Source organism: Pseudonocardia sp. NPDC049635 (genome assembly GCF_040659795.1).
Classification (GTDB): domain Bacteria; phylum Actinomycetota; class Actinomycetes; order Mycobacteriales; family Pseudonocardiaceae; genus Pseudonocardia.
The window spans coordinates 57171-102037 of the sequence record NZ_JBFAON010000020.1; the positions used below are offsets into that span (position 1 = coordinate 57171).

The following is a 44867-nucleotide window of genomic DNA, read 5'->3' on the forward strand; positions in this document are numbered from 1 at the left end:
GAAGCGGGCGTGCCGCGCCTCGTCCCGGGCCTGGGCCCGGAAGCAAGCCTCCATCGAGTCGTCGAGCGCCGCCGCCTGGTACGACCCGAGCTGGCCCGCGACCGCGAACTCGGCGATGCAGAACCCGGCCAGCAGCCCGAGCACCCTCGTGCGCTCGGTGTCGGTGAGCTGCGGCCAGGCCGCGCGGTCGGCGGTGTAGTCGATGGCCGCCTCGTCCCACTGGATCGAGTCGGCGAGGGTCACGAAGTGTTGGTATCCGGTGATCATCAGACTGCGTCCTCGCTCCCCTAGAAGTCCTCACCCGGTTCCAGCAGACGGAAGTCCGCCTTGGTGGCACCGCAGATCGGGCACATCCAGTCGTCCGGGATGTCCTCGAACGCGGTCCCCGGCGGGATGCCGCTGTCCGGGTCGCCCTCGTCCGGGTCGTAGATGAACCCGCAGGGCTCGCAGACCCACTGCCGGGTCTCCGCCGCGGCCTCCGCCGCGCCGACGCTCATGCCTGGCCCGCCGGGTCCGCGGCGCCTCCCGGCCGCCCGGACCGGGGTCTCGTCCGGCGGCCGTGGGCCGGTGGTGGCGGGTGCACGGCGGCATCCTCGAGCGTCGTCATGTGACTCCCACGGCTCCATCGCCTCGTCGCGGACGCGGACGCCCTCCCACGGGAGGGGGCGTCGCCTTCCCCAGGGAGCCATACCCCGTGCGCCGACCGCAAGGGGAGGCGGTAACACGTGTTTCGATCACGTGGTCAGGCGGCCGCACACCCCTTCACCCCGCTACACACCGGTCGCAACAGGTGTGAGCCGGGGCGAAGGGGTGTGCGGACGCCTGACGGCCGCGACTCCCGACGGCACCCGTGTGGACCGCTCAGCATGCGAGGCTCCCGGTATGACGGACCCCGCCGCGGACGACCCCGGTCCGGCGACGATCGGCCCCTACCGGCTCGGCCGGCTGCTCGGCTCCGGTGCCTCGGGACGGGTGCACGCCGCCGTCGACGGCCGGGGGCGGCAGGTCGCGCTGAAGCTGGTCCGTCCCGAGCGGGCGGCCGACCCCGGGTTCCGTACCCGGTTCCGGCGAGAGGTCGAGGCGGCCCGCCGGACGATCTCCTCGTGCAGGGTCGGCGCGTCCAGGTAGGCGGTGGCCAGCCACGGCCGCGGGGCGTCCGGGTCGGCGTCCAGGAACGCGGCCGTCCAGCCGGGCGGTGCCTGCGCGGCGAGCGCGACCTCCCGGCGGAACCGGGCCCGGAACCCCTCGGTCTCGACCAGCTCGGGGTGCACCAGCTTGATCGCCGCCCGGCGGCCGTCGGGCGCCTCGCCGAGCAGCACCCGGCCCATCCCGCCGGAGCCGAGCACACCGGTGACCCGGTAGCGGCCCACCGTGCGCGGATCGTCCGGTCCCGGAGCACTCGCCACGGCCGAGAAGACTAGCCCGCGACCCCCAGCGCCTCCTGCAGAAACCGGACCTGGAGCAGCAGCAGGTTCTCCGCGACGACCTCCTGCGGTGTCATGTGCGTGACCCCGGACAGCGGCAGCACCTGGTGCGGGCGCCCGGCGGCGAGCAGCGCCGACGACAACCGCAGGGTGTGCGCCGCGACGACGTTGTCGTCGGCCAGCCCGTGCACGATCATCAGCGGCCGGTGCGGCGCCTGCGGGGTCGGCGGGGTCGCGGCGTCGTCGATCAGCGACGAGCGCCGGTACGGCTCCCCTCCGGGCAGGCCCAGGTAACGCTCGGTGTAGTGGGTGTCGTAGAGCGCCCAGTCGGTCACCGGGGCGCCCGCGACACCGGCGTGGAAGACGTCCGGGCGGCGCAGCACCGCCAGCGCCGCCAGGTACCCGCCGAACGACCAGCCGCGGATCCCGACCCGGGTCAGGTCCAGGTCGGGGTACTCCTGAGCCGCCGCGTGCAGCGCCGCGACCTGGTCCTCCAGCACCGGGCCGGCCAGGTCGCCGTGGATCGCCCGCTCGAACTCCGGGCCGCGACCGGGGGAGCCGCGCCCGTCGGTGACCAGCACCGCGAACCCCTGCTCGGCGAACCACCGGCTGGTCAGGTGGGCGTTGCGGGACTGCACGACGCGCTGCGCGTGCGGCCCGCCGTAGGGGTCGAGCAGCACCGGCAGCGGGGTGCCGGGGACGTGCCCGGTGGGCAGCAGCACCGCCGACCGCAGCTCCCGGTCGCCGAACGCGTGCAGCGCGACCGCAGGGGCCCGGCCGGGATCGGCGGCGTGGCCGGTGATCGGGTGCACGGTGCCGTCCGCCGTGACCAGCTCGGCGTGCGGACCGACGTCCAGGTCCTGCGAGACCCGGACCAGGGTGCCCCCGGCGGCCGTCCCCGAGTGCAGACCGGTGGTGGGCGACAACGCGACCGGGGCGGCGCCCGGCGCGACCGAGTACAAGGCCGTCGAGGTCGGCTCGGGCGAGGCACGGAACAGCACCGTCTCGCCGTCGATCCCGAGCACCTCGCGGACCTGCAGCTCCGGCCCGGTCAGCTCGGCCCCACCGGCGACGAGCCGGCGCGCCCCGGCGGAGTCCACCGCCCGGACCAGCACACCGGACGCCGTCCGCGCCGGGACGCCCGGCACGTTCTCCACCCACACCGGGTCGGTCTGCGAGTCCAGCGCGGTGGTCGCACCGGTCCGCTGATCGACGGCGAGGACGAGCACCTCACGCTGGTCGCGCGGCTGCACCGAGATCAGCGGGCCGTGTGCGTCCCACCGGGCGGTCGCCAGGTACTCGTAGCCCGCGCCGTCCCAGGTGACCGGCGTGCGGGCACCGTCGGTGGTGACGATCTCCAGGCCGACGACGGCGTTCGGCGTCCCGGCGGCGGGGTAGCGCATCTCGGTGGGGACCCGGTCGGGGTGCTCCGGGTCGGCGATGTGCCACCGCGCGACCGGGGACTCGTCGACCCGGGCGACCAGCAGGGACCCGCCGTCCGGGGACCACCAGAATCCGCGGGTACGTCCCATCTCCTCGGCGGCCGCGAAGTCCGGGAGCCCGTAGGAGACGTCGTCACCGTCGGGTGTGAGCAGTGCGGTGGTGCTTCCGGCGGCGAGATCGTGCAGGTAGAGCGCCCGGTCGGCGACGAACGCGACCCGGTGCCCGGTCGGGTCGATCCGCGGGTCGACGACGGCCTCGATCCCGCCGACGTCGAGCGGCCGGACCTGCGGTGCGCCGGACAGTGCGACCGTGAAGGGCCGCCCGGACAACGCGAACACGGCCCGTTCGACGGCGTCGTCGCAGGTGTAGCCGACCACGCCGCCCGCCTGCTCGCGCACGCGTTCGCGGCGGGCCCGCTCCGCGGCGGGCAGGTCCTCCTCACCGGGCAGGCCCGGGACGTCGGCCGGGTCGACGAGCAACCGCTCCTCACCGGTGCGGGCGTCGAGCGACCACAGGCAGGTGACCGGGTCGGTGCCGGACCGGCTGCGCTGGAACACCACCCGCGAGCCGTCCGGGGCCACGGTGAACCCGCGCGGCACACCGAGGGTGAACCGGCGGGTGCGGGCGTGCAGGCGGGGGAACGAGTCGGTCACGGGGTCCTCTCCGGGGTGGGTACGTCGCGGGGGCGCTGCCCGGCGGCCTCGGCGCAGCCCTGGGCGGCGAGCCGGTCGGCACGTTCGTTCTCCGGGTGGCCGGAGTGGCCCTTCACCCAGAACCAGGTGACGTGGTGCCCGCGGACGGCGGCGTCCAGTTCGCGCCACAGGTCGTCGTTCTTGACGGGTTCACCGGCGGCGGTCCGCCAGCCGCGGGTCTTCCAGCGCGGCAGCCACTGGGTGATGCCGTTGCGGACATAGGTGCTGTCGGTGTGCAGGTGCACGACGCTGCGCCGGGTCAGCACCCCCAGCGCCCGGATCGGGGCGGTGAGCTCCATCCGGTTGTTGGTGGTCGTGCCGGGCTCCCCGCCGTACAGGTCCCGCTCGTGGGTGCCGTAGCGCAGTACCGCGCCCCAGCCGCCCGGACCCGGGTTGGGCACGCAGGCACCGTCGGTGAAGATCTCCACGACCACCGTCACGGGCCGCGACGTTAGCGGCTCAGTAGAGGTCGTAGGACGCCCGGGCCGCCGTGAAACCGTGCCCGGTGCGGGCGTCGCGGCACTCGACGCCGGTGCGCCGGCTGACGCAGGTGAGGTCGCCGCGGGTCAGATGGGTTCCGTAGTCGAGCATCGCGGCGCCGGTCGCCGCGGGCGCCGGGTCGCAGCTCGTGCGGGAACCGGCTGCCCCGCCGACGACGAGACCGGCGTCGGCGGGACAGCCGTCGATCGTCCAGTCCCGGGTGGCGACGTCGCAGCGGGCTTCACCGGCCCCCATCGAGCAGGTGATGTTGCCGGTCGGGGAGGTGAAGGAGGCCGGGTCGCCGAAGCCGGCCGGATCGGCGGGCGTGCTGTCCGCGACGAGATCGGCCGGCACCACGGCCGGTGTCTCCACCTGCGCCGATCCTGTGCTTCCCGCCTCCTGCGCATCCGGTTCCGCCGTGATCGCGCCGACGACGGCCAGCACGAGTGCCACGACGACCGCGACGGCCGCGATCCGGTGCGGCACCCGCTCCCGGACCGCACCGGCGAGCGCGCCGGCCCGGCCGGTGTCGATCGCGTCGAGGGCACGGCGCCACGCGGGCCGCGCCGACGGCCCGGCCGGGAACACCGACGGCACCGGGGCCCGGCCGGGCGGGACGGACGCCGGGGAGACGGCGTGCCAGGGCAGCGGCGGGGTGCGCGGGCCCGGCTCGTGCACGGGGCCGGGCAGCTCCGCCGTGCCCGGGCCCGCGGCGCCCGGCGCCGGCCCTGGTGCCTGCGGCGGCCGGGGCTGTGGCACGGACGGTGCGTCCAGCACGGTGGCGGTGGGGTGACCGTTGTGCTCGGGATCGGGCGGGGCGGGGGATCGGTCGTCGGCGTGGGGAGCGCTCATCGGTCGAGGACCGTAGGTCGGGACCGGCACCTGGCGCAGCGGCCGATCGGAGCAGTAACGACGGCCGGTCGCCTCGTTACGGTGACGGTCCGCCCCGAGCGCCGAGCGGCTGATCGGATCGCCGGAGGGCAGGAGCTGGTCGTTCACCGGTAGTGCGATCCTGAACCGCGTGAGCCAGGCCCTCTACGAGATCACGGTGAACGCGTTGCTGGACCGGGACCGCCCGCTCACCCGGGCGGAATGGGACGCCGCCGTCGCCCGGGTGGGCGGGAACCGGGTGCCGCAACTTCTCGACGAACTGGACCACGCCGGGCTGCTCGAACCCGGGCTGTTCGCGATCGCCGTGCCCGCGGCGTGGGAGGCGGCGGAGCGGCCGTGGGAGCGGCTGCCCGGCGAGCGGTGGCGGGAGCTGTTCGTGGCGGCCGGCCGGAGCTACCCGGCCGACCCGGGGTGAGGCAACGGCGGATCGGGGTCGGTGTCCGGCCCGGCCGACTTCCCGAGCGGCACAGCGACCGCCGGGGCCGCCTGCCCGGCACGGGCGACCCCGGTCCGCGAGCGTGTCCGCGGCTCCTACCAGCCACGGGCCTTCCACTCCGGCAGGCCCGGGCGCTGCTCGCCGATCGTGGAGTCGTCCCCGTGCCCGGGGTAGAACCAGGTGTCGTCGGGCAGCGCGTCGAAGACCCGCTCCTCCAGGTCCGCGAGCAGCTGCGCGTTGTCCTCCGGCGACCAGGTCTTCCCCGGCCCGCCGGGGAACAGGCTGTCCCCGGTGAACAGGTGCGGCCGGTCGGCCCCGCGGTAGAGCAGCGCGATCGAGCCCGGGGTGTGCCCGCGCAGGTGGATGACCTCCAGCTCGATCTCACCGAAGGCGAGCCGGTCGCCGTGCTCGACGAACTCGTCCATCGGCGCCGGGAGCTCCGGCGCGTCCAGCGGGTGCGCGATCAGCCGGGGCTCGAACATCCCGGCGATCGCACCGAGCGCCTGCCAGTGGTCGTGGTGCCGGTGCGTCGTCACCAGGTGCCGCAGGTCGGGGCGCTCGTCGGTGGCGCCGATCAGGTCCGCGATCCGGCTCGGCTCGGCGGCGGCGTCGATCAGCAGCGCCTCCCCGGTCTGCTTGCAGACCAGCAGGTAGGCGTTGTTGTCCATCTCGCCGACCGAGATCTTGCTGATGCTGAGCCGGTCCAGGTCACGACGGATGGCGGGGCCGCCGGGCTCGGTGTGACCGGTGTAGTTCTCCAGGACGTCCACGGCGCGAGGGTAGCTGCCGGTGGCGCACGTCGCCGTGGGGTGAACCCACCGGTCCGGGCTCCGGTCCGCCCGCCACCCCGCCGGGGGCCGTCCCCCGGCGGGGTGGTCGAACATGCGTACGAGTATCGTGCGTCGCGTACCGACCGGCGCGTGGCGGCGTGCATCCACCGAGGGGCGACCGCGACGACGCCTGCTCGCCGCGTTCCTGTCGGGGGCGCGGCCTAGCATCGAATCCGGAACGGGACGACCCTCGCCAGCCAGGAGGCGCGCATCGTGAGCGACCACAGCACCGACCGCCCGGACGTCGGCGACACCCTGTCCCCGGGTGCGTCGCCGGTCCCCAGCGGTCCGCGGCTGGTCGTCCGCGGTGCGCGCGAGCACAACCTGCAGGGCGTCGACATCGACCTGCCGCGCGACAGCATGATCGTGTTCACCGGGCTGTCCGGTTCCGGAAAGTCCAGCCTGGCCTTCGACACGATCTTCGCCGAGGGTCAGCGGCGCTACGTCGAGTCGCTCTCGGCGTACGCCCGGCAGTTCCTCGGGCAGATGGACAAGCCCGATGTCGACTTCATCGAGGGTCTCTCGCCCGCGGTCTCGATCGACCAGAAGTCGACCAACCGCAACCCGCGGTCGACGGTCGGCACGATCACCGAGATCCACGACTACCTGCGGTTGCTCTACGCCCGCGCCGGCGTCCCGCACTGCCCGCAGTGCGGTGAGCGGATCGCGAAGCAGACCCCGCAGCAGATCGTCGACCAGGTGCTGGAGATGGAGCAGGGCAGCCGGTTCCAGGTGCTCGCCCCGGTCGTGCGGACCCGCAAGGGCGAGTTCGTCGACCTGTTCTCCACCCTGCAGTCGCAGGGCTACTCCCGGGTGCTGGTCGACGGCACCGTGCACCAGCTGACGGATCCGCCGAAGCTCAAGAAGCAGGAGAAGCACGACATCTCGGTGGTCGTCGACCGGCTCTCGGTCAAGGTGACGGCCAAGCAGCGGCTCACCGACTCGGTCGAGACCGCGCTGCGCCTCGCCGACGGTCTGGTCGTGCTCGACTTCGTCGATCTGCCGGCCGACGACCCGGGGCGCGAGCGGCGTTTCTCCGAGCGGATGGCCTGCCCGAACGGGCACACCATCGCGGTCGACGATCTCGAGCCGCGCACCTTCTCCTTCAACTCGCCCTACGGCGCCTGCCCGGCCTGCACCGGTCTGGGCATCAAGAAGGAGGTCGATCCGGAGCTCGTCGTCCCCGATCCGGACCGCTCCCTGGCCGACGGGGCGATCGCACCCTGGTCGGCCGGGCACAACGCCGAGTACTTCGGCAGGCTGCTGTCCGGGTTGTCCACGGCGATCGGCTTCCGGATGGACACCCCGTGGCGCAAGCTGCCCGCCGCCGCGCAGAAGGCGGTGCTGCAGGGCAGCGACGACCAGGTCCACGTCCGCTACCGCAACCGCTACGGCCGGGAGCGCTCCTACTACGCGAACTTCGAGGGCGTCATGCCCTTCCTGGAGCGTCGTCTCGAGCAGACCGAGTCGGAGTCGCAGCGTGAGCGCTACGAGGGCTACATGCGTGACATCCCGTGCCCCGCGTGCGGTGGCTCCCGGCTGCGCCCCGAGGTCCTGTCAGTCACGATGTCGCACCGCGACCTGGGGGAGCGGTCGATCGCCCAGGTCTCCAACATGTCCGTCGCGGAGTGCGCGGACTTCCTGAACGGCATGGTGCTCGACGACCGCCAGGCGATGATCGCCGGAGCGGTGCTCAAGGAGATCCAGGCCCGGCTCGGGTTCCTGCTCGACGTGGGGCTCGAGTACCTGTCGCTCGACCGCGCCGCCGGGACGCTGTCCGGTGGCGAGGCACAGCGCATCCGGCTGGCCACCCAGATCGGCTCCGGCCTGGTCGGGGTGCTCTACGTGCTCGACGAGCCGTCGATCGGGCTGCACCAGCGGGACAACCGCCGGTTGATCGACACCCTGACCCGGCTGCGCGACCTCGGGAACACGCTGATCGTCGTCGAACACGACGAGGACACCATCCGGGCCAGCGACTGGGCGGTCGACATCGGCCCGGGCGCCGGGGAGCACGGCGGGCACATCGTGCACTCCGGGCCGGTCGCCGAGCTGGAGTCGCACGACACCTCGCTGACCGGTGCCTACCTGTCGGGCCGCCGGTCGATCCCGCTGCCGCAGCGGCGCGAGCTCGACCACTCCCGGAAGCTGTCGATCATCGGTGCGCGTGAGCACAACCTGCGCGGGATCGACGTCGACATCCCGCTCGGCGGGCTGGTGTCGATCACCGGGGTCTCCGGGTCCGGCAAGTCGACCCTGATCAACGACATCCTGGCCACCGTCCTGGCGAACCGGCTCAACGGTGCCCGCCAGGTCCCCGGCAGGCACACCCGGATCAACGGTGTCGACGAGCTCGACAAGCTGGTGCGGGTCGACCAGTCGCCGATCGGGCGGACCCCGCGGTCCAACCCCGCCACCTACACCGGCGTGTGGGACAAGGTGCGGAAGCTGTTCGCCGCGACCACCGAGGCGAAGGTCCGCGGGTACGCCGAGGGCCGGTTCTCCTTCAACGTCAAGGGCGGCCGCTGCGAGGCGTGCACCGGCGACGGCACGATCAAGATCGAGATGAACTTCCTGCCGGACGTCTACGTCCCCTGCGAGGTCTGCAAGGGGGCCCGGTACAACCGGGAGACGCTCGAGGTCCACTACAAGGGCAAGACCGTCGCCGACGTCCTCGACATGCCGATCGAGGAGGCCGCCGAGTTCTTCGAGCCGATCACCTCGATCGCGCGCTACCTGCGGACCCTGGTCGACGTCGGTCTCGGCTACGTGCGGCTCGGGCAGCCCGCCCCGACCCTGTCCGGGGGGGAAGCGCAGCGGGTGAAGCTGGCCAGCGAGCTGCAGAAGCGCAGCAACGGCCGCACCGTCTACATCCTCGACGAGCCCACCACCGGGCTGCACTTTGAGGACGTCCGCAAGCTCCTCGCCGTGATCCAGGGCCTGGCCGACAAGGGCAACACGGTGATCGTCATCGAGCACAACCTCGACGTCATCAAGACCTCCGACTGGATCATCGACATGGGCCCCGAGGGTGGGTCCGGTGGTGGGACCGTGGTCGCCCAGGGCACCCCCGAACAGGTCGCGGCCCACCCGGAGAGTCACACCGGGCGGTTCCTGCGTGATCTGGTCACCCCGGACGCCGCCCCCGCCGGGCCGACCCGCAGGCGCACCGGCGCAGCGACGAAGGGGGCGAAGGGCACATCGACCGCGTCGGCGGTGTCCCGGCGCCGCGCCGCCTCCGCGGCGAGCTGAGGAGGGCCCGAGCGTGTGACGCGCGGGGTAGCGAGCTGAGCAGGTGGCGAGCGTGTGATGCGCGGGGTGGCGAGCGTGTCACGCCGAGGCGGTGAGCAGGGGCCTCTCGTCGGTCCGGCTCGCACACGGCGCCCACGGGCGTGGCGAGCAGGCCGATCCCGGTGGGGTCCCGGCGCTCCGAGGGCAGGCCGGTCAGGCGTGCCGGCGGATGCGTGCCGCTCGGCGACGGCTGAGGTCGCCGAGGAGGAACAGCCCGTACCGTCGGAGGAGCGCCGCGTAGCATCCGGCGACCCCGACCACCCGGTCCCGGCGGCGGATCGCCGGCTCGGCCTCGCGGATCAGCCTCCGGGTGAAGGCCCGTTGCACCGCGAACTCAGCGCGGGTCGCGGCGGCCGAGGCCGACCCCGGGTGGATCCGGAACGAGGCGGCCGTGCGGCTGTCGCCGTGCAGCCCGCCGTGGCGCAGCAGCCGGACCCACAGGTCGAGGTCCATCGTGAAGTGCAGGCTTCCGCCGACCCCGCCGACGGCCTCGTAGTGCGCCCGCCGGAACATCACCGCCGCCGAGGGGCCGATCGGGTTGCCGCCGTGCCGGACGACGGCCCTCAGCACGTCCGCCGCCGGGCGCGGGCCGAGCAGCGACCGGGGGACGTGCCGGTTCGGAAACAGCGTCCGGCCGTCGGCGTCGACCATGTCGGTGCGTCCGACGACGATCGCCAGCGAGGGATCGGCGGTGAGCGCGGCGATCTGGGCCGGCAGTGCGCCGGGGGCGACCAGGTCGTCGGCACAGACGATCTTCACCAGGTCGGCCCTGGCCAGCTCCACGGTGCGGGCCCAGTTCTCCGCCATCGGCACCGTCTCCTCGACCCGGACCAGGCGGATCCGCGGGTCGTCGAGACCGCGCACGATCTCCGACGACCCGTCGGTGCTGCCGTTGTCCCGGACCACCACCTCGAGATCGGCGTCCTGGTCGAGCACGCTGCGCAGCGTGCTCTCCAGGTACCGGGCGCCCTGGTGGACCGGGACGCACACCGACAGCGCGGGTCGGGCGGGCACCGCGCACCTCCTCCCGGAGCATCGCCGAGGGGCCGTGACCGGCCACGCCGGACCGTACGAGACGATCGCGGCGCGGCCCGGCAGGCCGGGATGCGACACGGTCGGCGGTAGGCTGTGTGCGGTCACCGCCGGTTCCGGGTGCGGCCCCGTGCGGCCGGTGCCGAGGCGGGCTGCTACCCTCGGGAATGCGACCACCCGGGATCGCGTTGATGCGTGTGTTCCGGGCGTCAAGTGGAGCCCCGCTCCCACCCGCGCCGTGATCGTAGCGGCGTCCGGGTCCATGGTCCGGCCTCGTGGCAGAGCTGTCGCCACCGGCCGATCAACGGGTCTTCGCTTGTCGTCGCCGGCGCAACAGCAGGTAGTAGCGACACAGCGAGTTACTCAGGAGACCCCATCAGCACAGAGCCCCGCATCAACGACCGCATCCGCGTGCCCGAGGTCCGCCTCGTCGGCCCGAACGGCGAGCAGGTCGGGATCGTGCGTATCGAGGACGCCCTCCGGCTGGCGCAGGACGCCGACCTCGACCTGGTCGAGGTGGCCGGTCAGGCCCGCCCGCCGGTCTGCAAGCTCATGGACTACGGCAAGTTCAAGTACGAGAGCGCGCAGAAGGCCCGGGAGTCCCGGCGTAACCAGCAGCTCACCGTGATCAAGGAGCAGAAGCTCCGGCCGAAGATCGACAAGCACGACTACGAGACGAAGCGCGGTCACGTGATCCGCTTCCTCGAAGGCGGCAACAAGGTCAAGGTCACGATCATGTTCCGTGGTCGCGAGCAGTCCCGTCCCGAGCTGGGCTACCGGCTGCTGCAGCGCCTCGCGGAGGACATCGGCGACATGGCCGTCGTCGAGGCCGCGCCGAAACAGGACGGCCGCAACATGACGATGGTGCTGGCACCGACCAAGAAGCCGGCGCCGCGCAAGACCGCGGCGACCGCCGGCAGCGACGCCCCGGCCGAGACCGAGGCGTGAGGGCCTCCCCGCCCGGTGCGCGGGCGGGGAGGGACACGCAGTACCCGCACGACCCCCGGTCCGCCGGGGGCCGACACCGAACGGATACGTCATGCCCAAGAACAAGACGCACAAGGGGACCGCGAAGCGGATCCGCACCACCGGCTCCGGCAAGCTCCAGCGTGAGCAGGCCGGCCTGCGGCACCGCTTGGAGGTCAAGTCCCGCAAGGAGAAGCGTGACCTCTCGGGCGTGGTCGACGTTGCCAAGCCGGATGTGAAGCGCATCAAGAAGCTCCTCGGCCGCTGACTTTCCGCCCCACTTTCTTCGATCCGGCGACGTGCGCCCCGCGCGGACGACGCCGCACCACCCCAGGAGACACCCATGGCACGCGTGAAGCGCGCGGTGAACGCCCAGAAGAAGCGCCGCACCACGCTGGAGTCGGCCGCCGGCTACCGCGGGCAGCGTTCGCGGCTGTACCGCAAGGCCAAGGAGCAGATGCTCCACTCCATGAACTACGCCTACCGGGACCGTCGCGCGCGCAAGGGCGACTTCCGGCAGCTGTGGATCACCCGGATCAACGCCGCGGCCCGCGCCAACGACATGACCTACAACCGCTTCGTGCAGGGCCTCAAGGCCGCCGGCGTGGAGGTCGACCGCAAGAACCTGGCCGAGATCGCCGTGAGCGACCCGGCCGCGTTCGCCGCCCTGGTCAAGATCGCCAAGGAGAACCTGCCGTCGGGCACCGAGCGGGGCTCCGCGGCCTGAGGTGACCCGCAGCGGCTCCGGCGAGGGCCCGACGCCCGGTACCGAGCGCACCCCGCGCGTCGCAGCGGCTCGCAAGCTGCTGCGCCGCGCCGGGCGCGATCGGGCCGGGCGTTTCCTCGTCGAGGGGGCCCAGGCCGTCCGGGAGGCGCTCGCCGCGGGCCCGGTGCACGAGCTGTTCGTGACCGACGAGGCCGCCCTGCGCCATCCGGAACTTCTCGACGCCGCCCGGGACCGCGGCGTGCGCGTCGTGCCGGTCACCGACCGCGCCGCCGCCGGGCTGTCCGAGACGGTCACCCCACAGGGCCTGGTCGCGGTCTGCGACCTGCTCGACGTGCCGGTGGCGGAGGCACTCGCCGGTGCGCCCGGGTTCGTGACGGTCTGCGCCGGGATCTCCGATCCGGGCAACGTCGGCACCGTCGTCCGGGTCGCCGACGCGGCGGGTTGTGACGCCGTGCTGCTGGCCGGGGACACCGTCGACCCGCACAACGGCAAGGCCGTCCGGGCGTCCACCGGCAGCGTGTTCCACCTGCCGCTGGCCAGGGACCGGGACGCGGCCGGCGTGCTCGAGGCCTGCCGGGCCGCCGGCCTGACCACACTGGTGGCCGACGGGCGCGGTGAGCTGGACCTGCACGATCCGGCGACGACGCCGTTGCTGGCCGGACCGGTCGCATGGGTGCTCGGCAGCGAGGCGCACGGTGCCGGGCCGGGCCTGCTGGCCGCCGCGGACCATCGCGTGCGGGTACCGATCCACGGCCGCGCGGAGTCGCTCAACCTGGCCACCGCCGCGGCGATCTGCCTGTACGCGACGGTCGGTGCCCGCGCCGGGGTCGCCCCCGCGCCGGACCGCCGCGACGGCATCGCCGGGACCTGACGCCGCGTGCGCCGGCGTGGGCCGGTGTCGGCCGATCCGGGTCGGAGCCCCCGGGCGGCCCGCCGACCTGCGGGAAACCGGTTGGCAGCCGCCCTCTACGATCGAGGACACCATGAGTGACGACGCCGTGAACGAGAGCCCGCTGGACCCGGACGTGCTGAAGTCGGCCGTCGAGGCCGCGCGCACCGCGTTCGACGCCGCCGCCGACCTGGACGCGCTGGCCGCGGTGAAGCCCGCGCATCTCGGTGACCGGGCTCCGATCCCGATGGCCCGCCGTTCGCTGGGGCAGCTGCCCGGGCCGGAGCGGGCCGACGCCGGGAAGCGGGTGAACGCCGCCCGCCAGGAGGTGCAGGCCGCCTTCGACGAGCGTCGTGCGGTGCTGCTCGACGAGCGCGACGCCCGGGTGCTGCGCGAGGAGACCGTCGACGTCACGCTGCCCACCGACCGTCGCCCCCGCGGCGCCCGGCACCCGATCACCCAGCTGTCGGAGCGGATCGCGGACATCTTCGTCGCGATGGGCTGGGAGATCGCCGAGGGTCCCGAGGTCGAGGCGTCCTGGCTGAACTTCGACGCCCTGAACTTCGGCAAGGACCACCCGGCCCGCACCATGCAGGACACCTTCTACCTCGGTGATCCCGAGCGCGGCCAGGACTCCGGGATGGTGCTGCGCACGCACACCTCGCCGGTGCAGGTCCGTTCGCTGCTCGAACGCGACCTCCCGGTCTACGTCGCCTGCCCGGGCCGGACGTTCCGGACCGACGAGCTCGACGCCACCCACACCCCGGTGTTCCACCAGGTCGAGGGCCTCGCGGTGGATTGCGGACTGACCATGGCGCACCTGCGCGGCACCCTGGACGCCTTCGCCCGCGCCATGTTCGGTCCGGAGGCCGGCACCCGGATGCGACCGTCGTACTTCCCCTTCACCGAGCCGTCCGCCGAGGTCGACCTGTGGTTCCCGCAGAAGAAGGGCGGGCCCGGCTGGGTCGAGTGGGGCGGTTGCGGCATGGTGAACCCGAACGTGCTGCGCGCCAGCGGTGTCGACCCGGAGGAGTACTCCGGGTTCGCCTTCGGCATGGGCATCGAGCGGACCCTGATGTTCCGCAACGGCATCCCGGACATGCGGGACATGGTCGAGGGTGACGTCCGCTTCTCGGCCGCGTTCGGCGTCTGAGACGCCACCGAGGCACCACTTCCCGATCGAGGAGTTCTGAGCAGTGCGAGTGTCCGCGTCCTGGCTCGCCCGGCACATCGACCCGGCGGCGCTCCCGGCGAGTCCCGAGGACATCGGGGAGGCGTTCGTCCGGGTCGGGCTGGAGGTCGAGGAGATCCACCCGGCACCGGAGATCACCGGCCCGCTGACCGTGGCACGGGTGGCCTCGATCGAGGAGCTGACCGGGTTCAAGAAGCCGATCCGGTACTGCCGGGTCGACTTCTCGGACCGCGGGGACGACACCGCACGGCACCGGTACGTGGTCTGCGGCGCACGGAACTTCGACGTGGGCGACCTGGTGGTCGTCACCGAGCCGGGTGCCGTGCTGCCGGGTGGCTTCGCCATCGCCCAGCGGGAGACCTACGGCCGCATCTCCGACGGCATGATCGCCTCGGCGAAGGAGCTCGGTCTGGGCCCCGACCACACGGGGATCCTGGTGCTGCCGCCCGGCACGGCCGAGCCCGGCGCCGACGCGCTCGACGTGCTCGGCCTGACCGAGCCGGTCGTCGAGCTGGCCGTCACCCCGGACCGCGGTTACTGCTTCGCCGTCCGCGGCCTCGCCCGCGAGCTCGCCACCTCGCTGGACCTCGACTACACCGACCCGGCCGGGCGGGTCGCCGTCGCCGATGCCGACGGCGACGCCTGGCCGGTCCGGATCACCGACGGCGAGGGGTGCGCGCGGTTCGTGGTGCGCCGGGTGAACGGCGTCGATCCCGCCGCGCCCAGCCCCTGGTGGATGCAGCGGGCGCTGCTCTCCGCCGGGATGCGGCCGATCTCGCTGATCGTCGACGTCACCAACTTCGTGATGCTCGACCTGGGCCAGCCGCTGCACGCCTACGACGCCTCCCGGGTGTCCGGCACGATCGAGGTCCGCCGGGCCGCGGCGGGGGAGAAGCTGGAGACCCTCGACGGGCAGACCCGCGTCCTCGACGGCGACGACCTGTTGATCACCGACGGCTCGGGCCCGATCGGGCTGGCCGGGGTGATGGGCGGCGCGTCGACCGAGATCCCCGGCCCGGCGGAGCTGGGCCCCGGCGCCCGGGTGGACGTGCTGCTCGAGGCCGCGCACTTCTCGCCGCCGGTGATCGCCCGGGCCGCCCGCCGGCACAAGCTGCCCAGTGAGGCGTCCCGCCGGTTCGAACGGGTCGTCGACCCGGCGCTGCCGCCGGTCGCCGCCGAGCGGGCTGCGCAGCTGCTGGTCGAGCTGGGCGGTGGGACCCTCGCCGAGGGGCGCACCGACGAGGGCGGGATCCCGCCGGTGGCGCCGATCCGGATGCCGCTGTCGCTGCCCGACCGGGTCGCCGGGGTCGTCTACCCGCGCGGCGCGACGGTCCGACGGCTCACCCAGGTCGGCTGCACCGTCGAGCTGGACACCGGCGCCGACGGCCAGGGTGTCGTCGTGGCGACCCCGCCCACCTGGCGTCCGGACCTGCGGATGGCCGCCGACCTGGTGGAGGAGGTGCTGCGTCTCGAGGGCTACGAATCGATCCCCTCGGTGCAGCCCACCGCGCCCGCCGGCCGCGGGCTGACCCCCGCCCAGCAGCGCCGCCGGGCGGTGTCGCGGGCGCTGGCCGAGGCCGGTCACGTCGAGGTGCTGCCGTTCCCGTTCGTCGCCGACACGGTGTGGGACGACCTCGGGCTGGCCGCCGACGACGAACGCCGGCGCACCGTCGCCGTGACCAACCCGCTCGACGCGGAGCGGTCGCGGCTCGCCACCACGCTCCTGCCGGGGTTGCTGGACATGCTGGTGCGCAACCGTTCCCGTGGCAGCGAGGATCTCGCGCTGTATGCGATCGCGCAGGTCGTCCAGCCGCAGGAGAACCCGCCCCCGATGCCGGACCCGGCGGTCACCACTCGTCCGTCCGACGAGGAGTACGCGGCGATCCGGGCGGCGCTGCCGGCGCAGCCGGTGCACGTCGGGGTCGTGCTGGCCGGGAACCGGGAGCCGCGCGGCTGGTGGGGTCCCGGTCGCCCGGCGACCTGGGAGGACGCCGTGGAGGCCGCCCGGCTGACCGGTGCCGCGGCCGGGGTGGAGCTGCGCCCGCGGCGCGCCGAGCGTGCCCCGTGGCACCCGGGCCGGTGCGCGGAGCTGGTCGTCGCGGGTACCCCGACGGTCGTCGGGTACGCCGGTGAGCTGCACCCGAAGGTGGTCGAGGCGTTCGGGCTGCCTGCCCGGACCGTGGCCGCCGAGATCGATCTCGACGCGATCGAGCTGGTGGAGAACCTGCCGGTGCCGCGGGTGTCGGCGTTCCCGCCGGTGGCGGTGGACGTGGCGCTGGTCGCGGACGCGGAGGTGCCCGCGGCCGATCTCGCCGAGGCGCTCACCGCGGGCGCGGGGGAGCTGCTGGAGTCGGTGCGGCTGTTCGACGTCTACACCGGTGACCAGGTCGGTGCGGGGAAGCGGTCGCTGGCGTTCTCGTTGCGGCTGCGGGCCGACGACCGGACGCTCACCGGCGAGGAGGCCAACGCGGCCCGGGACGCCGCGGTCGCCGAGGCCGGTTCCCGGCACGGAGCCACTCTGCGCTGACGTGCCCGCCTCGTGCGGCGGGGCCTCCAGCGGCTCGCACCGGCGCCCAGCCAACATCACAGTCAAGGCTGACTGTTTCCCTGCTAGCGTCGGGACCCGGTGGCGCCGCCGGCGCCGTGTCCACCACCCGAAGGAGCGTGGAACGTGCGAGATGCAGTCATCGTCGAGGCGGTGCGGAGCCCGGTGGGCCGCCGCAAGGGCGGCCTGGCCGGGGTGCACCCGACCGACCTGTCGGCCCATGTCCTGCGGAGCCTGGTCGAGCGGGCCGGGATCGACCCGGCGCAGATCGACGACGTCGTCTGGGGCTGCGTGTCCCAGGCAGGCGAGCAGACCTTCGACATCGGCCGCAGCGCCGCGCTGGCGGCCGGGTTCCCCGAGACGGTGACCGGTGTGACCGTCGACCGCCAGTGCGGATCCAGCCAGCAGGCGGTGCACTTCGCCGCGGCCGGGCTGATCGCCGGGCAGTACGACGTCGCCGTCGCCGGCGGGGTCGAGTCGATGACCCGGGTGCCGATGGGCACGCCGCTGATGGACCAGAACCCGTTCGGCGAGGCGTTCATGGAGCGCTACGGCTCGTTCCCGAACCAGGGCGTCGGCGCCGAGATGATCGCCGAGAAGTGGGGCTTCTCCCGCACCCGGCTCGACGAGTTCGCGCTGCTCTCGCACGCCCGCGCCGCGCAGGCGCAGGACGCGGGCCGGTTCGAGGGCCAGATCGCGCCGGTGGCCGGGGTGAGCGCCGACGAGGGCATCCGCCGGGGCGGCACGCTGGAGAGCCTGGGCCAGCTCAAGACCGTGTTCAAGGACGCCGACCAGGGCGGCGTCATCCACGCCGGCAACTCCTCGCAGATCTCCGACGGCTCCGCCGCCCTGCTCATGACGACGAGCGAGAAGGCGAAGGAGCTCGGGCTGACCCCGATCGCCCGCGTGCACACCGCCGTGCTCGCCGGTGCCGACCCGGTCATCATGCTGACGGCACCGATCCCGGCGACCGAGAAGGCGCTGAAGCGCTCCGGCCTGTCGCTCTCGGACATCGGGGCCTTCGAGGTCAACGAGGCCTTCGCCCCGGTCCCGCTGGCCTGGCTCGCCGACATCGCCGGTGACGACGCGGGCGTCGCCGAGCGCACCAACCCGCTCGGTGGTGCGATCGCACTCGGACACCCGCTCGGCGGCTCCGGTGCCCGGATCATGACGACCCTGGTGCACCACATGCGCGACAACGGCATCCGCTACGGCCTGCAGACCATGTGCGAGGGCGGCGGGCAGGCCAACGCGACCATCCTCGAACTGCTGTAGACACAGCTCCCCGAGCGAACACCGGAAGGACACACATGGACATCAACGGATCCGTCGCGGTCGTCACCGGCGGCGCGTCCGGCCTCGGCCTGGCCACCACCGAGCGGTTCGTGGAGGCCGGCGCCAAGGTCGTGATCATCGACCTGCCGACCTCGCAGGGCGAGGCGGTCGCCGACAAGCTCGGTGACGCCGCCCGGTTCGCCGCCGCGGACGTCACCGACGAGCAGCAGGTCTCGGCGGCGCTGGACGCCGCGGAGGAGCTCGGCACCCTCCGGGTGGCGGTGAACTGCGCCGGGATCGGCAACGGCATCAAGACCTACGGCAAGGGCGGCCCGTTCCCGCTCGCCGACTTCGTCAAGGTCGTCAACGTCAACCTGATCGGCACGTTCAACGTGATCCGGCTGGCAGCCGAACGCATCGCGAAGGCCGAGCCGCTGGACGGTGACCGCGGGGTCATCGTCAACACCGCGTCGGTGGCGGCGTTCGAGGGGCAGATCGGGCAGGCGGCCTACTCGGCGTCCAAGGGCGGCATCGTCGGGATGACGCTGCCGATCGCCCGCGACCTGGCCGGTCTCGGCATCCGGGTGAACACGATCGCCCCGGGGCTGTTCGAGACCCCGCTGCTCGCGTCCCTGCCCGAGGACGTGAAGGAGTCGCTGGGCAAGCAGGTGCCGCACCCGTCCCGCTTGGGGCAGCCGGCCGAGTACGCCAAGCTGGCCGCGCACATCGTCGAGAACCCGATGCTGAACGGCGAGACGATCCGTCTCGACGGCGCGATCCGGATGCAGCCCCGGTAGGAGGCCCCGCAATGAGGCGCACGCTGTACGAGTCCGATCACGAGGACTTCCGCGAGGCGTTCCGCTCCTTCGTCGAGAAGGAGATCGTCCCGCACGAGCTGCAGTGGGAGCGGGACGGGATCGTCCCCCGCGAGCTGTTCACCACGGCCGGAGCGAACGGTTTCCTGGGCATCGACGTGCCCGAGGAGTACGGCGGGGGCGGGGTGCCGGACTTCCGGTTCAACGCCGTCATCGCCGAGGAACTGATGCGCTCGGGTGCTGCGGCGTCCGGGCTGGGCCTGACCCTGCACAACGACATCGTGCTGCCCTACCTGCTGGCCTACTGCAACGAGGAGCAGAAGCAGCGCTGGCTCCCCGGGGTGGTGGCCGGGACCTCGATCCTCGCCATCGCGATGACCGAGCCGGGCATCGGTTCCGACCTGGCGTCGATGTCGACGACCGCGATCCGCGACGGCGACCACTACGTCGTCAACGGAGCGAAGACGTTCATCACCAACGGCATCAACAGCGACCTGGTGGTCGTCGCGGTGAAGACCGACCCGTCGCAGAAGCACAAGGGCATGAGCCTGTTGATGCTCGAGCGCGGGATGGCGGGGTTCGAGCGCGGCCGGAACCTGGACAAGCTGGGCCAGCACGCGCAGGACACGGCGGAGCTGTCGTTCACCGACGTGCGGGTCCCGGTGGCGAACCTGCTCGGACCGGAGGAGGGCCAGGGGTTCACCCAGCTGGTCAGCAACCTGCCCCAGGAGCGGCTGTCGATCGCGATCGCGGCGGTCGCCGCGGCCCGCACGGCGTTGCACCACACGCTCGACTACGTCAAGGAGCGCAAGGCGTTCGGCTCGCCGATCGGATCGTTCCAGAACTCGAAGTTCGTGCTCGCCGAGCTGGACACCGAGATCGACATCGCCGAGCACTACGTCGACGACTGCGTGCGGGCGCTGAACGCGGGCGAGCTGACCGCGGTCGACGCCTCCAAGGCGAAGTACTGGTGCACCGAGCTGCAGGGCCGGGTGGTGGACCGGTGTCTGCAGCTGCACGGCGGCTACGGCTACATGACCGAGTACCCGATCGCGAAGGCGTACGCCGACGCGCGGATCACCCGGATCTACGGCGGTACCACCGAGATCATGAAGGAGGTCATCGGTCGGGGTCTCGGACTCTAGACTGCACCATGACCTCCGAACGGAGCACCACGACCAGGACCCGGGCGCAGCGGTCGCAGGACAGCCGCGCCCGGATCCTGGACGCCGCGGTGGCGTGCCTGATCGAGGGCGGCTACTCGGGCTCGACGACGTTGGTCATCCAGTCCGAGGCCGCGGTGTCCCGGGGCCGGCTCCTGCACCACTTCCCGTCCCGGGACCGGCTGCTGGTCGCCGCGGCGCAGCACCTCGCGGTGAAGCGGGTCGCCGACACCGAGGAGCGGGTCCGCCGGGTGGTCGAGCAGAACCCGCCGGCCGACGTGTTCGAGCGGGCCGACCTGGTGATCGAGCTGCTCTGGGAGAGTTTCTCCGAGCCACACTTCTGGGCGTCGATCGAGCTGTGGACGGCGGCGCGGGTGAACTCCGAGATCGCCGACGTGCTGCGGCCCGAGGAGAAGCGGCTCGGCGCCGCCATCCGGGCGTCGATGGCCAGGATGTTCGGCGACGAGCTGGCGTCCCGGCCGCGGTTCAAGCAGCTGCGCGACCTGCTGCTCACCTCGATGCGCGGGACGTCGATGACCTACACCTTCGACCGGCGCGATCCGCGCGAGGACGCGATGCTCGACCAGTGGAAGGACCTGGCCCGGCTGCTGCTGGCGCCGTGAGGCGTTCCCGCGTTCAGATCCCGCTGGTGCCGAAGTGCAGGCCGAACGGCCGGTTGCCGGGCCCGGCCGGTTCGGGGTGATGGACGCGCACCTGGTCGCGGCCCCCGCGCTTGGCGTCGTAGAGGGCGTCGTCCGCGGCGGCGAGCAGCGCGTCGAGCTCGGCGCCGTGCTCGCGGGAGGTGGCGACACCGACCGACACCGACAGCCCGCCGACCCGGCCTGCGGTGGCGGTGTCGACCTCCAGGGCCCGGACGCTGCGCCGGATCCGCTCGGCGACCTCCCGGGCCCGGCCGGACGCGACGTCGTCGGGTCGCAGACCGCCGAGCGCGACGACGAACTCCTCACCGCCGAAGCGGCCGGCCAGATCCTTCTCGCGGACCTCGTCGGTGAGCACGGCGGCGACCGCCTGCAGCACGTCGTCCCCGGCGAGATGACCGTGCCGGTCGTTGACGGTCTTGAAGTGGTCGAGATCGAGCAGCAGGACCGCGGTCTCGCGCCCGTTGCGCACGCAGTGCTCGATCATCCGCTGGGTGCGCCAGCGCCAGGCGGCCGGGTTGAGCAGACCGGTCTTGGTGTCGGTGTCCACCTGGTTCTCGAGCTGGCGGACCACTGTCGTCTGCTCCAGCACCAGCAACGGGAGGACGGCCAGCAGCACCAGCCACGGCGAGGTGTTGTCGATGATCACCGCGACCAGCCCGCCGAGCGAGAGCGTCGCGAGCTCCAGCAGGAACTCCGCGCCGAGCAGGACGGACAGGAACCTGGTGCCCGGCCGGGCCAGCCGGACCGCTCCGGTCACGAGCAGCGTGTTGACCGCGCAGTAGGCGAGCAACGAGCCGAGCACGACGGTCGCGTCACCGTGACCGGCACCGGGCGGTGGCAACACCTGCGCGGCGAGCCGAACCGCGTCGACCGCGAACACCGCCAGCACGACGGTCGCGGCGCTGAACACGTGCCGGTGCGCCGGTGTTCCCGCCGCGCGGGCGACCCGCAGGTAGAGGTGTGTGTAGACGGCGACGACGACCGCGGCGGCGAGTGCCGGCGGCAGGAGCAGGGCGCCGGAGAACGTCCAGACCGATGTCATGTTGACGTGATGGCTGCGGGCGACCCGGCGCCGGGTCCGTTCGGCGTTGAGCGAGAGCTCGGTGTGCCCGACCGGCGCCAGGGTCAGCAGCGCGGCGAGCAGCAGCTGCTCACCCGACGGCACGGAGGTGTGCAGCACGGAGGCGGTGAGCAGCCCGAGGGCCAGGGTGTCGACGGCGAGGACGAACACCAGCGCGCCGGTCGGGAGCTGACACGAACGGAACCCGAAGCGGCGCCGCACCGCGTGCCGCGGTGCCGCCTGGTGAGAACTCACGTTCCCGCTCACCGCCCGTCCGTCCGTCCGTGGCCGATCGGGACAGAGGCTACCGCCGGGTACCGGGCCGCCCCGGGAAGATCGTTCCGGTGGTCGGTCCGCACGGTGAACGGCACGATCGGGGCGACGGGCGCCTCAGGACGTGGTCAAGTCGTGACGCCCCGGTCCGGGACCACTCGGACGGGTGGGTAGCGGTGCCCGGTCGGGGCGCCCCGGGGTGACGGTGCCGGCTACGGCGCGGACTCCCGTTCGAGCCGGAGCAGCTCGAGGTGCTGCTCGTACTGGTCGAGCAGGTCGTCGACGAGCTGGCCGTAGTTGTAGCCCATGACGTTGTAGCCCTGCCCGCCACCGTGCAGGTGCACCTCGACCCGGTGGTGGTCGGTCCAGGACTCGGGTTCGGCCGCGGAACCGGGCTCGGCGGGGCGGCCCCGGCCGCCCCCGTCGGTGGCGGTGTCGTCGAGGGCGTAGCGGGGCAGGCCGGTCACCCGCGGCACGAGCCGGTAGACGAACGGCAGGCTCTCGTGGACCTCGGCGACGAGCTCGAGCGGTTGCATTCCCTCCGGCCGCTGCTCGCCGGGCTCGATCTCCGGGCCGTCGGCCGCCGAGCAGCGCCGGACCGTGGTCGGCACGCCCTGGCCGCGCAGCTCCGCGGCGACGTCCTCGAGCACCGAGGTGGCGGTCCCGGAGAGGAAGCTGTCGGCGCCCCGGCTGTCGGCGTGCCCCATCGTGCGGCGCAGCCGGCCCCGCCAGTCTCGGCCCGCGTCACCGTCACCGGCCGGTGTGCCGGGCCTGCTGCGTCCGGACAGCAGTGCGGGCAGGCTGGACTGCTTGCTCTGGGAGCGGTACCGCTCCAGGCGCAGTGCCTTGAACAGGCCGAACATCACCAGGAGCATGACGAACGCGAACGGCAGGCCCATGATCACCGTCGCGTTCTGCAGGGTGGTGATCCCGCCGACGAACAGCATTCCCAGGGTCAGCAGGCCGGTCGCGGCGGCCCAGAAGATCCGGTTGGCGGGCGTGCCGTCGTCGCGGGGGGTCTTGCGGTACGAGGTCAGGTTCGCCATGACCAGGGCGCCGGAGTCGGCGGAGGTCACGTAGAAGAGCAGCCCGGTCAGTGTCGCGAGCCCGGCCAGGAACGGGAACCACGGGTACTGCTCGAGCAGCATGTAGAAGCCGGACTCGGGCGCGTTCACCGCCGCGTCGGCGAGCTCGGTGTTGCCGCCCCGGACGCTCTCCAGTGCGGCGTTGCCGAAGATGGAGATCCAGAACAGGATGTAGAAGAACGGGATCACCAGTGTGCCGACGACGAACTGGCGGATCGTCCGGCCGCGCGAGATGCGGGCCAGGAAGAGCCCCACGAACGACGCCCAGGCGATCCACCAGGCCCAGAAGAACAGCGTCCACAGGTTCAGCCACTCGGCGACGTCCGGGTTCGCCTGTTCGAACGCGAACGTCTCCATGGTCAGCGCCGGGAAGCTGGACAGGTAGTCGCCCAGGTTCGTGACCAGCGCGTTGAGCAGGAACGAGGTGTTGCCGGTGACCAGGATGAACAGGGCGAGCAACAGCGCGGCGGCCACGTTCAGCTCGGAGAGCCGCTTGATGCCCCGGTCGACGCCGGACACGGCGGAGATCGTGGCGATGACCACGGCCACCGCGACGAGCGCGATCTGCGCACCGAGCCCCTGCGGGACCCCGAACATCACGTTCAACCCGACGTTGAGCAGCACCACCGCGATGCCCAGCGACGTGGCGATCCCGAAGATGGTGCCGAGCACGGCGGCCAGGTCCACCGCGTGCCCGACCCGGCCGAAGACACGCTTGCCGATCAGCGGGTAGAGCGCGGAGCGGATGGAGAGCGGCAGCTCGCGCCGGTAGGCGAAGTAGGCCAGGGCGATGCCCATCAGCGCGTACATGCCCCAGCCGGTGAGGCCGTAGTGGAACAGCGTCCACACGGTCGCCTCACGGGCCGCCTCGACGGTCTCCGGCTCGCCGACCGGCGGTGCCATGAACTGGGTGACCGGCTCGGCGACCGAGAAGAACATCAGGTCGGTGCCGATCCCGGCGGCGAACAGCATCGCCGCCCAGGAGAGGTTCGAATAGTCCGGCCTCGAATGGTCCGGGCCGAGCCTGATCGAACCGTAGGGCGACAGCGCGAGGAACAGCACGAACACGAGCACCAGTGAGGCGACCAGGATGTAGAACCAGCCGAAGCTGCTCGCGATCACCCCGACCAATGTGCCGATGACAGCGTCAGCGTTGTCCGGCAACAGGATCGCCCACAGTGCGACGACGACTACGCCGATCGCGGAACCGTAGAACACCGGCTTGTTGAGCCGGACGCTCGGCTCGTCGGGGCCTGCGCCGGCGGATCCTGGCTCCGCCTCGACGGACGGGTGATCGCTCATCGGGTCGAACCTCCTCGGATGCACAAACGGACCGACCCTATTCAGGTGGAAAGGCGTCTGCCATCCATTCTGGATAACGAATGGGACGCATCGTTAAGCGATGCCCGGACACATGGACGTCCGCTCGCTCACTCGGCGCGTTCCGCCGGGGGCGCCGTCAGGCGCGGGTCGCCGCCGTGAGCTCCCCGACAGCGCCGGCCACGGCACCGGGGTCCTCGTGCACCGCGGTCTCCCCGACCCCGGGCACGACCCGCACCTCGGAACCCATCAGCGCCTCCACCGGGCGGGCGATCCGGTCGTGGCGGTGCATCGCGTCGTGCTCGCCGACGAGAACCCGGTGCGGGATGTCGCGCCAGCGGCTCAGTACCGCGTTCGGCAGCAGCGCAGGCGGATCGCTCGGCCACACCGTGCGGCCGAGCAGCATCGTCCACTCGACGAGCAGATCGTGGTCGGGCGGCAACCCGTCGCCGTAGAACGGGCGCAGCAACCGGTTCGCGTTCGCCTCGGTGGGGGAGAGCCCGACCCGCAGCTCCCGCAGCGCGTACCCGAGATCGCCCGGGTACTCGTTGACCCCCACCGGGGAGACCGCGACGAGCCCGGCGACCCGGTCGCTGGTGGAGCAGAGGGCGACGGTGGCGCCGAGCCCGTCGGCGACGAGCACGACGGGCTCGTCACCGGCCACCGCCGACACGATCTCGGAGAGCCAGTCGTCGTAGCGGCCGACCAGGTCGTCGTGCGGCGGCTCGTCGTGACTCAGCCCGGGTTCACCGGGCAGGTCGACGACCGCGACCCGGTGCTGCCCGGCCAGCGCGGCGGTCAGTCCACCGAGGACCGCGGCGCTCTCCGCGGCGGCCGGCAGGACGAGCGCCCACGGCCCGGCCCGGCCGGCCAGCGTGACATGGGTCAGGCCGAGCGTGGTGGCCACCTCGGCCCGGTCCCGGACGGTCTCGTCGGCGGCCAGGCGGGCGGTGCACCAGTCGCGCACCTCGTGCCTGGCGGCCTCGCTGTCGTAGATGGACATCCGTCCTCGCCCCCGCCCTGATCGGTCCGTCCCAGACGGTACCGGCGGCCGTGCCGGGTCAGCTGCCGGGCGCGTTGCCCGCGACCGCCTCGGCCAGCTTCGGCGCGACGTCGTCGATCGCGTACGGCAGCGACAACGGGCTCGAGTACCCCAGTGCCGCGGTGAACTCGGTGTCGAACGGGCCGAGATAGATCACCCGGCCCTGTTCGACCGCGGGGATCGCCCGGAACACCGGATCGGTCTCGGCCTCGGCCCGCGGGCGGCCCAGCACGGCGAGCACGTCGGCGTCGAGCAGGCCCTGCTCCTCGAGCGAGAGGGTCTGCGAGTCGGGCCGGACCTCGAAGCCCAGGCCCTCGAAGAGCTGCGCGCGCAGGTCGTCGGTGCCCATGTCGTACGGGGTGCCCTCGATGTAGAAGCCCAGCTTGAGGGTCTTGCCGGCGAACTCGGGATGGGCTCGGGCGGCTTCGTCGAACTTTGCCCGGGTGTCGGCGACGACCCGCTCGGCCTCCGCCGTCCGGCCGGTGGCCTGACCGGTGATCCGGGTCTGCTCGTCCCAGGGCGCCGGGTCCGTGCCGTCCTCGGTGGACTGGGCGATGGTCGGTGCGATCCGGGACAGGGCGTCGTAGGTGGCCTTGTCCATGAACGAGTAGACGCCGAGGATCAGGTCGGGCTGCAGCGCGGCGACCTGCTCGACCGGGATGTCGGTGCCGGTCAGTAGCTGTGGTGCAGGCCCGCGGGACAGCGCCTCCTGGGCCCACGGGCGCTGTTCGTAGTCGTAGTCGCCGATGTTCTCGCGGACCCCGACCGGCTGCACGCCGACGGCGAGCGCGAAGTCGGCGTCGTTGAAGCCGACGGTGACCACCCGCCGGGGCTGTTCGGGGACGGTCGTGGAACCGAAGGCGTGCTCCAGCGTCACCGGGAACGCCCCGGACGCCGGGGCGTCACCGGCTGCGGGTTGCTCCTCCTCGGGGCCCGACGAGCAGCCCGCGAGGGCGAGCAGCAGGACCGCGCAGGCGGCGGTCGCGCGGAGCAGTGATCGGTGCATGACATCCTTTCCGAGGACCCGCCTGGTGCGGATCACGTGTGAGGGTCGCTCCGGGCGTGGGCACCCGACCAGGCCTCCCAGAGCCGGGCGTAGCGGCCACCGGCGGCGATCAGCTCGTCGTGCGGCCCCTCCTCGACGACCCGGCCGTCGTCGAGCACGACGACCCGGTCGGCTGCGGCGGCCTGGCTGAGCCGGTGGGCGACGACCAGGCCGGTCCGGCCGGCCAGCGCTGTCTCGGCGGAGTCCTCGAGCACGCGTGCGCCCGCGCTGCCGGCCTCGGCGGTGGCCTCGTCGAGCACCAGCAGGCGGGGATCGGCGAGCACGACACGGGCCAGCGCCAGCTGCTGTGCGGCGACCACCGGGAGCCGGTGACCACCGTCGCCGACGACGGTGTCCAGGCCCTCGGGCAGCGCACGCGCCCAGCCGCCGGCGCCGACCCGGTCGAGCGCGTCGAACAGCTCGGTCTCCCGGGCGTCGGGCCGGACGAGGCGCAGGTCCTCGGCGAGGGTCCCGGCGAAGACGTGTGACTCCTGGGTGACCAGCACGACCGCGTCCCGCCGCCGGTCCGGCTCGATGTCGGCGAGCCGGGCACCGCCGATCTCGACGGTGCCCGTGGTGGGGGCGTGCACCCCGGCGACGATCCCGGCCAGCGTCGACTTGCCCGCGCCGCTGGCACCGACCAGCGCCACCCGCTCCCCGGGTGCGATGTCGAGATCGACGTCGCGGAGCACAGGGTGGCCGTCGACGTAGTGGTGGGTCAGCCCGCGCACCCGCAGCCCGGCGCCGGCCGGGACGGCGGGGAGCGGGGGATCGGCGGGGCGATCGAGATCGGCGACGCCGACGATCCGGCGCAGCCCGGCCAGCGCGGTCTGCGCCGCGTCCAGCTGGTACAGCACGATGTTGATCGGGGTGAAGAGGTTGACGAAGTAGAGGGCGGCGGCGCTGGCCGTCCCGATCGTCGTAGCCCCGGCCGAGACCAGCCAGAACCCGGTGACGAGCACCGCGGAGAGCCCGATGTACTCGGCCAGGTTGAGGCGGGCGAACAGCCTGGTGTGCATCCGGACGACGGTGATCACCAACCGGGCCACCTCGGCGGCCCGTTCGGCGATGCCGGCCGCGTGCCGCTCGTGCAGCCGGAACGCGCGCACCGTGGGCAGCCCGGCCGCGGTGTCGAGCAGCAGCTGCTGCTGGGCGCCGCCGGCGATCCGCTGCGCGGTGTAGACCGGCGTCGAGCGGCCCAGGAACGACCGTGCGGTCCACACCTGGACGGGCACCGCGAACAGTGCCGCCAGCAGGAACCGCCAGTCCAGGACGGTGAGCGCGACCAGCGTGAGCGCGACGAGCAGGATCGCCCGGGCCAGCTCCGGGACGGCCTCCCGGACGGCTTCGCCGACCACCTGCACGTCGTCGGTCACCCGGGAGGTCAGGTCGCCGGCTCCGGCTGCCTCCACCCGCGCCTGCGGCAGGTGCAGGGCCCGGTCGACGAACCGGTCGCGCAGCCCGGCGAGCAGCGTCTCGCAGAACCGGGCGGCCAGTGCCACCCCGAGCGCCGCCAGGACACCCTGCACGACGGCGATCGCGGCCAGCCCGAGCACCGGCGGCAGGATCGTCGCGACACCGCCGGCGCCCCGGACACCGGCGACCCGGTCGACGATCTCGCCCAGCAGCGGTGCGGCGAGCAGGCTCGCCGCGGCGCCGGCCACCAGCACACCCAGCGCGAGGATCGCGGTGCCGCGGTGCGGCCTGCCCAGCTCGGTGAGGACCGCGCGGATCCGCCGGCCGGACGCGATCGGCAGCAGTACCTGGCTCACGCCGTCACCACTGCGCGGTAGCCGGTGTCGGCCATCAGTTCGGCGTGCGTGCCGCGCGCCCGTACCCGCCCGTCGACGACGAAGTGGACGGTCCCCGCCCTGGCCAGCAACGCCGGGCTGGTGGTGATCAGCAGCGTGCTGCGGCCGGCGCGGTGCTCGGCGAGGCCGTCGGCGATCCGGGCCTCGGTGACGGCGTCCACCGCCGTCGTCGGGTCGTGCAGGACCAGCACCGGCGCGTCGGCGGCGAGTGCGCGGGCGAGCGCGATCCGCTGCCGCTGCCCGCCGGACAGCGAGCGGCCCCGGGCCGCGACGTCGGTGTCGGCGCCGGCGGGCAGGGTGGCGGCGACCTGATCGGCGGCGGCCGCCGCCATCGCCGGCCGGGGGTCGGTGCCCTCCGGCGCACCGGCGACGACGTTGTCGTGCAGCGACCCGGCGAACAGGTGGGCGTCGTGCGCGGCGACCAGCACCGCTCCCCGGGCGACCTCGGCGGGCCAGGCGTCGAGCGGGACACCGTCGAGGGTGATCCGGCCGGCCGCGGGCTCGGTCTCGCGGGCCAGGCAACCGAGCAGTGCCGCGGCCTCCTCCGGGTCGGCGGCGACCACCGCAGTCAGGGCACCCGGAACGACGTCCAGGTCGATGCCCTCGGTCCGGCCGTCGAGGCGGACCCCGCGCAGCGACAGCACCCCCGGGCCCGAGCGCGGGTCGGCCTCGGGCAGCGGGGCGGCGGGCTCGCCGACGGCGGCGGGGGCGAACAGCACGGCGGCGATCCGGGCGGCGGACGCACGCGCCTGGGCCAGCCGGGCACTGACGAAGCCGACCATCTGCATCGGGCCGACCAGGAACTGGGCCAGCCCGACGGCCGAGACGAGCTGGCCGACGGTGATCGAACCGTTCAGTGCGGCGAGCCCGCCGACCAGGGCGATCACGGCCAGGAACAGGCCGTTTGCCAGCTGGACCACGCCGAGGAAACCCGCCTCGGCGCGGGTCGCCCGCAGGGTCGCGGCGAGCGCGTCCCGGCTGGAGGCGCGGTAGCGCCGGACGGCGGCCGGCCGGGCACCGAGCCCGGTGAGCACCCGCAGCCCGGACACCAGATCGGCGGCGGTGCCCGCGGCCCGGGCGGCCCGCTCCTGCTCAGGTCCGGACCGTCGTTCCAGCGGCCGGACGACCAGCTGCACCAGCCACAGCAGGGGCGGCGTGCCGAGCAGGATCAGCAGTCCGAGGGAGAGGTCGATCGTGAGCAGTGCGGCGGCGGCGACGACGACCGCGGCGATCGCGGCGAGCCCGAGCGGGAGCGCGGTGTTCAGCTCGGCCACCCGTTTGGTGTCCGAGACGGCGATGCCGGTCAGCTCGCCGGGGAGCCGGCCGGACTCACCACCACCACGGGGATGGAGCAGCCGGCCCGCGACCAGCCTGCGCAACCGGGCGTCCGCCCAGGCGTCGGCGTGCCACGCCTGCCGGGCGCCGAACCGGTAGGAGAACGAGAGCAGCAGGAAGTCCAGGGCCAGCACGGTGAGCCAGCCGGCCAGCGCCACCGGGTCGCCGGTCGCCACGGCCCGGTCGATGATCGCCCCCACCAGCAGCGGGACCAGCGCCTCACCGGCCTGGTGGGTGCAGAACAGCGCACCGGCTGCGCTGATCCGGCCCCGGTGGGCCCGGAGCGAACCGCGCAGGACGTCGCGCCCGGAGACCTCCCCGAGCGGAGATGGCTGCACCGACCCGATCACCCGGGGAGGGTAACCTTACCTTTGCAAGTACCTGGTTACCGGGCGGTCATGAGCGTGCGGTGAGGATCTCCCAGAGCACGTCGAGGTGGGCCCCGGTCGTGCCGACGGCCCCGAAGGCCACCCGGATCACCTGCCGCCCGTCGACCTCGGTGCCGGAGAGGAACACCCGGCCGTCGGCGTTGACCCGCCCGAGCAGCGCCGCGGTCGCGGACCCGTCCCGGTCACCGGTGACGCGCAGGCAGGCCAGCGACAGCACCGGATCGCAGGCCAGCTCCAGGCCGTCGTGCCCGCGGACCCGGCGGGCGAGCTCGTCGGCCAGTGCGACATGCCCGCGAAGGTGCTCCCGCAGCCCGGACAGCCCCTGACCGTGCAGCACCGCCCACAGCTTCAGGGCGCGGAACCGGCGCCCCAGCGGGATCTGCCAGTCCCGGAAGTCGACGACCGTCCCGGACTCCGACGCGGGGTCCCGCAGGTAGGCCGGGGTGATCGACAGCGCGGCCGGCAGCGCCCGCGCGTCGCGCACCCAGAGCAGCGAGGCGTCGAACGCGGTGAGCAGCCACTTGTGCGCGTCGGTGCAGAAGGAGTCGGCACCGGCCACGCCGTCGAGCACCCAGCGGTGCTCGGGGCACAGGGCCGCGACGCCGGCCCAGGCGGCGTCCACGTGCACCCACACGCCGTGGTCGCCCGCGATCCGGACGATGTCGGCGACCGGATCGGTGGCACCCGTCGAGGTGGTCCCGACGGTCGCGCACACCAGTACCGGCACCAGCCCGCCGTCGAGGTCGGCCCGGATCGCCTCGTCGAGAGCGGCCGGGTCCATCGAGGCCGTGCCGGGTGTGCAGGGCACGGTGCGCAGCCCGGCCGCGCCGAGCCAGGTGACCCGGACCGCCTTCGCCAGCGAGGAGTGCGTCTCGGGGGAGACGTAGACGCGTTCCCGGCCGGTCACCCCGCGGGCCCGCCAGCCGGTCTCCGGGTCGGGCGCGGCGCGGTGCAGGGCGGCGGTGAGCGCGACCAGCGCGGCCGACGACGCCGAGTCCTGGATCGATCCGCCGCCCCCGCCGTCGTGGGTGAAGGTCTCCGGCAGCCCGAACGCCCTGCCGAGCTGGTCGGTGATCGCCTGCTCCACCTCGGTGCAGACGGGGGAGGTGGACCAGAGCATGCCCTGGACGCCCGCCGCGCCGCTGAGCAGCTCGCCGAGCAGCGAGGTCAACGAGGCGTTGGCGGGGAAGTAGGCGTGGAACCCGGGGTGCTGCCAGCGGGTGTCGGCGTCACCGGTGACCGACTCGACCAGCGAGGGGAACCCGGCCAGCGGTTCCGGGGACTCGGCGGCCTCCCGCGGGAACCTGGCCCGGACCGTCCCGGGCGGGACGACGTCGCGGACCGGGTGCCGCTCGATCCCGGCCCGGGCGTCGGCCACCGCATCGACGAACAGGTGGCCGAGGGCGCGGAACTCGTCCGGGGTCAGATCGGGCACGGCCGCGACGCTACTCCGGTGCCGTGTTCGCTCACCTGGTGAGCGAACACACGGAGAGGGGGCACCAGACGGGGCCGGGACAACCCGGAAGGGGGAGGGGGAGTCGAACGGAACCGCTCACCAGGTGAGCGGTTCCGCAGTACCTGTGGGCCCTGTCCGGCCCGGCTCGCTGCGTGGCGCGCCTCCGGGGGAGAGTGCACCGGTGACCACCCCCTCCGCCGATCCGGTCGCGGACGGCCCCCGGCGGCTGCGGCTGTTGCAGCTCGCCGCCCTGATCAGCACCTGCGACCGGTTCGCGATCGCGCCGCTGCTGGTGCCGGTCGCCGTGTCGTTCGGCGTGCCGCTCGCCGCCGCGGCCGGTGCCGCGGGCGGCTACTTCCTCGCCTACGGCCTCATGCAGGTGGTGTGGGGGGTGCTCTCCGACCGGATCGGGCGGGTCCGGGTGATGCGGATCGCGCTGATCGGTGCGGTGCTCGGTGGGCTGGCGTCGGTGCTGGCCCCGACGCTGCCCGTGTTGATCGTGGCCCGGGTGCTGACCGGGGCGTGCACCTCGGCGCTCATCCCGGCCACCCTGGTCTACGTCGGTGACTCGTGGCCGGCCTCGGTCCGGCAGCGTCCGCTGTCCGACCTGCTCGCCGCGACCGCGGTGGGGACGGCGCTGGCCACCGCGGGTGCCGGGCTGCTCGCCGACCTGGCCGGGTGGCGTGTGGTGTTCGGGACGACCGCGGCGGCGGCCGCCGTCCTGCTGGTCGCGTTGCGCGCGTTGCCCGAACCGGTCCCGGCCGAGCCCGCGCCCGCCCGCGGCGCGGACGCCGACGGGCCGGCCCGCGGATGGTCGACCCTGCGGCCGGTGGGCACGGTGCTCGGCACCGGTTGGGCGTGGGTGGTACTGGTGCTCGCGTTCGTCGAGGGCGCCGTCGTCCTCGGCGTGCTCACCTACCTGGCGCCTGCGCTGCAGGCGGGTGGCAGCACGGCCGCGCTCGCCGGGATCGCGGCCGGCGGCTACGGCGTGGGGGCGCTGCTGTTCTCCCGGGTGGTGCGGCGGCTGGTCGGCCGGGTTCCCGCCGCCGCGCTGGCCGGGATCGGCGGCGCGTTCCTCGCGGCGGCGTGGGTCGGTCCGATCGTCGTGGTGCACCCGGTGACGGTGGCCCTCGCCGGGTTGATGCTCGGCGGCTGCTGGGCCTTCCTGCACTCCACCCTGCAGACGTGGGCGACCGACGTCGTCCCGCAGGCACGCGCGACGGCGGTCGCCCTGTTCGCCACCATGCTGTTCCTGGGCAGCTCGGCCGGGACCGCGCTGGGCGCGCCGCTCGCCGACACCGACCGGTTCGGCGCGCTGTTCCTGGCCGCGCTGGTCGTGTCCGTGCCGCTGGGCGTCGCGGCGGCACTGGCCCGTGCCCGCTACGCGCGGCACCGACCGCCGAGGGCTCAGACGTAGCGGTCGCGCAGTTCCCGCTTGACCAGCTTGCCTGTGGGCGTGCGCGGCAGGAAGTCGGTGAAGTCCACCGAGGCGGGCGCCTTGTAGTGGGCGATCCGCCCGCGCACGAAGTCGATCAGCTCGCGTTCCAGCTCCGGGCCGGTCTCGACCCCGTCGGACGCCTGGACGACGGCCTTGACCTGCTCGCCCATCTCCTCGTCGGGCACCCCGATCACCGCGACGTCGAGCACCTTCGGGTGCAGGGCGAGTGCGTCCTCGACCTCCTGCGGGTAGATGTTGACCCCGCCCGAGATGATCGTGAACGCCTTGCGGTCGGTGAGGAACAGGTAGCCGTCCTCGTCGACGAAGCCCAGGTCACCGGTCGTCGTCCAGTTGTCGTGCTCGGGATGCTGCGCGGCGAGCGTCCGGCCCGGGTCGCCGTGGTACTCGAACGGCCGGGTCTCCCGCTCGAAGTAGACGGTGCCGACCTCGCCGGGCCCGAGTTCGTTGCCCTCGTCGTCGCAGATCCGGATCGTGCCCAGCCCGGCCCGGCCGACCGAACCGGGGCGCTCGAGCCACTGCGCCGAGTCGATGAAGGTGATGCCGATCGCCTCGGTGGCGGCGTAGTACTCGTGCAGCACCGGCCCCCACCAGTCGATCATGGCCTGCTTGACCTCGACCGGACAGGGCGCGGCGGCGTGGATGGCCACCTTCAGCGACGAGAGGTCGTACGCGGACCGGACCTGCTCGGGCAGCTTCAGCATTCGCACGAACATCGTCGGCACCCACTGCGAGTGGGTCACCGAGTACCGCTCGACGAGGGCCAGTGCCTGCTCGGGATCGAAGCGCTCCATCACCACGACGGTCCCGCCCAGCGCCTGCACGGTGGCCGAGAACCGCAACGGCGCCGCGTGGTAGAGCGGCGCGGGCGACAGGTAGACCGTGTCGGTGTCGAACCCGTACATCGGTCCGAACAGCGCCTGGTAGGTGTCGCCCGGCTCGTCGACCCGGCGCCCCGGCAGCGCCGGTTTGACGCCCTTCGGGCGCCCGGTCGTGCCGGAGGAGTACAGCATGTCGGCACCGCGCGGCTGCTCGGCCGGCGGCTGGGCCGACACTCCCTGCAGCGCGGAGTCGTAGTCGGCGTAACCGGTCGCGCCCGGGATCTCGCCACCGAACGCGAGCCGCAGCGGGACCTCGACGTGGTCCTCGACCGCGGCGGCCAGCCCGGCCACCCCGGCCGAGGCGATGAGCGCCTTTGCGCCGCAGTCCCGCACGATGTAGGCGGCCTCGGGCGCGGACAGGTGGTGGTTCACCACCGTCACGTAGAGCCCGGAGCGCTGCGCGGCCCAGTAGACCTCGAACAGGCGCGGGGTGTTGTCCGAGATCAGCGCGACGACGTCGCCCTCCCGCAGGCCCGCCGCACGGAAGTGGTTCGCGAGGCGGGCCGACCCCTCCTCCAGCTCACCGAACGTGAGCGTCTCGCCCGATCCACCCATGATCACGGCCGGCTTGTCGGGAGTGGTTGCGGCGTGCGTGCCAGGGAACATCAGGGCCTCTCGTCGTCGGTCGTGCGATGTCGCACGGACTCTCCGGCGCTGATCCTGCCATCCGGCCGCCGCGGGGCGGCACGCACCGATTCCCGACGCCCCCCGCCCCGCCCCGGCGGGAGCGGTCAGTGCGCGTTCTGATACGCCTGCAGAACCGATGTCGGGATGCGCCCACGCTCCGAGATCTTCATCCCCTGGGCGATCGCCCATTCGCGTACGGCCCGGTTCGCGGCCCGTTCGGAGGCGCTGGAACCGTTCGACGACGACGTCGCCTGCGCCGACCCCCGCCGACCGCTCGACCGGCGGGCGGCGGCGATGAAGGGGGCGAGGGATTCGCGGAGTCGCTGGGCATTCGCAGCGGACAGGTCGATCTCGTAGGCGCGGCCGTCGACGGCGAACTCCACCTGCTCGTCGGCCTCGGAGCCGTCGATGTCGTCGATCAGCGTGATCGTCGTCTGCTGCGCCACGTCGTCATTCCTTCCGGGGGAATCTCGGAGCTCCGAGCGGATGAATCGTCACCGCCGGTGCGAGTCGGTATCCCGCTCGGGGCCCTCGGAACCGCGGTGAAGCATTTTCTGAGCAGAACAGTAAGGGATGCTGATGTGCCGTGTCGAACCCCTCGCGGATAAGCGCCGGAGTTGTTACCGGGCGAACCGGGGATACGGCGTCCGGGTGAGGCGGAATCGGCGGAAAGGCCGCACGGCCCGGCGGGGACGATCAGCGTGGCGTCGGCCACCACGGCTCGGTCGGGAGGGCGGTGGCGTACGTGGCGGGACCTTCGGACAGGTCGATCCGCCGGCCCGGTCGCGGCAGCGCCAGCAGGACCCCCTGCGCGGCGGCGGCCCGGCGGACCCGGGCGGCCGGCTCGTCCCACGGGTGGAAGCCGAGGTTGAAGGTCGCCCAGTGGATCGGCAGCAGCACCTGCCCGCGCAGATCACGATGCGCGGCGACGGCCTGCTCCGGGTCGGTGTGCACGTCCGGCCAGAGATCGGCGTAGGCACCGATCGGCAGTACCGTCAGATCGAACGGGCCGTGCTCCGCCCCGGTACGGGCGTGCACCCGGCTCGGGCCGGTGTCGCCGCCGAGGTAGACCGAGTGCCGGGCACCGGCGACCTTCCAGGCCGCCCACAGCGTGGTGTTGCGGCGGATCCCGCGCCCGGAGAAGTGCCGGGTCTCCAGGCAGGTCAGGGTCAGCCCGCGCACCTGCACGACGTCGTCCCAGTCGCGTTCGACGACCCGGTGGCCGGGGATGCCCCAGGCCCGCAGATGGGCTCCGACACCGAGGGGACCGACGAAGACCGCCTGGGTGTCGCGGGCCAGCCGGAGCACCGTCGGCCGGTCCAGGTGGTCGTAGTGGTCGTGGGTGAGCAGCACCAGGTCGATCTCGCCGAGTGCGGACAGCGGGGCGACCGGGGGATGCAGCCGGCGCGGGCCGAGGCGGGGGACCGGGGTGGCGTACTCGGACCAGACCGGGTCGACGAGCACCCGCGAACCGTCGACCTCGAGCAGTACGCAGGCGTGTCCCAGCCAGGTCACCGCCAGCGCGGCAGGTTCGGGGGTCCGCTCCAGCGGGGCCAGCGGGACCGGGCCGGCCGGGACGCCCTCGGTGGTCCGGCTGCGCAGCATGTTGAGCAGCATCCAGAACGACGCCTTGGCACGCGGCAGGCCGGGTTCGGTGTTGGCGAAGATCCCGTTGATCGCGTTCGGCGAGCGACCGGTGACCCGGCGCAGCTGTGCGCGCGACGCGCCCATGTTGCGGCGCACGTGCAGGCCGAGTCCGGCCAGGCCCAGCAGCGGTGCGGTCAGTGCGGCGAGGGTGGCGGCGCGGGAGAGGCGGGACACGATCACCACACTACGATCACCCCGGTACCGCCACCCGGCACCACCGCCCCGGCAGGATCGTCCCCGGTGCGGCCGTTCGGGCCCGACGTGCGGGCCCGGGTCGCGCCTACGCTGCGGGGCGTGACGGACGTGACGGAACCGCGGGTGGCGACGGAGCGGCACGGGCACGTGCTGCTGATCCGGATGATGCGGGCGGACAAGCGCAACGCGGTGGACGCGGCGATGACGGCCGCGCTCGACGAGGCGCTCAACGAGCTCGACGACGACCCGGACCTGTGGTGCGGGGTCCTCGCCGGGGACGCCGCGGCGTTCTGCGCCGGGACCGACCTGGCCGCGGGATCGGGCGGGCCGACACCGCGCGGCGGGAACTACGGCGTCGTCCGCCGGGACCGGCGGCGGCCGTTGATCGCCGCCGTCGAGGGCGTCGCCTACGGCGGCGGGTTCGAGATCGTGCTGGCCTGCGACATGGTCGTCGCCGGCACCGGTGCCCGGTTCGCACTGCCCGAGGTCGCCCGCGGGCTGGTCGCCAACTGCGGGGCGCTGTTCCGGACGCCGCGGCCGCTCCCGCTGAACGTCGCCAAGCAGCTGCTGGTCACCGGACGCCCGATCGATGCGCAGCGCGCGTACGCGCTCGGCCTGGTCAACGAGCTCGTGGCGGCCGGGGCGGCGGAGACCGCCGCGCTGGAGCTGGCCCGGCAGGTGTGCGAGAACTCCCCGCTGGCCGTGTCGGTGACGCTGCGGGCGCTGGAACGGGTCGTGTCCGAGCCGGACGAGCGCGGCTGGGCGGCGACCGACGTCGCGTCGGCCGCGATCGAGCGGTCCGAGGACCGGGACGAGGGGATCGCCGCGTTCCTGGAGAAGCGACCTCCGCGGTGGACCGGCCGCTGACCGGGACCGCCGGCCGGGACCGCTCCTGCGACGCCCGTGAACCGGGGGGCCGCTCGCGACAGGGGGACGCGACGACCGGCCGATTGCGCACCGGTCGGGCGGCGGGGAAGGTGCTGGCATGAACGACAGTGCCGCCCGTCCTGCCGGCCCCCATCCGGCCGGTGTCCCCGCCGACCTCACCGGGTTGTCGTTCGAACCGCTCACCCCGACCTCGTTCCTGGACCGGGCCGCGGCCGCGCACGGCGACCGGGTCGCCGTCGTCGACGGGGACCTGCGGCTCACCTACACCGAGCTGCACCGGCGGTGCCGCAAGCTGGCCGGTGGCCTCGCCGCGATCCACGGCGGCCGCCCGGTGGCGGTGCTGGCGCCGAACACGCACGTCGCGCTGGAGGCCACCTACGGCGTGCCGTGGTCGGGCGCCCCGCTGGTCGCGGTCAACACCCGGCTCTCGGCGGGCGAGGTCGGTTACATCCTGCGCCACTCGCGGGCCTCGGTGCTGGTGCACGATCCCGAGTTCGACGAGCTCGTCACCGAGGCGCTGGCCGGGCTCGACGAGCCGCCGCAGGTCGTGCGGGTCGGCGAGGACTACGAGCGGCTGATCAGCTGGGGCGAGCCCACCGCCGTCACCCCGGACGACGAGCGCTCCCTGCTGTCGATCAACTACACGTCCGGGACGACCGGCCACCCCAAGGGCGTGATGTACCACCACCGGGGTGCCTACCTGCAGGCGCTGGCGATGGTCGGGCACACCGGGCTGACACCGTCGTCGGTGCACCTCTGGACACTGCCCATGTTCCACTGCAACGGCTGGTGCTTCCCCTGGGCGGTCACCGCCGCCGCCGCGACCCACGTCTGCCTGCCGAAGGTGGAGCCCGCCCGGATCTGGGAGCTGATCCACGAGCAGGGCGTCACCCATCTCAACGGTGCTCCGACGGTGCTGTCGATGATCGCCTACGCGCCCGAGGCGGCACCGGTGCGGACACCGGTCCGGGTGGCGACGGGCGGGGCACCGCCCAGCCCGGCGATCCTGCGCCGGATGGCCGAGCTCGGCTTCGACGTCACCCACCTCTACGGCCTGACCGAGACGTTCGGCCCGGCGATGATCTGCGACTGGCGCCCCGAGTGGAACGACCTCGACGGGGACCGGCAGGCCAGGCTCAAGGCCCGCCAGGGCGTCGGGAACCTGATCTCCCAGGCCGTGCGGGTGATCACCGACGACGGGGCCGACGCCCCTGCCGACGGCACCACCACCGGGCAGATCGCGTTGCGCGGCAACAACGTCATGCTCGGTTACCTCTACGACGAGCAGGCCACCCGCGACGCCGCGCCGGACGGCTGGTTCCGGACCGGTGACATCGGCGTGATGCACCCCGACGGCTACGTGGAACTCCGCGACCGTTCCAAGGACGTGATCATCTCGGGCGGCGAGAACATCGCCAGCGTCGAGGTGGAGCAGGCCATCGCCGACCATCCCGCGGTGCTGGAGGTCGCGGTGATCGCGATCCCGGACGGGCGCTGGGGCGAGGTGCCCGCCGCCTACGTGACCCTGCAGGACGGCGCCTCCGCGACCGAACAGGAGATCGTCGAGCACGTCCGCGCCCGGCTGGCCCGGTTCAAGGCGCCGAAGCGGGTGACGTTCACCGAGCTGCCGAAGACCTCCACCGGCAAGATCCAGAAGTTCGTGCTGCGGGACGCGGCGTGGGCCGGCCACGAGCACCGGATCGGCTCCTGAGCGACCCGGGCCGGGCTCAGGAGCCGGACCGCCACTCCTCCCACGGGATGGTCCAGTCGTAGTAGAGGCCGTCCCGCGGGGTGAGCGGCTCGGAGCTGCCGGTGACCTCGACCGGGTCACCGAAGGTCGCCATCGCGAAGAACTCCTTCGCGTCGGCGGTCGACAGGTTGATGCAGCCGTGGCTGACGTTGCGGTTGCCCTGGGCGTAGGCCGACGACGGGTTGGCGTGGATGAACTCGCCGTTGTTGGAGATCCGGACCGCCCAGTACTGCGGCTGGTCGACGTAGCCGTACGCCTCGTTGGTCATCAGGACCTTCTCCGACTTGGCCATCACCACGTGCACGCCGGAGCGGGTGACCCGGTTCGGGTCGGACTCCAGCCCGTAGGACGCGTCGTAGCGGGCGATCTCCCGACCGTCCTCGACGACGGCGATCTGGTGGCTGCGGGTGTCGGCCTTCACGATCCGGCTGGTGCCGATGGTGAAGGTGCGGTCGACGTCGGCGGTGGCCCAACCGGCGTCGCCCAGGTCGAGCCCGCGCAGCGCGGCCCGCACCCGGACCTGGGTGCCCGACGGCCAGTACTCCTTGGGCCGGTAGTGCACGCGGGAGCCGTCGGCGTCGTCGGGCATCCACCGCCAGGCGCCCTCGACCGGCGTGGACGTCTCCACCGACAGGGTCGCCGTGACAGCGGCCTTCGCCTCGTCCGACAGGTCCGCCGGGAAGCTCAGCGCGACCGGGGCGGCGATGCCGACCTGCGCGCCGTCGCGGATGTTGAGCCGCGCCTCGATCTCGTTGTCCGGGTCGACGGTGCTGAACGCGTCCTCGGCCAGCGGGCGGCGGGTGCCGTCGCCCCGCACCCAGGTGCCCGACCAGCGGTACGTGCTCCCGAACTCCAGCGAGGCGGTGGCGGTCCAGCTGCGGCCGTCCGGGGACAGGACACCGGCGACCGGGCCCTCGTCACCGGTCAGCGCGACGCCCTCCAGGTGCCCGGTGCTCACCGCTGCCCGTACCTGGCCGCGCGGCGTGACCGGGGGCCCGGGGCGGGGGACGGTCGTCACGAACGCGGGCAGCTGCGGCGCCGGCGGCCCGGCGACCGGCCCGGCGAGGTTGCGGGCGACCACCCCGCCGAGCCCCCCGCCGGCGACCGCCACCGTGGCGCCCGCGACCGAGGCGACCAGCACGACCAGGCCCGCGATGAGGAACACGAGGCTGCGCCGGTGCAGCGAACGTCGCCGGCGCGGCGTGTGCCGGCCACGTGACTGCTCCCAGGACCTGGACCTCGACATGCGCTGATGATCCCCCGGGCGTCACCCGTGCGAGGTCACCGACACGTCACCGTTCGGTCACCGGATGCGAGGCTGGGGCCATGAGCTACGACGTCGCCGCCATCCGCAGCCGGTTCCCGGCGCTGCGGGCCGGGATCGCGCACTTCGACGGTCCCGGCGGATCCCAGGTGCCCGACGCCGTGGCCGGTGCGGTCGCCGGTGCGCTCACCTCCCCGCTCGCGAACCGCGGGACGATCACCGGCGGCGAACGGGCCGCGGACGCGATCGTGCACGGGGCCAGGGCCGCGATGGCGGACCTGCTCGGCGCCGACCCGCGCGGCGTGGTGTTCGGGCGGAGCATGACCGCACTGACCTTCGACCTGGCCCGGACCCTGGCTGCGGGCTGGGGACCGGGCGACGAGATCGTCGTCACCCGGCTCGACCACGACGCGAACATCCGGCCCTGGGTGATCGCGGCCGAGGCGGCCGGCGCCACCGTCCGGTGGCTGGACCTCGACCCGGACACCGCCGAGCTCGACGACATCGGGCCGCTGCTCTCGGAGCGGACCCGGCTGGTCGCCGTCACCGGGGCGTCGAACCTGGTCGGCACCCGGCCGGACGTCCCGGCGATCGCCGCCGCCGTGCACGCCGCCGGGGCGCTGCTGATGGTCGACGGCGTGCACCTGACCGCGCACGAGCCGGTGGACGTACGCGCCATGGGCGCGGACTTCTACGCCTGCTCCCCGTACAAGTTCCTGGGCCCGCACTGCGGGGTGCTCGCCGCCGATCCGGCGCTGCTGGAGACGCTGCACCCGGCGAAGCTGCTGCCCGCCACCGACGCCGTACCGGAGCGCTTCGAGCTGGGCACCCTGCCCTACGAGCTGCTGGCCGGTACGACCGCGGCGGTCGAGTTCCTCGCCGGGCTCGACACGGCTGCGACCGGGGACCGCCGGGTCCGGCTGGTGACGTCGATGACGGCGGTGTCCGCGCACGAGCGGCCGCTGCGCGAGCGGATCGAGGCGCACCTGGCGACGCTGCCGGGGGTGACGGTGCGCTCCCGCGCCTCCACCCGGACACCGACCCTGCTGGTGACGGTCGAGGGCCGCGAACCGGGGGAGGTGTACCGCTACCTCGCCGAGCGGCGGATCGCGGCGCCCGCCTCGTCGTTCTACGCCCTGGAGTGTTCGCGCCGGCTCGGCCTGGGCGACGGCGGAGCACTGCGGATCGGGCTGTCCTGCTACACCGACGACGGCGACGTCGACCGGCTCCTGGAGGCGCTGTCCGCGCTCGTCGGGAACTGACCGACGTATGTGAGACTGTTCAGGTGATTCGATCTCGGTGGCTGGTCACCGCATCGCTGTCCCTGTTCCTGCTCGCCGGGTGCTCGGCACCCGCGACCGCCCCGGAGCAGGCGGCCGCCGGGTGTGTCCCCGGCGCCGGTGACCCGCCCACCACCGACGTCCCGTTCTCCCACGCCACGAACGTCGAGATCACCGGCGGTGACGGCTACCGGGTGCTCAGTGTCCGCCAGCCCTACCCGGGCGGCACCGCGCAGTCGGTGGTGCTGCTCGGCTGCGAGCAGGACGCGCCGGCGCTCCCGGCGGACCTGGCCGGCGCACCGGTGCTGCGCACCCCGGTCGACGGGATCTTCGCCTACTCCACCACCCAGCTCCCGATGATCACCGAGCTGGACGTGCTGGACCGGCTGACCGGTGTCGGGTCGCTCGACCTGATCAGCGACCCGGCGGTGCGTGCGCACGTCGAGTCCGGCGGCGCCGTCGAGTTCGGCCGCAACTTCGCGATCGACGCCGAGCGGGTCGTCGCCGAGGACCCGCCGGTGCTGCTCACCGGCGGCGAGGACGACCCGGCGCTGCCGGCGCTGGCGACGGCCGGGATCCCCGTCGTGGGCTGGGCCGACTACCTGGAGACCGGCCCGCTCGGCCAGGCCGAGTGGATCAAGGTGATGGGTGCACTGACCGGCCGGGACGACGAGGCGGCCGCCGTGTTCGACGGGATCGAGCAGCGCTACACCGAGCTCGCCGAGCGGGTCCGCGGCGCCGAGCCGACACCGATCGTCGCCGGCCAGCCCTACCAGGGCAGCTGGCCGGTCCCGGCCGGCGACTCGACGGCCGGGATCCTGTTCTCCGACGCCGGCGCGACCTGGTCGGGGGCGGGCGCACGGAGCACCGGCCGGATGCCGCAGACCCTGGAGTCGGTGCTCGCCGAGGACGGCGACGCCCGGATCTGGCTCGCCGACGGCCCCTGGGAGACCACCGCCGACATCGCCGCCACCGACCCCCGGCTGACCTCGGTCGCCGCCGCCGGGCCGGACGGGCAGGTCTGGACGCGGGACCGGTTCCTCGGCCCGACCGGTGGCAACCAGATCTACGAGCGGGGCGTGCTGCACCCCGACGAGATCCTCGCCGACCTGGTCGCGATCCTGCACCCGGATCTGCTGCCCGGGCACGAGTTCGTCTACTACCGGCAGGTGCCCGCCGGATGACGGGTGCCGCTCCGGGACGCCCGGTGACCGGCGCCACGCCCTCCCCGGTACCCGTACCGGACCGCTCCGCGCAGCGCTCCGGTGGCCGTGCCGCGGTCGCACTGGTCGTGCTGGGTGCCGCGGCGCTGCTGCTGTTCGCGCTGACGGTGTCGACCGGGTCGGTCGTGATCGGCCCGGCCAGGACGCTGTCGGCGCTGTTCGGCGTCGGATCCCCGGACCCGCGGCTGGACCTGCTGGTCACCGACCTGCGGGTGCCCCGTGCGGTGACGGCGGCTCTGGCCGGGGCGGCGCTCGGCACTGCCGGGCTGCTCACCCAGACCCTGTTCCGCAACCCGCTGGCCGAGCCCTACGTGCTCGGCGTCAGCGCCGGGGCGGGGCTCGGCGTCGCACTGATCACCACCCTCGGAGCGGCCGCCGGTGCCGCGGCGTTCGCCACCGGAGGCCTCGGCGCGGCACCGGTGCCCGGCGGGCGGCTCGGCATGGTCGGCGCGGCCGCGATCGGTGCCGCGCTCGTGCTCGGGCTGGTGCTGCTGCTGTCCCGGTTCGCCCGCTCGGCCACCGCGCTGCTGCTGATCGGCGTGATGCTCGGCTCGGCGATCACCGCTGTGGTCAGCCTGCTGCTGGTCTGGACCGACCCGGACACCGCGCAGCAGTACCTGATGTGGGGGCTGGGCAGCGTGAGCGGCGTGGCCCGCTCCGAGCTGCCGGTGCTCGGCGTGATCGTGGCGGGCGGGCTGCTCGCGGTGCTGTTGCTGGGCAAGCCGCTGGACGGGCTGCTGCTCGGCGACGACTACGCGCGCACCGCAGGGGTCGACGTCGCCCGGGTCCGGCTGGGTGTGCTGGTCGTCGCCGCCGTGCTGGCCGGGACGGTCACCGCGTTCTGCGGGCCGATCGGGTTCCTCGGCATCGCCGTGCCGCACCTGGCCCGGATGGCCGTCGGGACGTCACGGCACCGGGTGCTCATCCCGGCGACCGCGCTCACCGGGGCGGTGGTCGGGCTGGCCTGCGCGATCGTCGCGCACCCGCCGGGGGTGGGCACGGTGGTCCCGTTGAACGTGGTGACATCGCTGGTCGGGGCGCCCGTGGTGATCGCGGTGCTGCTCCGCTCCCGGCGCCTGGGCGGGGGTGCGTGGTGAGCGGGCTGGTGCTGTCCGGGCTGACCGTCGGCTACCGGGCCGAGGGTGCACTGCGCCGCGGTCGGGCGGCACCGGTGCTGTCCGGGGTCGACGCCGCGGCCGGGCGCGGCGAGCTGACCGTGCTGCTCGGGCCGAACGGCGCGGGCAAGTCCACGCTGCTGCGCACCCTCGCCGGGCTGCAGCCCGCACTGGGCGGCTCGGTCACCCTCGACGACGCCGACCTGCTCGCGCTGCGGGCCCCGGACCGGGCCCGGCGGGTCGGGGTCGTGCTCACCGACCGGCCGGACCCGGGCCTGCTGACCGGGCGGGACGTCGTCGAGCTGGGGCGGTTGCCGCACACCGGCGCCGGCGGCGTCCTGGGCCCGGCGGACGACGCCGCCGTCGACACCGCGATCGACGCGGTCCGGGCCGGGCCGCTGGCCGGGCGCCCGCTGGCCCGGCTCTCCGACGGGGAGCGGCAACGGATGATGGTGGCACGGGCGCTCGCCCAGCAGCCCTCGCTGCTGCTGCTCGACGAGCCGAGTGCGTTCCTCGACGTCGCCGCGCGGGTCGCCCTGCTCGGCCTGCTGCGCAGGCTCGCCCGCGAACAGGACCTCTGCGTGCTGCTGTCCACCCACGACCTGGAGCTGGCGCTGCGGCTGGCCGACCGGGCCTGGTTGCTCGACGGCGCGGGTGGGATCGTCACCGGTACCCCGGACGAGCTGGCGGCCTGCGGCGCGATCGGGGCCGCGTTCGACACCGACGAGCTGGTCTTCGACCCCGGTTCCGGCACGTTCCTGCTCCGTGCGGGCGCCGGGGCCTGAGGACCGTGCCGATGCCCGGAGGTCGACCACCGACAGCGGGGTGTGCCGGGGAGGCCTGTGCGAATGCCGTCAGGGGGAGCCACGGCCGGGCAGTTGGGCCGGGGCGGTCTGCGCCGGGTGCTGGTCGTGCTGTGCGCGACCGAGATCGTCAGCTGGGGCGTGCTCTACTACGCCTTCCCGGTGCTGG

At 73.6% G+C, this 44867-nt stretch carries 38 protein-coding genes and 1 pseudogene (1 of these 39 only partly in view); 20 read left to right on the top strand and 19 right to left on the bottom strand.

Annotation, left to right across the window (positions count from 1 at the left end; translation table 11 throughout):
- From AB0J24_RS21605 to AB0J24_RS21630, 6 genes are all read right to left on the bottom strand, one after another.
- Window positions 1–267: the beginning of a ribonucleotide-diphosphate reductase subunit beta gene (locus tag AB0J24_RS21605; RefSeq protein WP_358684045.1), read on the bottom strand. Its footprint begins 495 nt before the window's first position; only the first 267 of its 762 coding nucleotides appear in the window; it begins with the start codon at window positions 265–267; its stop codon lies off the left edge, out of view.
- Between the two features lie 20 nt (window positions 268–287).
- Window positions 288–497 (bottom strand): rubredoxin, encoded by a 210-nt coding sequence (locus AB0J24_RS21610; RefSeq protein ID WP_344026222.1) that lies wholly within the window; start codon window positions 495–497, stop codon window positions 288–290.
- A gap of 432 nt (window positions 498–929) precedes the next feature.
- Window positions 930–1406, bottom strand: a complete 477-nt coding sequence (locus AB0J24_RS21615) for a hypothetical protein (protein ID WP_358684047.1) — start codon at window positions 1404–1406, stop codon at window positions 930–932.
- 11 nt (window positions 1407–1417) lie between these two features.
- Window positions 1418–3520 (bottom strand): prolyl oligopeptidase family serine peptidase, encoded by a 2103-nt coding sequence (locus tag AB0J24_RS21620; protein ID WP_358684049.1) that lies wholly within the window; start codon window positions 3518–3520, stop codon window positions 1418–1420.
- A complete protein-coding gene (gene rnhA / locus AB0J24_RS21625; protein ID WP_358684117.1) occupies window positions 3517–3993 on the bottom strand; it encodes a ribonuclease HI in 477 nt (158 codons plus the stop codon). The genes AB0J24_RS21620 and rnhA overlap by 4 nt, the downstream gene beginning before the upstream one ends.
- A gap of 25 nt (window positions 3994–4018) precedes the next feature.
- The gene (locus tag AB0J24_RS21630; protein WP_358684051.1) at window positions 4019–4891 is read right to left on the bottom strand and encodes a hypothetical protein; all 873 of its coding nucleotides are present in this window, start codon (window positions 4889–4891) and stop codon (window positions 4019–4021) included.
- Window positions 4892–5060: 169 nt separating this feature from the next.
- Between AB0J24_RS21630 and AB0J24_RS21635 the strand changes: the two genes are divergently transcribed.
- The gene (locus tag AB0J24_RS21635) at window positions 5061–5345 is read left to right on the top strand and encodes a hypothetical protein (RefSeq protein WP_358684053.1); all 285 of its coding nucleotides are present in this window, start codon (window positions 5061–5063) and stop codon (window positions 5343–5345) included.
- Between the two features lie 116 nt (window positions 5346–5461).
- Here AB0J24_RS21635 and AB0J24_RS21640 read toward each other — a convergent pair whose 3' ends face one another.
- Complete coding sequence (locus AB0J24_RS21640; RefSeq protein WP_358684055.1) at window positions 5462–6136, bottom strand: MBL fold metallo-hydrolase; 675 nt, start codon at window positions 6134–6136, stop codon at window positions 5462–5464.
- 315 nt (window positions 6137–6451) lie between these two features.
- Here AB0J24_RS21640 and uvrA point away from each other — a divergent pair, with 315 nt between their 5' ends.
- A complete protein-coding gene (gene uvrA, locus AB0J24_RS21645) occupies window positions 6452–9448 on the top strand; it encodes an excinuclease ABC subunit UvrA (RefSeq protein ID WP_358684120.1) in 2997 nt (998 codons plus the stop codon).
- 192 nt (window positions 9449–9640) lie between these two features.
- Here uvrA and AB0J24_RS21650 read toward each other — a convergent pair whose 3' ends face one another.
- Window positions 9641–10501, bottom strand: a complete 861-nt coding sequence (locus AB0J24_RS21650) for a glycosyltransferase (RefSeq protein WP_358684057.1) — start codon at window positions 10499–10501, stop codon at window positions 9641–9643.
- 393 nt (window positions 10502–10894) lie between these two features.
- Between AB0J24_RS21650 and infC the strand changes: the two genes are divergently transcribed.
- The 10 genes from infC (at window position 10895) to AB0J24_RS21700 (ending at window position 20714) form a co-directional block, all read left to right on the top strand.
- The gene (infC, locus tag AB0J24_RS21655; RefSeq protein ID WP_358684122.1) at window positions 10895–11467 is read left to right on the top strand and encodes a translation initiation factor IF-3; all 573 of its coding nucleotides are present in this window, start codon (window positions 10895–10897) and stop codon (window positions 11465–11467) included.
- A 91-nt stretch (window positions 11468–11558) separates the two neighbouring features.
- A complete protein-coding gene (rpmI, locus tag AB0J24_RS21660) occupies window positions 11559–11753 on the top strand; it encodes a 50S ribosomal protein L35 (protein WP_358684059.1) in 195 nt (64 codons plus the stop codon).
- 75 nt (window positions 11754–11828) lie between these two features.
- Window positions 11829–12212 (top strand): 50S ribosomal protein L20, encoded by a 384-nt coding sequence (rplT, locus tag AB0J24_RS21665; RefSeq protein ID WP_358684061.1) that lies wholly within the window; start codon window positions 11829–11831, stop codon window positions 12210–12212.
- A gap of 1 nt (window position 12213) precedes the next feature.
- Window positions 12214–13083, top strand: a complete 870-nt coding sequence (locus tag AB0J24_RS21670) for an RNA methyltransferase (RefSeq protein ID WP_358684063.1) — start codon at window positions 12214–12216, stop codon at window positions 13081–13083.
- Between the two features lie 112 nt (window positions 13084–13195).
- Window positions 13196–14254, top strand: coding sequence for a phenylalanine--tRNA ligase subunit alpha (gene pheS, locus AB0J24_RS21675; protein ID WP_358684065.1), 1059 nt, complete (start codon window positions 13196–13198; stop codon window positions 14252–14254).
- 43 nt (window positions 14255–14297) lie between these two features.
- Window positions 14298–16820: a phenylalanine--tRNA ligase subunit beta gene (pheT, locus tag AB0J24_RS21680; RefSeq protein WP_358684067.1), complete on the top strand. Its 2523-nt coding sequence runs from the start codon at window positions 14298–14300 to the stop codon at window positions 16818–16820.
- A gap of 144 nt (window positions 16821–16964) precedes the next feature.
- The gene (locus AB0J24_RS21685) at window positions 16965–18113 is read left to right on the top strand and encodes an acetyl-CoA C-acyltransferase (protein ID WP_358684069.1); all 1149 of its coding nucleotides are present in this window, start codon (window positions 16965–16967) and stop codon (window positions 18111–18113) included.
- A gap of 35 nt (window positions 18114–18148) precedes the next feature.
- Window positions 18149–18910 carry a 3-hydroxyacyl-CoA dehydrogenase gene (locus AB0J24_RS21690; RefSeq protein WP_358684071.1) on the top strand — a complete coding sequence of 254 codons (762 nt, stop codon included), beginning with the start codon at window positions 18149–18151 and terminating at the stop codon, window positions 18908–18910.
- A gap of 11 nt (window positions 18911–18921) precedes the next feature.
- The gene (locus tag AB0J24_RS21695; RefSeq protein WP_358684073.1) at window positions 18922–20073 is read left to right on the top strand and encodes an acyl-CoA dehydrogenase family protein; all 1152 of its coding nucleotides are present in this window, start codon (window positions 18922–18924) and stop codon (window positions 20071–20073) included.
- Window positions 20074–20081: 8 nt separating this feature from the next.
- Window positions 20082–20714 carry a helix-turn-helix domain-containing protein gene (locus tag AB0J24_RS21700; RefSeq protein ID WP_358684075.1) on the top strand — a complete coding sequence of 211 codons (633 nt, stop codon included), beginning with the start codon at window positions 20082–20084 and terminating at the stop codon, window positions 20712–20714.
- 13 nt (window positions 20715–20727) lie between these two features.
- On the opposite strand, the gene AB0J24_RS21705 is transcribed toward AB0J24_RS21700, so the two are convergent.
- The 7 genes from AB0J24_RS21705 to AB0J24_RS21735 all read right to left on the bottom strand — a co-directional run bounded on the left by AB0J24_RS21705 (window position 20728) and on the right by AB0J24_RS21735 (window position 31548).
- Window positions 20728–22068, bottom strand: a complete 1341-nt coding sequence (locus AB0J24_RS21705) for a GGDEF domain-containing protein (RefSeq protein WP_358684077.1) — start codon at window positions 22066–22068, stop codon at window positions 20728–20730.
- Window positions 22069–22298: 230 nt separating this feature from the next.
- Window positions 22299–24473 carry a choline BCCT transporter BetT gene (gene betT / locus AB0J24_RS21710; RefSeq protein WP_358684079.1) on the bottom strand — a complete coding sequence of 725 codons (2175 nt, stop codon included), beginning with the start codon at window positions 24471–24473 and terminating at the stop codon, window positions 22299–22301.
- A 157-nt stretch (window positions 24474–24630) separates the two neighbouring features.
- Window positions 24631–25494, bottom strand: coding sequence for an alpha/beta hydrolase (locus AB0J24_RS21715; protein ID WP_358684081.1), 864 nt, complete (start codon window positions 25492–25494; stop codon window positions 24631–24633).
- Window positions 25495–25552: 58 nt separating this feature from the next.
- Window positions 25553–26539: an ABC transporter substrate-binding protein gene (locus tag AB0J24_RS21720; protein WP_358684083.1), complete on the bottom strand. Its 987-nt coding sequence runs from the start codon at window positions 26537–26539 to the stop codon at window positions 25553–25555.
- A 32-nt stretch (window positions 26540–26571) separates the two neighbouring features.
- Entirely contained in the window at window positions 26572–28350 is a 1779-nt protein-coding gene (locus AB0J24_RS21725) for an ABC transporter ATP-binding protein (protein ID WP_358684085.1), read from the bottom strand.
- On the bottom strand, window positions 28347–30074 hold the full coding sequence (locus AB0J24_RS21730; RefSeq protein WP_358684087.1) for an ABC transporter ATP-binding protein: 1728 nt from the start codon (window positions 30072–30074) through the stop codon (window positions 28347–28349). The genes AB0J24_RS21725 and AB0J24_RS21730 overlap by 4 nt, the downstream gene beginning before the upstream one ends.
- 46 nt (window positions 30075–30120) lie before the next feature.
- Window positions 30121–31548: a pyridoxal-dependent decarboxylase gene (locus AB0J24_RS21735; protein ID WP_358684089.1), complete on the bottom strand. Its 1428-nt coding sequence runs from the start codon at window positions 31546–31548 to the stop codon at window positions 30121–30123.
- Window positions 31549–31750: 202 nt separating this feature from the next.
- On the opposite strand from AB0J24_RS21735, the gene AB0J24_RS21740 reads away from it, so the two are divergent.
- Complete coding sequence (locus AB0J24_RS21740; protein WP_358684091.1) at window positions 31751–32986, top strand: MFS transporter; 1236 nt, start codon at window positions 31751–31753, stop codon at window positions 32984–32986.
- On the opposite strand, the gene AB0J24_RS21745 is transcribed toward AB0J24_RS21740, so the two are convergent.
- The 3 genes from AB0J24_RS21745 to AB0J24_RS21755 form a co-directional block, all read right to left on the bottom strand.
- Entirely contained in the window at window positions 32977–34512 is a 1536-nt protein-coding gene (locus AB0J24_RS21745; RefSeq protein ID WP_358684093.1) for an acyl-CoA synthetase, read from the bottom strand. The two genes, AB0J24_RS21740 and AB0J24_RS21745, sit on opposite strands and share 10 nt — an antisense overlap.
- Before the next feature lie 125 nt (window positions 34513–34637).
- Window positions 34638–34979 (bottom strand): Lsr2 family protein, encoded by a 342-nt coding sequence (locus AB0J24_RS21750; protein ID WP_358684095.1) that lies wholly within the window; start codon window positions 34977–34979, stop codon window positions 34638–34640.
- A 250-nt stretch (window positions 34980–35229) separates the two neighbouring features.
- The gene (locus tag AB0J24_RS21755; protein WP_358684097.1) at window positions 35230–36354 is read right to left on the bottom strand and encodes an MBL fold metallo-hydrolase; all 1125 of its coding nucleotides are present in this window, start codon (window positions 36352–36354) and stop codon (window positions 35230–35232) included.
- Window positions 36355–36474: 120 nt separating this feature from the next.
- Here AB0J24_RS21755 and AB0J24_RS21760 point away from each other — a divergent pair, with 120 nt between their 5' ends.
- Window positions 36475–37242 (top strand): enoyl-CoA hydratase-related protein, encoded by a 768-nt coding sequence (locus AB0J24_RS21760; RefSeq protein WP_358684099.1) that lies wholly within the window; start codon window positions 36475–36477, stop codon window positions 37240–37242.
- Between the two features lie 118 nt (window positions 37243–37360).
- Window positions 37361–38974 carry an AMP-binding protein gene (locus AB0J24_RS21765; protein ID WP_358684101.1) on the top strand — a complete coding sequence of 538 codons (1614 nt, stop codon included), beginning with the start codon at window positions 37361–37363 and terminating at the stop codon, window positions 38972–38974.
- Between the two features lie 16 nt (window positions 38975–38990).
- On the opposite strand, the gene AB0J24_RS21770 is transcribed toward AB0J24_RS21765, so the two are convergent.
- Window positions 38991–40259 carry an Ig-like domain-containing protein gene (locus AB0J24_RS21770; protein WP_358684103.1) on the bottom strand — a complete coding sequence of 423 codons (1269 nt, stop codon included), beginning with the start codon at window positions 40257–40259 and terminating at the stop codon, window positions 38991–38993.
- An 80-nt stretch (window positions 40260–40339) separates the two neighbouring features.
- Here AB0J24_RS21770 and AB0J24_RS21775 point away from each other — a divergent pair, with 80 nt between their 5' ends.
- The 5 genes and pseudogenes from AB0J24_RS21775 to AB0J24_RS21795 all read left to right on the top strand — a co-directional run.
- Complete coding sequence (locus tag AB0J24_RS21775; RefSeq protein ID WP_358684105.1) at window positions 40340–41539, top strand: cysteine desulfurase-like protein; 1200 nt, start codon at window positions 40340–40342, stop codon at window positions 41537–41539.
- Between the two features lie 23 nt (window positions 41540–41562).
- Complete coding sequence (locus AB0J24_RS21780) at window positions 41563–42741, top strand: ABC transporter substrate-binding protein (RefSeq protein WP_358684107.1); 1179 nt, start codon at window positions 41563–41565, stop codon at window positions 42739–42741.
- On the top strand, window positions 42738–43877 hold the full coding sequence (locus tag AB0J24_RS21785; protein ID WP_358684109.1) for an iron ABC transporter permease: 1140 nt from the start codon (window positions 42738–42740) through the stop codon (window positions 43875–43877). Before AB0J24_RS21780 ends, AB0J24_RS21785 begins: the two co-directional genes overlap by 4 nt.
- Window positions 43874–44680, top strand: a complete 807-nt coding sequence (locus AB0J24_RS21790) for an ABC transporter ATP-binding protein (RefSeq protein WP_358684111.1) — start codon at window positions 43874–43876, stop codon at window positions 44678–44680. Before AB0J24_RS21785 ends, AB0J24_RS21790 begins: the two co-directional genes overlap by 4 nt.
- A 63-nt stretch (window positions 44681–44743) precedes the next feature.
- A pseudogene (locus AB0J24_RS21795) lies at window positions 44744–44867 on the top strand (MFS transporter); the annotation flags it as partial.

What these genes read in the sequence shown, in the direction of transcription:
- AB0J24_RS21610 (WP_344026222.1), bottom strand. Translation starts at nt 497, where the DNA reads ATGAGCGTCGGCGCGGCGGAGGCCGCGGCGGAGACCCGGCAGTGGGTC.
- AB0J24_RS21630 (WP_358684051.1), bottom strand. Translation starts at nt 4,891, where the DNA reads ATGAGCGCTCCCCACGCCGACGACCGATCCCCCGCCCCGCCCGATCCC.
- rpmI (WP_358684059.1), top strand. Translation starts at nt 11,559, where the DNA reads ATGCCCAAGAACAAGACGCACAAGGGGACCGCGAAGCGGATCCGCACC.
- rplT (WP_358684061.1), top strand. Translation starts at nt 11,829, where the DNA reads ATGGCACGCGTGAAGCGCGCGGTGAACGCCCAGAAGAAGCGCCGCACC.
- pheS (WP_358684065.1), top strand. Translation starts at nt 13,196, where the DNA reads ATGAGTGACGACGCCGTGAACGAGAGCCCGCTGGACCCGGACGTGCTG.
- AB0J24_RS21690 (WP_358684071.1), top strand. Translation starts at nt 18,149, where the DNA reads ATGGACATCAACGGATCCGTCGCGGTCGTCACCGGCGGCGCGTCCGGC.
- AB0J24_RS21695 (WP_358684073.1), top strand. Translation starts at nt 18,922, where the DNA reads ATGAGGCGCACGCTGTACGAGTCCGATCACGAGGACTTCCGCGAGGCG.
- AB0J24_RS21700 (WP_358684075.1), top strand. Translation starts at nt 20,082, where the DNA reads ATGACCTCCGAACGGAGCACCACGACCAGGACCCGGGCGCAGCGGTCG.
- betT (WP_358684079.1), bottom strand. Translation starts at nt 24,473, where the DNA reads ATGAGCGATCACCCGTCCGTCGAGGCGGAGCCAGGATCCGCCGGCGCA.
- AB0J24_RS21715 (WP_358684081.1), bottom strand. Translation starts at nt 25,494, where the DNA reads ATGTCCATCTACGACAGCGAGGCCGCCAGGCACGAGGTGCGCGACTGG.
- AB0J24_RS21720 (WP_358684083.1), bottom strand. Translation starts at nt 26,539, where the DNA reads ATGCACCGATCACTGCTCCGCGCGACCGCCGCCTGCGCGGTCCTGCTG.
- AB0J24_RS21745 (WP_358684093.1), bottom strand. Translation starts at nt 34,512, where the DNA reads ATGTTCCCTGGCACGCACGCCGCAACCACTCCCGACAAGCCGGCCGTG.
- AB0J24_RS21765 (WP_358684101.1), top strand. Translation starts at nt 37,361, where the DNA reads ATGAACGACAGTGCCGCCCGTCCTGCCGGCCCCCATCCGGCCGGTGTC.
- AB0J24_RS21770 (WP_358684103.1), bottom strand. Translation starts at nt 40,259, where the DNA reads ATGTCGAGGTCCAGGTCCTGGGAGCAGTCACGTGGCCGGCACACGCCG.
- AB0J24_RS21775 (WP_358684105.1), top strand. Translation starts at nt 40,340, where the DNA reads ATGAGCTACGACGTCGCCGCCATCCGCAGCCGGTTCCCGGCGCTGCGG.
- AB0J24_RS21785 (WP_358684109.1), top strand. Translation starts at nt 42,738, where the DNA reads ATGACGGGTGCCGCTCCGGGACGCCCGGTGACCGGCGCCACGCCCTCC.